Source organism: Sphingobium sp. FG11 (assembly GCF_057809915.1).
In genome coordinates this window covers 57672-112496 of the sequence record NZ_JBMDKW010000006.1, presented here as the reverse complement: position 1 = coordinate 112496, position 54825 = coordinate 57672, and the positions used below count along the sequence as shown (strand labels likewise).

The following is a 54825-nucleotide window of genomic DNA, read 5'->3' as shown; positions in this document are numbered from 1 at the left end:
GTACGCGACAATGATTGCAAGTTCACCAGTTCGGTATCGTTGTGGGGCACCCGGAACACTCCTCGCTCGACAGAGTGAAAATAAGGAGCCTGTGTAAACAGTCGGTAAAGAAAATGGCGCGATATGTCCGATCAGGCCCTATCGCCTGATCGACGGGCGAGCATGAAGCGTGTTTGCGCGATCGCAGCAAAGGTCCAGCCCCGTTCTGAGGCGAGCGCCGCCAGTTCGCTGGCCGCGATCGGATCGTCCGCGGCGATCAGCACGGCGTCGGCGGTACGCATCGCCCGCGCGGCGCGCAGCACCGGCCAGGGGCATTTCATGCCGAGCGCGTTGATCTCCTGCGGAACCGCATGGTCGGCCGGGTCAGTAGCCTCATTTGGCATAAGGATTTTTGGCGCTGCGCAGCGTCAGCCGCACCGGCACCGCGCCAAAGCCCAGTTCCTTGCGAATGCCGTTCACCAGATAGCGGCGATAGCTTTCGGGCAGATCGTCCAGCCGGGTGCCGAACAGCACGAAGGTCGGGGGCCGCGTCTTGTTCTGGGTGATGTAGCGCAGCTTGATGCGCTTGCCGCCGGGCGCGGGCGGGGGATTAGCCTCCAGCGCGGTTTCGAACCAGCGGTTGAGGATGCCGGTGGACACACGCTGCGACCAGGCGGTGCGGGTTTCGAACGCCACATGGATCAGGTCGTCCAGCCCTTTGCCGGTGGCCGCCGACACGGTCATGATCGGCACGCCGCGTACCTGCGCCAGACCATCCGACAGGGCCTGTTTGACGCCCTGATACAGCGCCGAACCATGTTCGACCGTATCCCATTTGTTGAGCGCGATGACGAGCGCGCGTCCTTCCTCCAGCACCCGGTCGGCAATGCGCAGATCCTGCGCCTCCAGCCCGCGCGTCGCATCGAGCAGCAGTACGACGACTTCGGCGAAGTTCACAGCGTTCAGGCCGTCCGAAACCGCCAGCTTTTCGAGCTTGTCCTGCACCTTGGCGCGCTTGCGCATGCCCGCCGTGTCGATCAGGCGGACGGGCCGGTCCTCGCCCTCCCGGTTAGTCCAGAGCCAGTCGACCGCGATGCTGTCGCGGGTGATGCCGGCTTCCGGCCCGGTCAGCAGGCGGTTTTGGCCGAGCAGCTGGTTGATGAGCGTGGATTTGCCCGCATTGGGACGGCCGACGATCGCGAGCTTAAGCGGCGCGCTTTCATCATCCTCGTAAAATTCGCGGACGTGCGGCTCGTCATCCTCCCGTTCCAGATGGGGCAGCAGCGCCTGGAACAGATCGGCCATACCCTGACCATGTTCGGCGGAAAAGGGCACCGGCTCGCCCAGGCCCAGGCTGAAGGATTCCATGACGCCATCGTCCGCCGCCTTGCCTTCCGCCTTGTTGGCGACGAGGATGACGGGGGTGTCGTTGGCGCGCAGCCAGCGGGCGATTTCCTCGTCCAGCGGGGTGATCCCGGCGCGTGCGTCGATCATGAACAGGGCGACGTCGCAATCTTCGACCGCCGCCTGCGTCTGCATCCGCATGCGGCCGGGCAGGGAGTTCGCGTCCTCATCCTCATACCCTGCGGTATCGACGATCGTGAAATCGAGGCCCAGCAGATGCACCTCGCCCTCACGCCGGTCGCGCGTGACGCCGGGCTGGTCGTCGACCAGCGCCAGTTTCTTGCCGACGAGGCGATTGAACAGCGTGGACTTGCCCACATTGGGGCGCCCGACAATGGCAACGATGGGCAGCATGGCCCGCTTTCCTTCCCACAATATCGATCGATCTGACCGAAAATGTCATTCCCGCGAAGGCGGGAACCTATCTCCGAAACCGCGCCCCGGACGGAGCGGCTGGGAGATGGATCCCCGCTTTCGCGGGAACGACGGTAATCTTCAATGATCCGTTCTACCGCATCGCCGTCAGCTTGCCATCGTCGGCGAGCAGATACAGCATATTGCCCGCGACCACCGGCGAAAGCGACATCGACTTGCCGATATCGGTTTCGGACTGCACCGATCCGGTTGCCGGATCGACATTGACCATCTGGCCGCGCGTCGACACCAGGATCAGGCGGCCGCCCGCCAGCACCGGGCCGGTCCAGCGGATAGCCTTGTCCTTCTTCTTTTCCTTCTGCCAGCGCCGCAGCTGGCTGACCCAGCGGATCTTGCCGGTAGCGCGGGCGACGCACAGCAATCGCGCGTCGCTGGTGACGGCGAACACCCATTCGCCCACCACCCATGGCGTCGAGATGCCGGCGATGTTGATTTCCCACAGCCGCTGGCCGCTGGTCAGTTCATAGCTCGCCATACGGCCGCCCTGACCGATGGCGAACACGCGGCCGCGATCGATCACCGGATCCGCGTCGATATCGGTGAGCGAGGCGACGGCGGTGGAGATGCTGGTGCGCGACAAGGCGTCGCCCCAAAGCTGGCGGCCATTTTCGTAGCGATAGGCGTTGATTTCGCCCGAGCTGTATCCGGCGATCACCGTGCCCTGCGCGGCGGCGGGGGCGGCGACGCCGAAAATGCCGGTCGCCTGCAACGTGCCGCTGTCGCTCCACTGGACCGCGCCGTCGGTCTGGTTGAGCGCGAAAATCTGATTATCCTGGCCCATCACATAGACATGACCATTGGCAAGGGTCGGCGCGCCGCGCAGCGGACCACCGGGGGTTTTCTTCCACAGGATCGAACCATCGGCTGCGTTGATGGCGGCGACATCGCCGACGCCCGTGCTCGCGTAAATCTTGTCATCGACCACGCTCACGCCGCCGCCGAACAGGGCGCGACCATTGCCCTCGGTCGGGAGCGCCGTCTGCCACAGCTTCGCGCCGCTGGTCGCGTTAAAGGCGATGACACGCGCATCGGCGTCGATCACGAACAGCTTGCCGCCGGACACGACGGGGGAGGAGGCCAGCCGCGCCTTGGGCGTGCTGCCGGAAATCGATGCGGACCATGCCTGAGAAGGCGAGGCGCCAAGCGCCAGATGGCCCATCGTCTTGGATGGATCGCCGCCCGGCTGCGACCATTGGTCGTTCACATAGGGTTCGGGCAGGCTGACCGGAGTATCGGCGATCGACGGTTCGACCTCCACGCCTTGTTCGTTCGACAGGATCGATACGCGGTTGCCGACGACCGGGGTTTTCGGCCCGCCCTTTTTCCCGCCGATGATGCCGCAGCTCGAAAGCAGCGCGACCATGGCGGCCATCGTCACGACGCGGCCGATCGGCGCGAACTTGTTCATCCTGTGCATCCCCATCCCGCTCACTTATCCCCGTACCGGCTCGGCCGGTGAATCCACGGCGTCAATTCCCAATAAACCCGCCATCTGTCGCGCCCGTGAACGGATGGATTGCGGCACTGTCTGATCCTTCGCCATGGCGGCGAACATAGGACCGGCCAGATCGGGCTTGCGCATCTTCATATAAGCGATGGCGACCAGTTCGCCCGCGCTGCCGAACCAGGGCGCGCCCTCGATCGCCAGCGGTTTCAGCCGATCGACCACCTGCTGAGGGGCGAGCGTTTCGAACTCCAGCGCGGTCTGGCGGATTAGCGCGAGATCGCGATAGGGTTGGTCGAGCGCCGTATCGGCGGCCATCGCGGCATAGAGCGCGACCGCAGCCTTTATATCGCCCTTGCGCGAAGCGACGCCCGCCTTGACCAGTTGCGCCGATGCGCGATAGCCCGGCTGGCTCGCCTGCGTCAGCGCATCGAGCTGCTTTGCGTCGGGGTTGCCGCCGCCGATCGCGGCATCGGCCACCTTGGCCATCTCTTCGGACACGGCTTCGGATTTCTGGGCGCTGTAATGCTGCCAGTAAAGCCAGCCGCCGAACGCCGCGAGAGCGATGACCACCGCCGCCAACAGGGCACGACCATAGCGTTCCCAGAAGGTCAGCAGCTGGTCCTGCCGGACGGCGTCGTCGACTTCACGCATGAAGGCTTCGCTATTTTGCGGCGTCAGGGCCACGATATTCTCCGAAATGGGCACGAGAACTGCCGGAAGGCGCGATCTTTAGCGGGGTGGCGGACTTCCGCAAATCACTTTTTGGGCTGATAGACCTGTTCTTCGCCCGGAAAGCTGCGGTCGCGCACCTCCTGCGCATAGTGCTGGACCGACTCGTCGATCATGTCGGCGGCATTGCCATAGCGTTTCACAAAGCGCGGCACGCGATCGAACATGCCGAGCATATCTTCCGTCACCAGCACCTGGCCGTCGCAATGCGCCGACGCGCCGATGCCGATCACCGGAATGGCGATGCTGTCGGTGATCGCGATGGCGAGCGGTTCCATCACGCCTTCCAGCACGGCGGCGAAGGCGCCCGCATCGGCGACGGCGCGCGCGTCTGCGAGGATTTTGGCCTGTTCCTCCTCGCTACGGCCGCGCGCGCCATAGCCGCCGAGCGCATTCACCGCCTGCGGGGTGAGGCCGACATGGGCCATTACCGGAATGCCCCGCTGGCTGAGGAAAGCGATGGTTTCGGCCATGGCCACGCCGCCTTCCAGCTTTACCGCGGCACAGCCGGTTTCCGCCATCAGCCGGCTCGCGCTGGCGAAGGCGGTTTGCGGCGAGGCTTCATAACTGCCGAATGGCATGTCGACCACGACGACGCTGTGATAGCTGCCGCGTACCACCGCCGCGCCGTGCGCCGCCATCATGTCGAGCGTCACCGCCAGCGTCGATGGCAGGCCGTAAATCACCTGGCCGAGCGAATCGCCGACCAGCAATATGTCGCAATGCGGATCGAGGATCTGCGCCTGCCGCGCGGTGTAGGCGGTCAGCATCACCAAAGGCTCCGCCGTCCGGCCATCGACCTTGCGCCGCTGGATCGCGGGCACGGTCAGCCGCTTCATCGGCGCGGGCGTGGGATTGGCGCGGCTGGTCGAGGTGTCGAGGGTGAAGGTCGTGGACATGGGCGCGCTTTACCCTAGCGATGCGGGGGGCGCAAATGCCACAGGAGCGGGCATGGCCTTCGCCGTACCCGCTCCCGTCGCTATAGGCTTGCGTCAGAAGGAGAATTTGATCGTGCCACCCCAGGTCCGCTGGTCGCCCGGCTGCCCGGCGATCAGGCCGACATTACCCGGTGCGACCTGAAGCAGTTCGATATAGTTGACGTTGAATGCGTTGCGCACCCAGCCGAACACATCGAACCCTTCGCCCCGGAAGCCGGCGCGGAAGTTGGTCAGCGCATAGCCCTTCACATTGGTGTAGATCGAAGGCGAGGCGTTCGAATTCCAGTGCGAGCGGTAATTGCCGTCGACGCCCAGATAGACCTGGCCTTCCTTGTCGAGCAGCGTGACCGGCAGATTGCCCTCCGCGCCGTAGGAGAAAGCCCATTTCGACACGCCGGGCAGGGCCTGACCGGAAATGTGGCAGGCGCGCGGGCTGGCGGTGTTGGGAACACCGGCGTTGGAATAATCCGCAGGCTGGTTGAGCGGCTGGAGCGTGCCGCCCGACAGTTCGGGCGGGCAAGGCGCATTGGTGAATTTCTTATATTTAGCGTCGGTATAGGCGCCGTTGGCATAGGCGCTGAAGCGGTCGCTCGGCGCGATCTTGAAGTCCGCTTCGATCCCCTGCGAGCGGACCTTGTCGGCATTGGCGAGATAGCCGCGCACCGTGCCGAACTGGCCGCCATTCACCGTCGCCTGGAAATTCTTGATGTCGGTGCGGAAGGCGGTGAGATTGAAGGTCGCCCGGCGGTTCCAGAACTGCGTCTTTAGGCCGATCTCGAAATGATTGACCGATTCCGGCTTTACCGTCTCCGCGTCGTAATTGACCGTATTGTCCGCGTTGAGCGGCAGACCATTCTGGTTGATGCCCAGCGTTTTGAAGCTCTTGGCATAGGTCGCATAGGCGAGGATATCGCGAGCGATCTTGTAGTTGATGTTGAAATCGTAGGTGAAATTCCATTTCGAAGCGGACGGCGCGCTGGTCTGGGGCTGGTAGACGCCGCACTGGGCCGCCAGCCTTGCCGGCAGAGAACCGCCCGGCGGAATGGTGCAGTCGATGACGTTGCCCTGACCGTTGGTCACGACGCGCTGGTAGAAGCCCGACTTCTTGTCATAGTTGACGCGTGCGCCGGGCTGGATCGTCAAAGCGTCCGTCACCTTCCAGCTAAGCTGGCCGAACAGCGCGGCGCTGGTGCTCTTGAGCCATTGCGTGTTGCTGGCGGTCAGGCCGTTGAGGACGCTCGGATCGTTTGCCAGGTTGCCCGTCAGGCTCCAGCGGCTGGCGTCGGCCCCCTGCGATTCGGTGCCTTGCGTGTCGATCCGCTGCTTGAAGCCGAACAGACCGGCGACGAAGTCGATCTTCTCGCCTTCCTGGCTGTAGCGAAATTCCTGGCTATACTGGTTCTGCTGCGACGGGTTCTGCGACTTGGCGACGATCGACAGGCCGGTAAAGTCGCGGTCATTCTCGGGCTTCCAGTCCCAGAAGCGCCAGGCGGTGATCGACGTGAACTTGCCCGCGCCCAGATCCCAGTTCACCTTGAGCGACGCGCCGCCGATCTTGTTACCGGCGTTGAGGTTGCTGTCGAGGTCGGTCAGCCGGTCATAGGGATTGCGGCTGGGCACCGCATAGTTGCGGCCCGGATTGGCGGCGTTGATGGCGGCGACCAGCGCGTCATACTGACGGGTCAGGACGCGCTGCGTCTTGCCGACGCGCACGAAGGTCGTGCCATAGCCTTCCGGGTTCTGCCGGCTGTAATCGCCCGACAGGGTGATGGAGAGGTCGTCATTGGGCTTGAACAGCAACTGGCCGCGCAGACCGAGATTATCCTGCTCGTTGATCCAGCGCTGGCTGGTGACATTGTAGAGCGTGCCGCGACGGCTGGTCGATGCGATGGCAATGCGGGCGGCGATCGTGTCCGACAGCGGGCCGGAAACGGCGGCCTTGGCCTGCTTGTAATCGAGATTGCCCACGGTCAGTTCGGCGCGCCCCTCGAAATTGAAGGTCGGCTGGTTGGTGGTGATGTTGATCGCGCCGGCGGTGGTATTCTTGCCATAGAGCGTGCCCTGCGGCCCGCGCAGCACCTCGACCTGATTGACGTCGAGGAAATCGAAGGTCGCGGCGGCGACGCGCGAGTTATAGACATCGTCAACATAGATGCCAACGCCCTGTTCGAACCCGTCGCTGGTCAGGCCGAACGGCACGCCAAGGCCACGGATATTGACCGAGGTATTGCGCGGATTGGACGTATAGACCTGAAGCGTGGGGGCAAGCTGTTGCAGCTTGACGACGTTGAAATTGCCGGTCGCCTCGATGCTGTCACCCCGGATCACCGATATCGCGAGCGGCACTTCCTGCGCCGTTTCCTGGCGACGGCGCGCCGTGACGATGATGACTTCGCCGCGCGCCTGCTGTTCAGCGGCGTCGACCGCCGGAGCGGGCGCGGCATCCTGCGCATGGGCGGCGGGCGAGGCAAAGCTGGCGGTCGCCGCGCTGGCGAGCAACAGAAAACGTGCGTTCATGATATTTCCCCCTTTGATCCGGATGTCCGGTCAGAATTTATGGAGCGCCGCCGACTGCCGGCTGACGCCCGGCTGGTCCGGTCAGTGGCCCGGACGGGTCTTTTCGGTGACGTCAATCTGCACGACGCGGGCGTCGTGAACCGTTAGCGTGATCGATCCGAAACGCAGATGTTCGAGCGCGCCACGCACTTTCTCGATGCTGGCGATGATATCCTTCCGACCATTCGGGTCCGACCGGATAAAATCATTTGGCCTGTGTTCACTCATATGCGCGTTCGCCCATTTGCACTTTACCAGCCGGACCATTATCTCAACTTATGAGATAGACAAAAAAGCAAAAATGTGGGGCGTGCAAGTTTCTCTTGGCACGCCCCGATGAGGAGCATCAAAATGGCGACTCAGGACAGCGCGCGCTGTGTGATCCACCGATGTTCGCCATGGGCGAAGGGGAGGGAGGGGCGTAACTGCCGCTGCATCTGCGCCTGCTCATGCGCGCCGTCGATCAACCGTTCGAGCATCGACTGGCCGAACCGCCATTCACCCAGGCCCGATTCCGCGTTGATATGCCCGCAATGACCGGCATCGACGAACTGGCTGCCCCAATATTTGCCGATGCTGTGAGCGCGCTCGTAGAAAATATAGGGGTCGTTGCGACTGGCGACGACGATCGAGGGAAAGGGCAGTTGCGCGCGCGGGGTCGGGCCGAACCCGCCGATCGTTTCGGGCGTTTCCATCCGGTCGCAATCGGGCGGCGCGACCAGCAGAGCGCCCGTTACGGGCCAGCCATAGGCCTGACTTTGCAGCGCCCCCCACCAGGCGACGGCGAGGCAGCCGAGACTGTGCGCGGCGAGAATGATCGGTCCGTTCGCCTCCCGGATGGCGGCGTCGAGGCGCGTGATCCAAGCGTTGCGATTGGGGCTGGCCCAGCTGCCCAGATCGACACGCTGACAGTCGCCGCGCTGTTCTTCCCAGAGGGTCTGCCAATGATCGGGGCCGCTATTATTGAGGCCGGGGATGGTCAGCACGACGGGTTGGCGTGCATCCCCTGCATGTCCGAATCGCTCCATGATCCTGTCCTCGTCCATTTTTACGAGCCTCGGACGATAATTCTATTTCATCGGTAGACAATAGGCTGGCGACGAAATGTGTCGGAATCTGGGCAGTCGGAAATGGCGCCTGCCACCGATGGTTTTATGCGCCGACTTCTGCGCTCAAAAGGGGTAGATCAGTCCATAATAGCCATGGATGTTCCGACCATAATCGTCGTCGAAAAGGGGCCGCTGATCGTTGGGGTGGCTCGGCGCGCTGTCCAGCATGCGCTTGTCCAGTTCCACCACATAACCGCCCATTTCCACGTCATAGTGCAGCATCGACCATGGCAGCGGATAATGATCATGCCCCATGCCCAAAAAGCCGCCGAATGACAGGACCGCATAGCGGACCTGGCCGCTGCGCTTGTCGACCATGAAATTGGAAATGCGGCCGAGCTTTTCGCCCGCCTTATTATAGACCAGTGTGCCTTCCACCCGGTCCGAAGCGATCAGGTCGCCCTCATTTTCCAGCGCTGCATCGGCCATCGTCGCTCTCCTGCAAAAATTAGCCTATATCGGATGCAACCATGGACGGGGGGCCGGGTTCCCTCTTCCCAACGGCAGGAGAACGGGCGTGAAAATAAATCGCAGCGGATCGGCAGTATGGAGCGGCGGTCTCAAGGACGGGAAGGGCGCGATTTCGACCCAGAGCGGCGCGCTCGACGCCCATCCCTATGGCTTTGCCACCCGCTTCGAAGGTGTGCCGGGCAGCAATCCGGAGGAACTGATCGCCGCGGCGCATGCGTCCTGCTTCACTATGGCCCTCTCGCTGATTCTCGGCGAAGCGGGCCTGACCGCCGACAAGATGGAGACCAGCGCCGTCGTGACGCTGGAACAGCAGGAGGATGGCTTCGCCATCACCGCGAGCAAGCTGACGCTCAAGGCGACGATCCCCGGCGTCGACGACGCGACGTTTCAGCAACTCGCGGCCAAGGCGAAGGCCGGGTGCCCAGTATCGAAACTGCTGAAGGCGGAGATCAGTCTGGACGCGGAACTACTGGGCTGAGGCGCAGCCGCCTGGCGTGAACATGCTCGCGCCAGGCGATAGCGAGGCCGCTGCCGATGATGATCGCCGCGCCCACCCAGGTGGAGGCCATCGGCCAGATTCCCCATAGCGCCCAGCCGAGCAGCGTGGTCCACAGGATGGCGCTATAGTCCATCGGCAGCACGACCGAGACCGGCGCCCAGCGCAAGGAGGCGGTGAGGCATATCTGCGTCACGCCACCCAGCAGCCCGATCGTCAGCAACAGGCCCCAGGTGACGGCATCATGCGCCTGCGCGACGAACGGCATGGCGGCCCCCAGCGGAATCAGCGAAAGCAGCGTGAACCAGAACACGATGACTCCCGCGTTTTCGGTTCGCCCGAGCTGACGCAGGACGAGGCTGACGCTGGCGGTCAAAATCGCGCCCGACAGGGCGACCGCAACGCCCATCATCGGAAAATGTCCCGAATCCGGCCGCACCATGATGAGCACGCCGATGAAGCCCAATGCGACCGCGGACCAGCGATGGATGCCGGTCGGTTCGCGCAGGATCAGCGCCGACAGGATGGTGCCGAAGATCGGCATGGTGAAGCCGATCGTCGTGGCCTCTGCCGGGGGCAGAAGGATATAGGCGAGGAAATTGAGCAACATGCCGACCACGCCCAGCGCCATACGGCTGGCATGGATGCCGATCCGGTGCGTGCCGAGCGATTGCAGTCCGCCGGTCATGGCGACCCAGAGGGTCACGAGCGGCAAAGACAGCAATTGGCGGTAGAACAGCGATTCGATCACATGGACGCCATGGCCATCGGCCAGACGCACGGTAACGAGCATCGCGGACATGCACAGTACCGCGCACAACCGGATGCCGATGGCAAAGAGCGGACGGTTGACGCGGGCTACCGGCGCATGGGCATCAGGTTCGGGCGAAGGCAGTTCGGTCGGGGGCGGGGCTGGCGCGGGCACACCGCCGCCTTAACCGGGTTACGCGAGCGCGCAACCCGGCCCGGTCGCTCTATTTGAGCGGCTTGCGGAATTTAAGCGTCATGCGGTCGCTTTCGCCGATCGCCAGATATTTTGCCTTGTCGACATCCCCATTGCGCAGGGTCGGGGGCAGGGTCCAGACGCCCTTTTCCCAGTCGGCGGTATCTTTGGGATTGGCGTTGACTTCGGACGCCCCGACAAATTCGAACCCCGCCGCCTGCGCGATCCGGCGCACGGTCGACACCTTCAGATAGCCGCTGGTCTTTTCAAGCGCGCTGTCGCGGCTCTCGGGCAGGCGATGATCGACGATCCCCAGCGTGCCGCCGGGCTTGAGCATGGCGAAAAAGGCCGCGAACGTTGCGTCCTGCGTACCGCCCATGACCATATTGTGGATGTTGCGGAAGGTCAGCACGGTATCGACGCTGCCGGCGGGGATGGTTGCCGTCTCTTCGGGGAAAGCGACCAGCTTTACCTTGTCGTAGATGGCGGGCTTGGCGGCGAGAAAGCCCTTATAGCCGTCCAGCCCCCGACCTGTAGGCTGCAAGGCGTAGAAACTGCCATGATCGTGCAACAGCGGCGCAAGGATTTCGGTGTACCAGCCACCACTGGGCGCATATTCGACCACGGTCTGGGCGGGGGTGACGCCGAAGAAACCGAGCGTCTGCACCGGATGACGATAAGGGTCGCGCACGCTGTTCGCGGGCGTCCTGCTTGGCGCGGCGACGGCGGCCGCAATGGCGGAGGCCGGATTGGTCACGGCATGATGCGCATGTTGCGCGGCGATCGGAAGGGCCGGGAGCGCAAGCCCGGTCAGGAGCAGCGCGGCGCGGGCGAGACGGTTCATCGGATATCCTCTCGTTGAAGGAATTCCGATGTGTTGTTCCTGCGTGGCAAGCGCAAGGGGCGCGGCCCCGATCCTTTACAGGCAGGCTTCCAGGAAAGGCTGGTCAAACCCGAACATCCGTGCCTTTTCCAGCGTATAGGGGCGCAGGCCCATCGATCGATATTCGCCGACGATCTTTCCGCTGTCGTCCTCGTCATGATATTCGAACTTGAACAATTCCTGCGTGACGATGACGTCGCCTTCCATGCCGATCACCTCGGTCACGTTGGTGACGCGGCGCGAACCGTCGCGCAGACGCTTGACCTGCACGATCAGATCGACCGAGTCGGCGATCTGTTTGGAGATCGCTTCCTTGGGGATCTTGATGTCGCCCATCAGGATCATATTCTCCATTCGGCCCAGGCACTCACGGGGCGAATTGCTGTGCAGCGTGCACATGGAGCCATCATGGCCGGTGTTCATCGCGGCAAGCAGATCGAAACATTCCGCGCCACGAATTTCGCCCAGGATGATGCGATCGGGGCGCATACGCAGGGCGTTCTTGACGAGATCGCCGATCGAGATCGCGCCTTGCCCTTCGAGGTTTGGCGGGCGGGTTTCGAGCGGCAGCCAGTGCGGCTGTTGCAGGCGCAGTTCAGCCGCGTCCTCGATCGTCAGCACGCGCTCGCCCGGATCGATCATCTTCGACAGGGCGTTGAGCATCGTCGTCTTGCCCGAGCCGGTGCCGCCCGAAATGACGATATTGAACCGGCATGCGCCCGCGATCTTGAGCGCCGTCGCCATCTTCGGCGACATCGCGCCCCATTGCGCGAGCATATCGATGGTGATCGGCTTGGCGGAGAATTTACGAATGGAGATGGCCGTGCCGCGCAGCGAGAGCGGCGGCACGATCACATTGACGCGAGAGCCGTCGGGCAGGCGGGCGTCGGCCAGCGGCGTCGTCTGATCGACGCGGCGGCCGACCTTGCTGACGATGCGCTGGGCGATCTGGAACAGATGCTCCTCGTCGCGGAACTTGATCGGCGCGATCTGGAGCTTGCCCTTTTTTTCGATATACGTCTGGTCCGGGCCGTTGACCATGATGTCGGTCACGTCGGGGTCGGACAGCAACTCTTCGAGCGGACCAAGGCCCAGCAATTCGTCCACCAGCACCTTTTCCAGCGCGAACTGTTCGCGGCGGTTGAGCGTCAGCTTCAGTTCGGCCAGCACTTCCATGATGATCGGCCGGAATTCTTCCGCCAGCTCATCCTTGGTCAGCGTCGCGGCGGCTTCGGGATCGACCCGTTCGAGCAGGCGGGGGAGCACCTGTTCCTTGATCTTGTGGACGGATGCCTCGAACCCCTGAGGGCCGGCATCGGGCACATGGTCGTTGTTGGCGCGGTCGGACAGGCGCTGCATTGCATCGGCATTGCGTTGCAACTGGGTCGGCGGCGCCGCGAGCGGATCGAAGATCATCTCGCCCGGCAGGGCGGCGATGTCGAGCGGCGGGAACTGATCGCCCCCACGCGCTTCTTCCTTCGGAGCGCTTCCGCCCTGCATCGGCCGGGCCACGCCAAAGCCCGGCTTGATGCCGGCGGGTCCATTTTTCCGTCCAAATGCGCTCATGTCTCTCCGCCGGAATGACGCGATCGGTCCAGCCAACGAGAAACGGTCCGATCAAATATGGCTAGGCAAGGTGAATAAGCCGGAAACTTTGACAAATGGCTAATGCGCCGTTTGGATTTCCGCTGCGGGGGTGACGAAGCGGGGATGGGTGGCCAACAGCCGTCGGCTTTGGAGATCAGGGCGAGGGGAAAGGCCGAAGGTCATCGGCAGGATCGGCTCATGAAAAAGGGCGCGACCACCGATGCGGTCGCGCCCTTTTCGGGGTTCGGAAATGCGAAAGTTCAGCCGGCTTTTTCGGCGAGGACCGTCAGGCCCTTTTCATTCACTTCCGCAAAGCCACCCTCGACCGGAATGATCTCCGGCGCGGAACCGGCGGTCGCGTAAATCTGGATGCTGCCGTCGCGCACGGTCGACATGAAGGGCGCATGGCCCTCCAGCACGCCGAAGTCGCCATCGGTGCCGGGCACCACGACCTGATACACCTCCTCCGACCGGAAAAGCTTCTCAGGGGTCACGAGTTCGAAATGCAGTGCCATAGTCTCGATCCTAAACCCCTCCCCATGTCGCGGGGAGGGGATGCCTTTATGTCTTATGCCGCTTCGGCGGCCAGCTTCTTGGCCTTTTCGATGGCTTCGTCGATGCCGCCGACCATGTAGAAGGCGTTTTCGGGCAGATGGTCATATTCGCCATCGACCACGGCCTTGAACGACTTCACCGTGTCTTCGATCTGAACGAACTTGCCCGATATGCCGGTGAACACTTCCGCGACGTGGAACGGCTGCGACAGGAACTTCTGAAGCTTGCGTGCGCGGGCGACGGTCAGCTTATCCTCTTCCGACAGTTCGTCCATGCCCAGAATGGCGATGATGTCCTGCAGCGACTTGTACTTCTGAAGGATCGACTGGACGGCGCGGGCGGTGTCATAATGTTCCTGACCCACGGTGCGCGGCTCCAGGACGCGGCTGGTGGAGTCGAGCGGATCGACCGCCGGGTAGATGCCCAGTTCCGAAATCGCGCGGTTGAGAACCGTGGTCGCGTCAAGATGCGCGAAGCTGGTCGCGGGCGCCGGATCGGTCAAATCGTCTGCGGGGACGTAGACGGCCTGAACCGAGGTGATCGACCCCTTGTTGGTCGAGGTGATGCGCTCCTGCAACGCGCCCATGTCGGTCGACAGGGTCGGCTGATAGCCCACGGCCGAAGGAATACGGCCGAGCAGGGCGGAGACTTCCGCGCCCGCCTGGGTGAAGCGGAAGATGTTGTCGACGAAGAACAGCACGTCCTGATTTTCGACGTCGCGGAAATATTCGGCGATGGTCAGGCCCGACAGGGCGACGCGAGCGCGGGCGCCCGGCGGCTCGTTCATCTGGCCATAGACCAGCGCCACCTTGGAGCCTTCGGTGATGGCGTTGCCATCGGCGTCCTTGGCGATGACGCCCGCGTCGAGGAATTCATGGTAGAGATCGTTACCCTCGCGGGTCCGCTCGCCGACGCCCGCGAACACGGAGGTGCCGCCATGGCCCTTGGCGATGTTGTTGATCAGTTCCTGGATGAGCACCGTCTTGCCGACGCCCGCGCCGCCGAACAGGCCGATCTTGCCGCCCTTGGCGTAGGGGGCGAGCAGGTCGATGACCTTGATGCCGGTGACGAGGATCGCGCTTTCGGTCGACTGGTCGACGAACTCGGGGGCCTTGGCATGGATCGGCGAGCGCAATTCGGTGGCGACCGGGCCGCGTTCGTCGATCGGCTCACCCACGACATTGAGGATGCGGCCGAGCGTTGCGGGACCGACAGGAACGCTGATCTGCGCGCCGGTATCGGTGACGTCCTGACCGCGCGTCAGGCCTTCGGTCGAGTCCATCGCGATGGTGCGAACGGTGTTCTCGCCCAGATGCTGGGCGACTTCCAGCACCAGCCGCTGGCCGTTATTGCTGGTTTCCAGCGCCGAAAGAATGGCGGGGAGTGCATCGGGGAACGTCACATCGACGACGGCGCCGATGATCTGGCTGATGCGGCCTACATTGTTGGTGGTTGCCATGACTGCTTCCTTGCGTGCGTGTCTTTTAGAGGGCTTCCGCGCCCGAGATGATTTCGACCAGTTCGGTGGTGATCGCGGCCTGGCGGCTGCGGTTATACTGGATGGTCAGCTTGTTGATGAGGTCGCCGGCGTTGCGGGTCGCATTGTCCATCGCGGTCATCGACGCGCCCTGTTCCGATGCGTTATTTTCGAGCAGCGCCTTGAATAGCTGGATCGTGACGTTGCGCGGCAGCAATTCGTCGAGGATCGCTTCCTCGCTCGGTTCATATTCGACCGTTGCGGCGATGGCGTTGCGGTCCGCGTCGTCAGGGATCTTGACCGGGATGATCTGCTGTTCGGTCGGGATCTGCGCCAGCGCCGATTTGAAGCGCGAATAGAAGAGGTGCGCGACGTCGAACTTGCCGTTCAGATACATGTCGGTCAGTTCGTTGGCGATCTCGTGCGCCTGATGGTAGCTCGGTTCCTTGGCGCCGGTCGTGTCATACTGGCTGACGATCATGCCGGGGAAGGTGCGGTTGATGACCGGGCGGCCCTTGCGACCGATAAGGTAGAATTTGACCGTCTTGCCGGCTTCGATCAGCTCGTCGGCCTTGAGCCGCGCGGCCTTGACGATGTTGGCGTTGAACGCGCCGGCGAGGCCACGGTCGGAGTTGGCGACGACCAGCAGATGCACCTCGTCCTTGCCGGTGCCCGCGAGCAGCGGCGATGCGCCTTCGCCGGTGCCGCCCGCGATCTTGGTGGCGAGGCTGGCGACGACCGCTTCGAGGCGGCTGGAATAGGGGCGCGCGGCTTCGGCGGCGGCCTGCGCCTTGCGCAGCTTCGCGGCGGCGACCATCTGCTTGGCTTTGGTGATCTTCTGGGTCGATTTGACCGACCCGATGCGGATCTTCAGTTCCTTGAGGCTAGCCATATCTCAAACGTTCCGAGCAAGGGCCAGTCGACCCGCGAGACCAAAAAAACCGACGCCCATGGCGCCTTCGAACCACCGCATCATGCGGCTGTTGCCGACCCTGCGGCCGGCATGGGTGGCGAGCACCGCGAGCAGCGCGCACCAGAAGAAACCCAGCGCGTAGACGATCGCGATCAGCAGCATCCCCTGCACCGGCGCCTGTGGGCCGGTGCCGACGAACTGCGGTAAGGCCGCAAGAAAGAACACCGCCACCTTGGGGTTCAGCACGGTGCTGATGAACCCCTGCGTAAAGGGCGATGCGCCAAGACGCACCCGCTCCGACGCTTCCGGCTGCGGCCGGATCGCCCCGCGCAGGAGGCCAAGGCCCATCCATGCGAGATAGAGCGCACCGGCGACCTTTACGGCCATGAACAGGCCGGGGACCGCATTCAGGACGCTCAGGAAACCAAAGCCGCAAAGCGCCATGAAGAACACACCGCCAAGCTGGATGCCGCCGATCGCCGCCATGCCCGCCTTCAGCCCGCGCCGCGCCGCATGACCGGCCACCAACATGGTGTCCGGCCCCGGAAGCAGCACCAGACCGATCGACATCACGGTCCAGGCAAGAAGGCTATGGGCGGTCAGCATTGCGCCTTAGGCGAAGGTCTTGCCGAACGAATCCAGCGCCGCCTTCAGCTTGCCCTTGGCGTCGTCGCCCAGATCCTTGCTGTCGCGGATCGCGCCGAGCACTTCGGGATGATCGTGGCGCAGATAGGCCAGCATCAGTTCCTCGTAGCGGGTCACATCCTTGACAGCGACGCTGTCGAGATAGCCGTTGGTGCCGGCGAAGATCGACGCGGTCTGCTCTTCGAATGGCAGGGGCGAGAACTGGCCCTGCTTGAGCAACTCGGTCAGGCGCGCGCCACGGTTCAGCAGCTTCTGCGTCGAGGCATCGAGATCCGAGCCGAACTGCGCGAAGGCCGCCATTTCGCGATACTGCGCCAGCTCCAGCTTGATCGAGCCGGATACCTTTTTCATCGCCTTGGTCTGCGCGGCGGAACCGACGCGCGACACCGACAGGCCGACGTTGATCGCCGGACGGATGCCCTGGTAGAAGAGGTTGGTTTCGAGGAAGATCTGGCCGTCGGTGATCGAAATCACGTTGGTCGGAATATAGGCCGAGACGTCGCCCGCCTGCGTTTCGATGATCGGCAGCGCGGTGAGCGAACCCGAACCATTGTCGCTGTTCATCTTTGCGGCGCGCTCGAGCAGGCGGCTGTGGAGATAGAACACGTCGCCGGGATAGGCTTCGCGGCCCGGAGGACGACGCAGCAGCAGCGACATCTGGCGATAGGCCACGGCCTGCTTGGACAGATCGTCATAGACGATGACGGCGTGCATGCCGTTGTCGCGGAAATATTCACCCATGGTCACGCCGGTATAGGGCGCGAGATACTGGAGCGGAGCCGGCTCCGAAGCGGTCGCGGCGACGACGATCGAATATTCCATCGCGCCATTTTCTTCGAGCTGCTTGACGATCTGCGCCACGGTCGAGCGCTTCTGGCCGATCGCGACGTAGATGCAATAGAGCTTCTTGCTCTCGTCATCGCCCGCGTTCGCGGCCTTCTGGTTGATGAAGGTGTCGATCGCGACGGCGGTCTTGCCGGTCTGGCGATCGCCGATGATGAGTTCGCGTTGGCCACGGCCGACCGGGACGAGCGTGTCGATCGCCTTCAGACCGGTCTGGACGGGTTCATGCACCGAGGTGCGCGGGATGATGCCGGGCGCCTTGCGCTCGACGCGCATGCGCTGGTCGGACACGATCGGACCCTTGCCGTCGATGGGATTGCCCAGGCCATCCACGACGCGGCCAAGCAGGCCCTTGCCGACCGGCACATCGACGATGGTGCCGGTGCGCTTGACGGTGTCGCCTTCCTTGATTTCGGCGTCCGAGCCGAAGATCACGACGCCGACATTGTCGGCTTCGAGGTTGAGCGCCATGCCCTGCACGCCGTTGGCGAACTCGACCATTTCGCCCGCCTGGACGTTATCGAGGCCATGGACGCGGGCGATGCCGTCACCCACGGTCAGCACGGAACCGACTTCGCTGACCTGCGCTTCGGTGCCGAAATTGGCGATCTGGTCCTTGATGACCTTCGAAATTTCTGCGGCGTTGATATCCATGTTCAGCCTTTCATCGGACCTTTGCAGGTCATCAATCTGGTGTGGGCTTTTCAGCCCTTCATCGCGTGGGCGAGACTATTCAAACGGGTGCGAATGCTGCTGTCGATCATCTGGCTGCCGATCTTGACGACCAGCCCGCCCAGAATCGCGGGATCGACCTTCGCGTCGAGCGACACGTCGCAGCCGACGCGGGCACGCAGATTCTGGCCGAGCGCTGTGATCTGCGCTTCATCCAGGGGATGTGCGCTTGTCACTTCCGCGCGCACTTCGCCCTTGTGATTCGACAGCAGGGTTTCATAGGCGCGGATCACGGCGGGTAGCTGCGACAGGCGACGATTTTCCGCCAGCACGCCCAGGAAGCGGGTGGTGAGCGGATCGATTCCCATGGCGGATGCGACCGCCGCGATCGTCTTGCCCGCTGCGTCGCGGCTCAGCACCGGGCTGTTGACGAGCGCCTTGAAATCCGCCGACTGCGCCAGGGCGGCCTTCAGCGCGCCAAGGCTGTCCGCCACGGAATCGAGCGTGTTGCTGTCGCGGGCCAGATCGAACAGGGCCACTGCGTAGCGGCCGCTGAGGCTAGCCTGAATGCCGCCGGAAGTCTCCACGCGCTTACCGTCCTCCATAGTCTATGCCGGTCATGCAAAGAGAGGGGAGCAGTCATGCCCGTCCCCCTGTTGATGGGCCGGTTAGCAGCGGGATTATGACTATGCAAGTCATGTGGCGTGATTCATCGCGACTGCGCGCCAAAGCCTATTTCAAAGTCAGTTCGACTGTGAAACCTTATACGGTTTATCGCTGTCTTTGGGCGCGAGGAGGCCTTTCTGGCAATGATAGACGAGGCGCTCATTGGGTTGTGCGGGCAGCAGCGACGACAGGCCCGATCCAAGGCTGGCGATCTTCGCCAGCGCCGCCGCATCTGTAGAGCAGTTCCTGACCGGGCCATCTTTCGTCAGAGCGCGCGCCTTTTCCATGACGTTGGCGTCGGGCAGCCAGCGCTGCACCCGCAGCAGCCCGGTTGCGGGATCGAAGCTGCTGGCGGTGACATAATTGCCTTCATCCGGCACATGGGCGCGGGTCCAGCCGGTGCCCGAAGCGATATATTGCGTAGCGCCATCGACACAGCCGCCCTCAGCCCAATGGAACGGGATGTCATTGCCCTGCGATACGGTGAGGCGGCTGCGGTTGAGGTCGATCCGGCAGATATTATCGCCCGCCCATGCGAACGCCCCGTTGGTGGTGATGCTCTTGTCCTCCGGCATCACGATGCGGTCGTCGATGCTGGAGAAGCTGGGACGTAAGAAAAACAGGCCGAGCGCGCCCAGCAACAGCAGACCGCCGCCCGCCAGAAACCAGGTGGCGCGGCGTTCGCGCCCCTGCGTATAGAACAGGCCGCCCGCGCCAAGCCCCAGCACCGCCAGCGCCAGCAGCACGGCCGCGCCCGCCATCGCATTTTCGCGTGCGGCGATGATATCGCGCTCCGCCGCGTCGCGCGCCTTGCCCACCGCCTGCTCGCGGGCATCGGCATGGGCACGGCTCGACTGTTCCAGCACCTGCGATTCGCGCTGGGTGATCGCGGCTTCGGCGGCGTCGGCCTCCGCCATCGAACGGCAGGGCGCGACCGTATGCAGCGAGGCCACGCCCGCCTGCCGCAGGAAGGACGATATTTCCCGCCAGGAAACGGCGAATCCGAATTCCGCGTCATTGCCGTCCGACACCGACCCGAAGCTGTTCACGCCCAGCACCCGGCCGCAATCATCGACCAGCGGTCCGCCGCTATTGCCCGCCGCCAGCGGAGCCGTGTGCAGCAGCGTGTCGAACGTCCGGCTGCTGCGGCCCGATGAGATGTTGCCGCTGGTCTTTACCGTATCCAGCGGCTCGACCATCTGGCGCAGGCCAAGCCCCTGCGCGCGATCCACGGTGCCGGGATAGCCGATCGCGGTGACATGCTGGCCATCGGTGGCCGCGCCCGCGAAGAAAGTGCTGACCGGCAGGCTACCCTCGTCAAGCTGGATTAGCGCGAGATCATTGCCCGGCGAATAGGCTATGACATGGCCGCCATAGGATTTGCGCCCTTCGGATGGCACGATGCCGATGACGAGATTTTTTTCCTGCCGCGTCAGTTCGACCACATGGGCGTTGGTGAGAACCTTGTCCGGGGCGACCGCGATGCCGCTGCCATGGCCGACGAAATAGGCTTCCGCGCCATCGGTCGCGACGATGGCGACGCGCACCACCCCCCGCGCGGCAGCGGCGATATCCTGGCTTTCCGCGCGGGCTGCCATCGGGCAGGCGAGGATGAGGACGGGCAGGATGAGGCGAAGCAGAGCGACCATATTGCGTGCCTTCATATGGCATGACGGCCGTTAGGCAATCGGGAAAAATGCGGCGGCGATCATGCGCGCTTTTTGAAGGCAAGACTCGGGAAGCATGGCATTGCCGGCGCGCCTATCCCATATCCATGAACCAGATGACTCGCCCCCCATCCGCCGCGAGCGTCCCGCTCGACCCCGACCGTTGCTGGGACGCGTTCCTGCGCCGCGATCGCAGGTTCGATAGCGCATTCGTCGGCGGGGTGCTGACCACCGGCATTTACTGCAAGCCAAGCTGCGCCGCGCGGCACCCGAAGCGGGAGAATATGATCTTCCTGCCCGATCCGGCGTCGGCGCGCGCGGCGGGCTTTCGCGCATGCCTGCGTTGCCGCCCGGACGAGGTCGGGCGGGACCGGATCGCGGTGGACGCCGCCATCGCGCTGATCGAAGCTGCGCCCGCGCCACCCCGGCTGGAAGCGATCGCGGCGCATGTGGGCTATGCGCCGCATCATTTCCATCGCCTGTTCAAGCGCGAGACGGGGCTGACGCCCGCAGCCTATGCACGCGCCTTGCGGGCGGATCGGCTCAAGGGGGCGCTGGCCGATGAAGAAAGCGTGACCCGCGCCATTTATGAGGCAGGCTATAATGCGCCGAGCCGCGCCTATGCCGATGCGGACCGCCATCTGGGCATGACCCCCAGCGCATGGAAAGATGGCGGTCGCGGCGCAGTGATCCGCTATGCGGTGATGGCGACCAGCCTTGGCCCCATGCTTGTGGCGGCGACGGACAAGGGCGTGTGCCGCGTCAGTTTCGACGAGGGTGAAGCCGATTTGCGCCGCCATTTTCCCAAGGCGCAGATTCTGCCGGGCGACGCCGATTTCGGCATGGTCGCGGCACGGGTCGCAGCGCTGGTCGACGATCCGGCTGCGGCGCCCGACCTGCCCCTCGATGTGCATGGCACGGCCTTTCAGCAAGCGGTGTGGACCGCCCTGCGCGCCATTCCTGTTGGAGAAACGCGTAGCTATGGCGAGGTCGCCGCCGCCATCGGTCGTCCCGGCGCGGTGCGGGCGACGGGCACGGCCTGCGGCGATAATCGGCTGGCGCTGCTTATCCCCTGTCACCGGGTGCGGCGGTCTGATGGCGCGTCTGGCGGCTATGCCTGGGGGGCGGAGCGCAAGAAGGCGCTGCTCAATCGGGAACGGGACGGTTGAGCCGAACCCACACGGTGCGCTTGTCGGCATCGGTCATCCGGGTCCAGCGCATGATCTCGTCCAGCGTCCGCATACAGCCGGTGCAATGGCCACGAGTCGCATCGAGCGCGCACTGGTTGCGGCACGGACTGGGGACGATGTCGCTCACATGAAGCTGTAGGGATCGACGTCCACGGCGACGCGGGTGCCCGATTTCCAGACGACATTGCCGAGCCATTCGCGGATCGCCGACTGGATATCGATCTGGCGCGTCGCATGGATCAGCAGGCGATGCCGGTGACGCCCGCGCAGCACCGACAAGGGCGCGGGCGCGGGACCATAGACGCGCATCCCCTCAATCAACGGCGCGGATTTGCCGATCAGCCGCGCCACCTGCGCCGCTTCCTCCGCATCCTCGCTGGATATGATGATCGCGGCGAACCGGCCAAAGGGCGGCGCGTTGGCGTGGCGGCGATTGGCGGTCTCGACCGCGTAGAAGCGCTCGACATCGCCCGCGATGAGCGCCTGAATGACCTCGCTTTCCGGCAGGCGGGTCTGGATGAACACGCGGCCCGGCTTCTGGCCGCGCCCGGCGCGTCCGGCGACCTGCACGATCTGCTGGAAAGTCCGCTCCGACGCGCGCAGATCGCCACCCTCCAGCCCCAGATCGGCGTCGATCACGCCGACCAGCGTCAGATTGGGGAAATGATAGCCCTTGGTGACGAGCTGGGTGCCGACGATGATGTCGACATCGCCCGCCTCCACCGACTTGACGAACTCGGCCACCTTGGCCGGCGACCAGAGCGTGTCGGACGTGACGATGGCGATCCGCGCCTGCGGCCACAGGGCTTTCACCTCGTCGGCGATCCGCTCCACGCCGGGACCGCAGGCGACGAGGCTATCCTCCTCCTTGCACTCGGGGCAAAAACGGGGCGACGGCACGACATGGCCGCAATGATGGCAGGCGAGGCGGCGGGTCAGCCGGTGCTCGACCATCCATGCCGTGCAATTGGGGCATTGGAAGCGATAGCCGCAATGGCGGCACAGTGTCAGCGGCGCATAGCCGCGCCGGTTGAGGAACAGCAGGCTTTGCTCGCCCTTCGCCATCGTCTCGTCGATCGCCTTCACCAGCGGCGGCGCGATCCAGCGGCCGCGTTCGGGCGGGTCGGTCAGCAGGTTGATGCCCTCGATCGCCGGCATTTCCGCGCCGCCATAGCGCGACGGCAGTTTGATCTCGCGATAGCGGCCGAGATCGACCTGATGCCGGGTCTCGATCGCCGGGGTGGCGGAGGCGAGGATCACCGGAAATGTTTCGATCAGGCCGCGCATCACCGCCACGTCGCGGGCGTGATAGTGGACGCCGTCCTCCTGTTTGAAGCTCGCCTCATGCGCTTCATCGACGACGATCAGGCCGAGATTGGGATAGGGCAGGAACAGCGCCGATCGCGCGCCGACCACGACCTTCGCCTGCCCGCTGGCGATCGCGCGCCAGGCGCGCCGCCGCTCGCTCTGGCGCAGGCCGCTATGCCAGTTGACCGGGACGATGCCAAAGCGCTTCTCGAACCGTTCCAGAAATGGCTCGGTGAGCGCGATTTCGGGCAGCAGGACGAGCACCTGCCGTCCTTCCCGGATCGCCGCCGCTATGGCTTCGAAATAGACTTCCGTCTTGCCCGATCCAGTGACGCCGTCGAGCAGGAAGGGCGCAAAAGTCGCCGCCTCCACCGCCTCTACCAGCGTCGCGGCCGCCTGTGCCTGCGCGTCGGACAGGGCAGGCGGCGCATGGGCCGGATCGGGTTCGGGAAAGGGTGTGTCGATGCTGACTTCCACCGGCTCGAACGCGCCCGCCTTCACCAGCCCCCGAATCACCGCGTCGCTGACCCCGCCAATCATCGCCAGTTCGCGGATCAGCCCCTGCCGTTCACCGATCCGCTCCATCGCCTGGCTGCGCTGTTCGGTCATTCGGTCGGGCAAATCGCCGCTGCGGCGATATTCGATGACGGTGCGCGCGCCCTCCAGTGCGGGCATCGACGCGAGCGTCATGCGCAGCACGGCGGCGGCGGGCGCCAGATAATAGTCGGCGGTCCATTCGATCAGGCGGCGCAGCGTGTCCGGAACTGGCGGCGCATCCACCACAGCGACGAGATTGCGCAGCCGGTTGTCGCCGACCGATTCGACATCGGGAAAGCTATTCTCCTCCCATACCACGCCGATGAGCTGGCGCGGGCCGAGCGGGGCGATGACGATGTTGCCGGGCTGCACGCGCATGTCGTGCGGCACGCGATAGTCGAGCGGCCCGAGGGCGGCGTTGAGCAGGAGGACGCGGGCGCGGGACATGATCGCCCCCATGTAGGACATGCTCCCCGGATCGCGCTATAGGCGGCGCGAGCGAATCACCACATCAGGGGCCGATATGAAATTCTTCGTCGATACCGCCGACACGGCGGACATTCGTGATCTGGCCGCGACCGGCCTGCTGGACGGCGTGACCACCAACCCCTCGCTGATCCACAAGTCCGGCCGCAAATTCCTGGAAGTGGTCGAGGAGATTTGTGGACTGGTCGACGGCCCGGTCTCGGCCGAAGTCGTTGCGCTCGACCATGAGACGATGATGAAGGAAGCGGCCGTCCTGCGGAAGATCGCCGATAATGTCTGCATCAAGGTGCCGCTGACCATCGACGGTCTCAAGACCTGCAAGGCGCTGACCGACGACGGCGCTCTGGTCAATGTAACGCTCTGCTTTTCCGCCAATCAGGCGCTGCTGGCGGCGAAGGCGGGGGCGAGCTTCATCTCGCCCTTCGTCGGGCGTCATGACGATAATGGCTTCGATGGCATGGCGCTGATCCAGGACATCCGCCTGATCTACGATAATTATGGTTTCGATACCGAAATATTGGTCGCAAGCGTTCGTCACCCCATCCATGTACTGGAAAGCGCGCGGATTGGCGCCGATGTCATGACCGCGCCGCCTGCGGTCATCCGCTCGCTGTTCAACCATGTGCTGACCGACAAGGGGTTGGAGGGCTTCGCGGCGGACTGGGCCAAGACGGGCCAGTCGATCCTGTAATCGCTTTCGGAACATCGCCTGCCTTCGCCCGCTTTTCGGTGGAAGGAGACGGGCGATGTTCGTGGCGGTCTATTGGTGGCGGGTGCATCCGGGCAAGGAAGATCAGTTCCGGCGGGCGTGGCGGCGCGGCACCGACCTGATCCGCGCCCGCTATGGCAGCTATGGCTCGCGCCTGCATCGTGACGCCGACGGGCGGTTCGTGGGCTATGCCGAATGGCCGGACGAGGCGACATGGCGCGCGGCGTTCGATCAGAAGATGGCCTATGACGACCCCAAAACCCGTGCCGCCTTTGTCGATGCGATTGCGGAGGTGCCCGCTGACGCCGACCCGATCTTCACCATGACCGTGACCGACGATCTGCTGGACCGGACGTTGAAAATCTAGCGCATGGTGACCCCGGCGTGACTCGAACACGCAACATCCCGCTTAGAAGGCGGGTGCTCTATCCAGTTGAGCTACGGGGCCTCAGGGCTTGCGCGATAGCGGCGCTTTGGCGGCGGCGCAATCATTGCGGCATTGCATCTGTTGTGCATCGCGATAAGCATGGGGCATGAGCGAGGCGGGGGTTCAAAAGGTCGGGGCGGGCGCGCGGGGTGCGCGGCCGCTGCGCTATTTCGATTTCGTGATGGCGGCGTTCGTCACCATCCTGCTGCTGTCCAATGTGATCGGCGCGGGCAAGCGGGCGGTGATCGACCTGCCATGGATCGGACCATGGCCGTTCGGGGCGGGACTGCTGTTTTTCCCGGTGTCCTATGTGCTCGGTGACGTCCTGACCGAAGTCTATGGCTATGCCCGCGCGCGTCGCTGCATCTGGGCGGGTTTCGGCGCGATGCTGTTCATGGTGTTCATGTCGTGGGTAGTGGTGAAGATGCCGCCCGATGCGGGCTGGACGGGGCAGGCGGCCTATGAGCAGGTGTTCGGGCAGGTGCCGCGCATCGTATTCGCCTCTATCTGCGCCTTCTGGGCGGGCGAGTTCGCCAATAGCCTGGTCCTGGCGAAGATGAAGATATGGACCAGCGGCCGGCATCTATGGACCCGCACGATCGGCAGCACGATCGTCGGGCAGGGGGTGGACAGCCTGCTTTTCTATCCGCTCGCCTTTTACGGCGTGGCGGGCTGGTCCACGACCTCGCTCTTGATGGTGATGCTCAGCCAGTTCGTTCTCAAGGTATTGTGGGAAGTCCTGCTGACGCCCTTCACCTATGCGGTGGTCGGCTTTCTCAAGCGCCGCGAAGGGCTGGATATTTTCGATGAAGGCACCGATTTTTCGCCTTTCCGCGCCCGCCTTTGACCTGTGCCCGGCAGGCTATGAGATGATCCCGGTGGTTCGCTAAGACGCTGTTTACCCAATTCTGCCAGATCGTTTTGCGTTCCGAAGTTGAGGGTATCTGACTCACCGTGTCATATCATGACGCCAATCTGCCTGCCGGGTCTCGCCCGGACACCGTCGCGACGAGCCTTCGTTCGGGTGCCGAAGCCGTTCAGGCCGCACTTTCGCTGGCGGAGCGCCGTTTTCAGGCGACCTTCCTCCACGCGCCGGTCGGCATTGCCCATGTCGGCATGGACGGCAGCTTCCTGATGGTGAATCCGCGATTCGCCGAAATCACCGGCTATTCAGCCGAAGCGTTGATGCGCACCGGCTTTCAGGCGATCACCCATCCGGAAGATCTGAATGCCGATATCGGCCTGCTCGCGCGGCTTACCGGCGGCGAATTGCCGCGCTACACGATGGAAAAGCGCTACCTGCGCGCGGACGGTTCCTTCATCTGGGTCAACCTGACCGTTGCCATGGCGCGTGACGAAGCGGGGACGCCGGATTTCTATGTCGCGGTCGTGGAGGATATGTCGGAGATGCGTCAGGCGCATTTCGACGCGATCCACGATCCCCTGACCGGACTGCTCAACCGCCGGGGTTTCACGGCGCATGCGCAACGCATGGTCCAGCATGCCGCGCATGAAGGACAGTGGCTCAGCATCGCCTATCTCGATCTCGATGGCTTTAAGGCGCTGAACGACCTGTTTGGGCACAGTGTCGGCGACAACTGTCTGGTGGATATCGCCCGGCTGATGGAGGCAATGGCCCGTCCGCACGATGCGATCGCCCGGATGGGCGGCGACGAGTTCGTGTTGATGATGCCGACACTTGCCGCGAACGAAGCGACCAGTCTGGTCGAGCGGATGCGCAAGGGGCTGGCGGATCTGGGCGATGATTATCCGGGGATCAGTGGCAGTTTCGGGCTGCTGACGCTCATGCCCGATGCGCAGGCGGATCTGTTCGCTCTGGTCGCGCGGGCCGACGCGGCGATGCTGCTGGCCAAGCGGACGGGCAAGAATCAGGTCGTAGTTGCACTCTCCGAATAGTCCGCGCGCAGGAAATAGAGGCCGTCGGGCGGCGCGTTCAGGCCGAGCCGCGCCCGGTCCCGCGCGTCGAGCGCATCGCGCAGGTCCCGCGCCGACCACCGGCCCATGCCGACCAGCGCCAGACAGCCGACCATCGATCGTACCTGATGATGCAGGAACGAGCGGGCTTGCGCATGAATGGCGATGCGGTCGCCGTTGCGCTCGACATCCAGCTGGCTCAATGTTTTCACCGGGCTGAGCGCCTGGCAATGGGCGGAGCGGAAGGTCGTGAAATCATGGCGTCCGACCAGCACCTGTGCGGCCTCCTGCATCGCCCCAGCATCGAGCGGCTGGATCACGCGCCAGGCAAGGCCGCGCTCCCAGGTGAGCGGCGCACGCCGGTTGGCGATGCGGTAGACATAGGCGCGGCCAAGGCAGGAAAAGCGCGCATGCCAGTCGTCCGGCACGATGGCGCAGTCGAGTATGGCGACCGGGTCGGGGCGCAGCCGCGCGTTCAGCGCCTCCATCAGCCGGAACGGGGTGATCGCGCGCCCGATCTGCGCATGGGCGCGCATGGCGATGCCATGGACCCCGGCATCGGTACGACCCGCCGCATGGACCGCCACCTGCTCGCCGGTGACGCTGTGGATCGCGCGCTCGATCGCCTGTTGCACGCTGGGGCCATGCGCCTGCCGCTGCCAGCCCATGAAGGGGCGGCCGTCAAATTCGACCGTGAAGGCGAAGCGGGTGCCGACCGCTTCAGGCCGGTCGTCAGCCATCGACCCGGCTTCCGGTGGGCATGGGGAAGCCGTTCAGCAATTCGCCCGCCGACATCGCGCCCTTGCCCGCCCGCTGGACCAGCGTCGGGCGAATCGCGCCATGGCCGCAGCCGATCAGCAGGCTGCCGTCGAGCAGCTCACCCGCAGGCCCGGCGTGATCCTCGACATGGGCGGCCAGCACCCGCAGCCGCTCGCCGCCATAGGTGAAGAACGCGCCGGGAAAGGGATTGAAGGCGCGAACCTGCCGCTCGACCCGATGCGCGTCGCGGGAGAAATCGAGCAGCGCTTCGGCTTTGTCGACCTTGGCCGCATAGGTCACGCCGTCGGCGGGCTGCGGCACGGACGGATGCAGAGAAAGGTCGTCCAGCACTTCCACCATCAGTTCCGCGCCAGCCTGCGCCAGTTCTTCGGTGAGTGCGCCGGCCGTCTTGCCCTCGATCGGAGTCACATGCTTGGCGCGCATCGGCCCGGTGTCTAGGCCCGCCTCCATGTCCATGATCGTGACGCCGGTCACATTGTCGCCTGCCAGTATCGCCCGCTGGATCGGCGCGGCGCCCCGCCAGCGCGGCAGCAGCGAGGCGTGGATGTTGAGGCAGCCGTGGCGCGGCGCAGCCAGAATGGCGGGCGGCAGGATCAGGCCATAGGCAGCGACCACGGCGATATCTGCCTTCAACGCTGCGAAATCCGCCTGTGCGCCCTCATCTTTCAGCGAAACGGGGGTGCGGACTTCCACGCCCATGGCCTCCCCGCGCTGGTGGACCGGGGACGACCGCAACCCTTTGCCTCGCCCGGCAGCGCGCGGCGGCTGGCTGTAGACGGCGGCGATCTCGTGCCCTGCCAGCGCCAGCGCGTCGAGCGCCGGGACGGCGAAATCGGGGGTTCCCATATAGATGATGCGCATGATGTCCTCAAACCTCTTGTCTCTGCCAGTTGCAAGCCCTTATCTGCTCGCCATGGCTTCCCCAGAAATCGAAGCGCTTACCCAGGCGCTGTCCCGGCTGCCCGGCCTTGGCCCCCGATCGGCCCGCCGCGCGGTGTTGCATCTGCTCAAACGGCGGGAAAGCGCGATGGAGCCGCTACTGCGGGCGCTGGAGGCGGTGAACGAGCGGCTGGTGACATGCGGCACCTGCGGCAATGTCGATACGATCAACCCGTGCGGCATCTGCGCGGACCCGCGCCGCGACGCCCGTGCGCTGTGCGTGGTCGAGGATGTTCCCGATCTGTGGGCGCTCGACAAATCGCGGCTGTTCCCCGGTCGCTTCCATGTGCTGGGCGGCAGGCTGTCGGCGCTGGAAGGCGTGCGGCCCGAGGATCTGAGCATCGACGCGCTGGTCGGGCGGGTGGAGCAGGGCGGCATCGACGAAGTGGTGCTGGCGATGAACGCGACGCTCGAAGGGCAGACTACCGCCCATTATCTGGCCGAACGGCTCGAACGCTTTCCGATTCGCCTGACCCAGCTTGCCCATGGCGTGCCGGTGGGCGGGGAACTGGACTATCTGGACGAAGGAACGCTGGCGCAGGCCTTGCGGGCGCGTCGCCCGGTGGGGTGAGGGCCGGTCGCTTGAAATCCGGCTGCATCCCGTCTATTTTAACGGCATGGCCATTCTTCCCATTCTTGAGGCGCCCGACCCGCGCCTGCGCAGCATTTCGACGCCGGTCGATACAATCGACGATAACCTCCGGCGTCTGATCGATGATATGTTGGACACCATGTATGATGCACCCGGCATCGGCCTTGCCGCCATTCAGGTCGGCGTGCCCAAGCGGGTGCTGGTGATCGATCTTCAGGAGCCGGAATCCGACGAGGAAGGCGCGCCCCCGGTCAAAAAGCCACTCGTGTTTATCAACCCGGAAATCCTGGGCGGGTCAGAAGATCTGTCGGTCTATAATGAGGGCTGCCTGTCGGTGCCCGACCAATATGCCGAGATTGAGCGACCTGCGTCGATCCGCGCAAGCTGGATGGACCTTGACGGACGCATTCACGAAGAGCAGATCGACGGCATGCTGGCGACCTGCCTCCAGCATGAGATGGATCATCTGGAAGGCGTCCTCTTCATCGACCATCTTTCCCGCCTGAAGCGGGACATGTTGCTCAAGAAACTCAGCAAGGCGCGCAAGGCGGCTTGAGTCTTATCGGCGAAGGCATAGTCTCTCCGTCGCAGAGGGGTGGCCATGGCGAGTCGTTTTTCAGATGAGGCGTCCAATCGGCCCTTGCGGCCAGCGCGATCGGTCAGCGAGATCATGCGCGCCGATGGCGAAATCTTCGTGCGCTGGGCTTATATTACTATGCTGGGCCGGCCAGCCGATGCAGGTGGCCTTGCCTTCTACCTACGCCGCATGAGCGAGGGAAAAACCAAGGTCAGCATTCTCAAGCAGATGAAGAAGTCGGCCGAAGGGCGAGCCTATCACGCCAGACTGCCGGGCCTTGGCAACGCAATCCGGCGTGCGATGCTGAAGCGAGCGCCAGTCGTCGGCCCCGTCTATCTTTGGCTGCTGAACGGATCGGGCACTAAAAGGCTGATGGCGCCTGCCGAATAAGCACCGGCAAGCAATTCACACCGCCTGCCGGCGAAAGAATCAGGCCATCCCGTCCGTATCGAGCGCATAGCCCGCCGAGCGCACGGTGCGGATGACGTCGATGCGGCCATCGGCGTTGATCGCTTTACGCAGCCGGCGGATATGGACATCGACGGTGCGCAGCTCGATGTCGCTATCCTGCCCCCAAACGCTGTCGAGCAGCCGCTCGCGCGAAAAGACCCAGCCGGGATGCTCCAGAAAATGACGGAGCAGGCGGAACTCGGTGGGACCCAATGGAATGACCTGACCGCTCCGGCGGACCTTGTGGCCGACCGTGTCCATCTCGACATCGGCGAAGCTTAGCGTTTCCCCCGCCAGCGCGGGTCGCACGCGGCGCAGCACCGCACCGACGCGAGCGACCAGTTCGCGCGGGGAGAAGGGTTTGGTGACATAATCGTCGGCCCCGGTTTCCAGCCCGCGCACGCGATCCTCCTCTTCGCCCCGCGCGGTCAGCATGATGATGGGCACGTTGGCGGCGCCGTTCATGCGGCGCAGGCGGCGGCATACCTCGATGCCGGACAGGCTTTCGACCATCCAGTCGAGCAGCACGATGTCGGGCACATTCTCTTGCGCCAGCAACAACGCTTCCTCGCCGTCGACGGTGTGGGTGACGTCGAAATCCTCGCGCTTGAAATGCCAGATGAGGAGTTCGGCGAGCGCCGCGTCATCCTCGACCAGCAGCATCTTGGCCCGGCCCACGGTCATTCCTCCAGCCCGGCGCTACCACGCTCGCGTTCGGGCAATGTCTGGCCGGTCGCGGCATAATAGACCATCTCTGCGACGTTGGTCGCATGGTCGCCGATCCGCTCGATATTCTTCGCGACGAACAGCAGATGCGCGCATTCGCTGATCGTTTTGGGATTTTCGACCATGAAGGTGACGAGCGTGCGGAACACGCTGTTGTAGAAATCGTCGACCACCGTGTCGCGCTCGACCACCGCCAGCGCCAGATCGGCGTCACGCGCGGCGAAGGCGTTCAGCACATCATGCACCATTTCACCCGCAACCTGACCCATGGAGGGCAGCAACGAGATCGGCTCCAGCGTGCGCTGGTTGGCGGTGATGAGGGGCACGCGCTTGGCGATATTCTTGGCATAATCGCCAATCCGTTCGACCACGCTCACGATCTTTAGCGCGGCGATCACGTCGCGCAGATCGTTGGCCATCGGCGCGCGCAGGGCGATGATCTGCACGACGAGTTTCTCGACCTCCGCCTCGATCGCGTCGATCCGCTTGTCGTCGGCGATCACCTGGGCCGCCAGCGCTAGATCCTGCCGTTGCAGCGCGGTCATCGCCTGCTCGATCGCCGCTTCGGCGCGACCGCCCATTTCCGCGATCAGCCCGCGCAGCTGGTCGATTTCCTCGTCGAACGCCTTGATCGTATGTTCAGCCATATTCTGCTCCGTTCAACCGGGTGCGCTATCCTCTTTCGGGGAAGAGTTTATCCATAGCGTCCGGTGATATAATCCTTGGTCCGCTCCTGCCGCGGATTGGTGAAAATGTCCGACGTCACGCCATATTCGACCAGTTCGCCCAAATGGAAAAAGGCGGTGCGCTGCGAGACGCGGGCGGCCTGTTGCATATTATGGGTAACGATGACGATGGCGTAGCGGCCGCGCAGTTCGTGGATCAGTTCCTCGATCTTGGCGGTCGCGATCGGGTCGAGCGCCGAGCAAGGCTCGTCCATCAATATGACCTCGGGTTCGACCGCGATGGCGCGGCCGATGCACAGGCGTTGCTGCTGCCCGCCGGAAAGCGCGGTGCCGCTGTCGTGCAGCCGATCCTTGACCTCTTCCCACAGGCCAGCGCGGCGTAGCGACTTTTCGACGATGACGTCGAGATCCGCCTTGCCATGGGCGAGGCCATGGATGCGCGGCCCGTAGGCGATATTCTCGTAGATCGACTTGGGGAAGGGATTGGGCTTCTGGAACACCATGCCGACCCGCGCGCGCAACTGCACCACGTCCATCGACGAGGCGTAGATATCCTCGCCGTCGAGCGTGATCTGTCCTTCGACCCGCGCGCTCGCGACGGTGTCGTTCATGCGATTGAGCGTCCGCAGGAAGGTGGACTTGCCGCAGCCCGACGGGCCGATGAAGGCGGTGACATTGTCCATGTCGACATCGATCGACACGCCGTTGATCGCCTGTTTGGGCCCGTAAAAGACCTTGACGTCCCGCGCCGTCATCTTGGGATTGGCGGGCATCAGCGCCCTTTGTTCTTCGGTCATCAACGTCGTTACCACCGTTTTTCGAACTTGTTGCGCAGGTAGATGGCGAGGCCGTTCATCGCGAGCAGGAAGGCGAGCAGCACGATGATCGCGGCGGAGGTTTTTTCGACAAAGCCCTTCGAGACTTCATCCGACCACAGGAAAATCTGCACCGGCAGCACGGTGGCGGGATCGGTGACACCACCGGGCGGGGTGGCGATGAAGGCGCGCATGCCGATCATCAGCAGCGGTGCGGTCTCGCCGAGCGCGCGCGCCATGCCGATGATCGTGCCGGTCAGGATGCCGGGCAAGGCGAGCGGCAGGACATGGTGGAACACGACCTGCACGGGGCTGGCGCCGATGCCGAGCGCCGCGTCGCGAATGCTGGGCGGCACCGACTTGATCGCGTTGCGCCCGGCGATGACGATCACCGGCATGGTCATCAGCGCCAGCGTCACTCCGCCGACCAGCGCCGCCGATCGCGGCAGGTGCAGGACGTTGAGGAAGATGGCGAGGCCGAGCAGGCCGAAGATGATCGAGGGCACGGCGGCGAGATTGTTGATCGACACTTCGATAATGTCGGTCAGCCAGTTTTTGCGCGCATACTCCTCCAGATACAGGGCGGTCGCAACGCCGATCGGGAAGCTCAGCAACAGCGTCACGAGCATCGTCAGCAGCGAACCCTTGAACGCGCCCCAGATGCCGACCTGCGTCGGATCGGTGCCGTCGCTGGCGGTCAGGAAATTGACGTTGAACCCGGTCGAGAGCAGGCGCTGCGCCCTTAGCCGCGTCACGGCCGCCTCGGCCTCCGGCGATCCATCGCTTTTGGCAGCGAGGTCGACTGCCGTAGAAGCGGGGACGCTGATCGTTTCGGTGCGGCTCAATATTTTCGGATCTGCGCGGATCGCATCGCGGATCGTGGTCCAGGCGGTGGGCGACAACAGATCGTCCGCACCATTGCCCAGCTCCTTGTGCGCGATCGCGCTCGTCACCACCGGCAGATTCGCCTGATTGAGCGATTCTTCGGTGATCGCATTGGGGTCCAGCAGCAGCGGCGAGGCGGGGAAGTCGACCTTCAGCGCGATTTCGGTTCGGGTGAAGCCGCGCAGGCCATTGCCCATCATGGTGATGAGCAGGAAGGCGAGGAAGGCGGCGCTCAACGCCACCGCGCCGAGGCCCAGCAGCCTGAAGCGCCGTTCTGCGGCATAGCGGCCCGCGATCCGCTTGCGCATCGCGTCCGACTTCCAGTCGGTGGGCGTGCGCGGTGCCGGGCTGGGGGCGCTCATTCGTAAGCCTCGCGATATTTCTTCACGACCCGCAGGGCCACGATGTTGAGCAGCAGCGTAACCACGAACAGCACGAGGCCAAGCGCGAAGGCGGCGAGCGTCTTGGCGCTGTCGAACTCCTGATCGCCGGTCAGCAGCTGGACGATCTGCGTCGTCACCGTGGTCACGCTGGCAAATGGGTTGAGCGTCAGGTTGGCGGACAGGCCAGCCGCCATTACCACGATCATCGTTTCGCCAATGGCGCGGCTGACGGCCAGAAGCACGCCACCGACGACGCCCGGCAGGGCGGCGGGGATCAGCACGCGGCGGATCGTCTCGCTGGTGGTCGCGCCCATGGCGAGGCTGCCGTCGCGCATCGATTGCGGCACGGCGGCGATACTGTCGTCGGCCATGGAGGAGACGAAGGGGATAATCATCACGCCCATGACGAGACCGGCCGCCAGCGCGCTTTCGGACGAAGCGCTGTGGATGCCGACCGACACGGCGAAATCGCGCAGCGCCGGGGCGATCGTCAGCGCCGCGAAATAGCCATAGACCACGGTCGGGACGCCCGCGAGGATCTCCAGCAGCGGCTTCATCCATTTGCGCACGGCGGGCCGGGCATATTGGGTCAGGTAGATGGCGCTCATCAGGCCGAGCGGAATGGCGACGATCATCGCGATGATCGCGCCGATGAAGATCGTGCCCCAGAACAAAGGCACCGCGCCGAACGCATCGTCATTGCCATAGCCGAGCGCGGCTGACTGCGGGCTCCATTTGGTGCCGAACAGGAAGTCGATCGGGCTGACCATCGAAAAGAAGCGGAAACTTTCCCACAGCAGCGACGCGACGATGCCGACCGTGGTGATGATCGCGATCAGCGACGCGAGCATCAGCAGGATCATGACCAGCCGCTCGACGCGGGTGCGCGCCCTGAAATCGGGACGGACGCGGGTGAAGGCGTAAGCGCCGCCGGCAAAGGCGAGCAGCAGCGCCAGTGCTGCGCCCGCCAGCCCATAATGATCCATGGCGACGCGATAGGGTTCGACCAGCGCCTGCGATAGCGGGTTGAACGCCCCGCTTTGCGCGCCGGTCGCGATGGCGCGCGCCTCGCTCAGGATCGCGCCGCGCGAGAAGGCGTCGGCGGGCAGGCTTTGCGCCGCCGGTTCGCTCAGCACAGCCTCTGTGACGAGTGCTGGCGAAACATTGGCCCAGATGGCGAGGAAGAGCGCGGCGGGGACCAGCGTCCACAGCGCGACATACCAGCCATGATAACCCGGCAGGCTATGCACGGCGTCGCGTCGGCCGGACGCGCGCGCCTGAACCTGCATCCGCAGCGCGCGCGCGCGGGCGCTGACCCAGGCGATAGCGCCCAGGCCAGCGAGCAGCAGGAAGATGGCTGGTCCCGTCATCCCTCTGGCTTATTTCAACGCCGCGCCGTCAAGCACGGTCAGCGACTTGACCGCCGCCGCGCTGGCCTTGCGCACATCTTCCGAAGCCGCGACCATGCCGCGTTTCGTCAGCGGGCCATTGGGGTCCCAATTGGCGGCGAAGGTGTTGAGATAGGCCTGAAGGCCGGGGATCGCGGTCAGATGCGCCTTCTTCACATAGATGAAGAGCGGGCGCGCACCGGGATATTGGCCGGTGGACACGGTTTCATAGGTCGCCTGGACGCCGTTGATCGACACGTCCTTGAGCGTGTCCTTATTCTCTTCGAGGAAGCTGTAGCCGAACACGCCAACCGCCTGCGGGTTCGCGCCGAGCTTCTGGACGATCAGATTGTCGTTTTCGCCCGAAGCCACATATTTACCATCCTCGCGGACGCGGGTGCAGGTGGCCTTGAATTCGTCCTCGCTCTTTTCCTTGAGCGCCTTCATCGCCGGATCGGTCTCACACCCCTTGGTCAGGATCAGTTCGGCGAGCGAATCGCGCGTGCCGCTGGTCGAGGGCGGGCCAAAAACCGAAATCGGCGTTGCGGGCAGGCTGGGATCGACATCCTTCCAAGTCTGCGCCTTGTTCGGACCTTTGCCATAGGGGTTGGCGGCCAGCGCCTCATACACGATCTTGGGCGTCAGTTTGAGGCCGGGACCCTTGTTGGATTCCGCGAAGGCGAGGCCGTCGACACCGATCTGGATTTCGATGATGTCCTTGACGCCATTCTTCTGGCAGTCGGCAAATTCTGACTTCTTGATCCGGCGCGAGGCATTTTCGATGTCGGGATATTGCGCGCCGACGCCCGCGCAGAACAGCTTCATGCCGCCGCCGGTGCCCGTCGATTCGATGATCGGCGACTTCATGCCGGCATTGCCCGCGACGAACAGTTCCGCGACGGCGGTGGCGAAGGGATAGACGGTGGAGGAGCCGACCGCGCGGATCTGGTCGCGGGCGCCACCAGCGCCACTGCCGGCCTTGTCGCCACAAGCGGAAAGGGAAAGGACTGCCACCGACGCGGCCAGGACTGCGAACTGCTTCACGGGAAAACCTCCATCAGATGCCTGGCTGCGATTCGCTGTCCGCCGCCCCCCTTGGGCAGCGCGGTAGCCATGCTTCATCGCGCCTTTGTGACATTGATGTTGCAGTTTGATGACAACGGCTTTTGCAGGGTGCGGCGAGCGATGGCAATGGGTCTCACGCTTCCGCCGTATCCGGCAGGGGAACGGGCAACAGGACGGTGATCGTCGTGCCTTTGCCAAGCGTGCTGGCGATGTCGAGCCGTCCGCGATGCCGTTCGACGATGTGCTTGACGATGGCGAGGCCAAGGCCCGTACCACCGACCGCGCGGCTGCGTCCCGAATCGACGCGATAGAAACGCTCGGTCAGCCGCGGCAGGTGATCGGGGCCGATGCCGTCGCCCTCGTCGGTCACGGTCAGGCGTGTCATTCCGCCCGGACCATCGCTCAGGCGCACGGTGATCGGCGTGCCGGGTCGGCCATATTTCGCCGCATTGCCGATCAGATTATGCAGCAGTTGCGACAATTGCGCGCGGTCGCCCTGAACGGCGGGCAGGTCCGGGCGGATGTCCATCTCCACCTCACGGCCGCGATCGCCATGGCTCGCGCGGAACACACCCACCACTTCGGCCACCAGTTCGGACAGGTCGACATGAGCATCGGGCAGGCGATATTTTTCCGCCTCTATCCGCGAAAGCGACATGAGATCGTCGACCAGCCGCTGCATGCGCCGCGCCTCGCGATCCATGATGCCGAGAAATCGCACGCGGGTTTCGTCATCCTTGCCGAGTTCCGGGTCGGCGAGCGTTTCGATGAAGCCCAATATCCCCGCGAGCGGCGTGCGCAGTTCGTGGCTCGCATTGGCGACGAAATCGACGCGCATCTTTTCGGCGGCATAGGCGCCGCTGCGATCGACCAGATGGACCAGCCTTCGCGCGGCCGCGACCGCGCCAAATGGCGCGACATGCATGTGCCAGCGTTGTTCGCGCGCGCCCAGGCCAACCAGTTCGATCATGATCGGTTCGGGCATCGGTGCGCTGCTCGCCAGCCGTTCGGCGGCGGCGGGATGGCGGATGGCAATGCGCGCGTCCTCGCCATCGATATGCGCGCCCAGCAGCCGATGCGCCGCGCGATTGGCGCGCACGATCCGGCCGCGCTCCACCAGCATCAGCGGATCGGATATCGCTTCCAGAAGGTCGGCGAAATCATCATGGTCGATGATGTCGGGCGGCTCGATCGGTGCGATCGGCCTGTCCCCCGTTGCTGCGTCTCCCTGAGACAGGATCAGCCCGATGATCAGGCCTGCGACGACCGGAAACAGGATCATCAGCGCCGACGCGCCGGTCATCAACGCGGCCCCCGCGCCCAGCAGGAGGACCGCGAACGACGCAGTGATCTGGGAAATGCTCAATCGATTCATGGTTACCGCACTGGATTATTCGCGACTTTGCTGCGATGTTCATTCAGACTAGCGGATGTTCTTTACATTTTGGCAAGCGCAATAGCGGATCAGGACGAGATGAGCGAGCAGGGGCCGGAACAGGAAGCCGCCGCGCGGCAGGACGCGGAGAATCCGCGCGAGGGACCGGATATGGCCGTGCCGTCGCGTCGTCAGTTGCTGATGGGTGGCGCGGTCGCGGCGTCGGCGATCGTCTCCATTCGCCCCGCGCTCGCCAGCACGGCGGCGTCGGTGCTCAACTGCACGATCCCGGTGCCCGATCAGGGGCGGGCAGGCGGGGCCATCGCACCCAATGGTCAGGTCGTGCCGGCGGGAACGCCGGGGGCTTTCCCTGCCTCGGGCCGCACCTTTACCGGCGAACAGGTCAAGCAGGCGTTGCGCGGCCGGCCGCTGCCCGGCACTCGCTACGATCAGAATCAGGCCTATCTCAACTATATCCGCCGGCTTCAGTCGGGGACGAGCGGCTTTACCTGCTACGCATCCTTGCAGATGCCGCGCTGACCCGATCCTGCATTTCACGCTTTCCCGATGAGCGCGCCGATCCTCTACCGGCATGAGGGCGACGACGCGGTGCTGACCCGAGCGCTCGACGATATCGTCCTGCTGTTTCACCGCCCGTCGGGCCAAACGCATATCGTGGTCAGTCCGGTGCCCGAACTGCTTGCCGCCCTGCGCGACGGTGGCCCGGCGACCGCGCCGGATTTGCTCGACCGGCTGTCCGCCACCTATGATCTTGGCCCGGCTGCCGACGCGATCGGGCAGATCGAGGCGCATCTGGCCGAACTGGCGGCGCTGGGACTGGTGCGGCGAGCGTGACGCATTGCCTGACCCTGCGCATCGGTCCGGCGACCTTCCGCATCGGATCGGCCTGGCGCGGACCGCTCCGGCAATTGCAGCGCCTTTACGCCGCCTATCCCGATGTGACCGACAGCATCGCCGACTTCACCGTGCGGCTGGAACCGACCAGCATGATGCGCCGCTGGGTCCGGCCGTCCATCTTCATTACCGGCGATCACGGGCTGGCCGACGCGGCGCCGATGAGCCTCGCCCATGGGTTGCTGGCGGCGGAAATGGGCATGAACCTGCAAATGGCACTGGGCTGGCGGCGGCATCTGCTGCTGCACGCGTCGAGCGTCGAGAAGGACGGACGGGTGCTGGTGATGACCGGCGAGTCGGGGTCGGGCAAGTCGACGCTGGCGGCGCAACTGGGCGAGCGCGGCTGGCGGCTGATGGGGGATGAGTTCGCCCTGCTCGATCTGGTGACGGGCGCGATCCTGCCGTTCCCCCGGCTGGTGTCGCTCAAGAACCGCGCGATCGACGTCATGGCGGGCGAGGTTTCGGCGGATCGCATGGGTCCGCTGCTGGCGGCGACCGCCAAGGGCGATATCCGCCATCTCGTGCCGCGCACCGACGCGGTCGCGCGCATGGATGAGAGCGGGATGCCTGCGCTGCTGCTCTTTCCCCGCTTCGGCCATGCCGTCGATGTCCGCCCGGTCGGGCAGGGCGAGATATTCATGCGGTTGACGCAGGCATCGACCAATTATGTCGCGCTTGGCGAGGCGGGGTTTGCGGCGCTCAGCCGGTTCGTCACTACCGTGCCCGCCACCGCGATCGACTTTCCCTCCAGCGATGCGGCGATCGCGCTGGTCGAGCAATTATGGGCGGAGCGCACATGAAGGACGCGCGCCTGCTCGTCGTCGCGTTGCGCGACCCCGCTAGCGTCGATGGGCTTTCGCCTGCCGACTGGAACGCGCTGATCGCGATGGCGCGCGCGGAGCGATTGATCGGCACATTGGCGGCGCGGCTGGCGGACCGTGACGTTCCCATGGCGGTAAGGTCGATCCTTGCCGACGCACGGCTCGATGCGGCGCGCGAAGCACAGCAGGCCCTGTGGGAAGCGGATCGGGCGATGGCTGCGCTGGCCGATTTGGACGTTTCGGCCATCCTGCTCAAGGGCACGGCCTATGCCGCCGCCGGCCTGAAAGCGGGCGAGGGGCGTTTTATCGGCGATCTCGACATATTGGTGCCACGCGAAGCGCTGGATGCGGTCGAGGCGGCATTGTTCGCGGCGGGATGGGAATGGGCCAAGCCCGATCCCTATGACGACGCCTATTATCGGCAATGGATGCATGAACTGCCGCCGATGATCCATCAGACGCGCGACCGGATGATCGACGTGCACCACACCATATTGCCGCTGACCGCGCGCCCGACCCCCGATGCCCCAGCGATGATCGCCGATGCGATTCCTATAAGCGATGGGTTATGCGTTCTGTCGCCCGAACATATGATCTGCCATGCAGCGGCGCATATGCTGGCCGATGGCGATTTGCAGGGCGGCTTAAGAAATCTATGGGATATCCATTGCTTATGCCATCAGTTTGGCGCGGCGCAGGAGGATTTCTACCTCAGCCTGTTCGAAGAGGCTGCATTTCAGCAACTGACCCGCCCTGTCTGGCGTGCCCTGCGGCTGGCTCATCATCTTTATGGAACGCCCGTTAAAGCATACAGTTCGCCTATCCGCGTGAATTATCGGCTGACATTCAGCGACCAATTATTCATCCGACGCTTGCTTGCGCGCGACGCGTGGGGCCGCGAAAGTCGCAAGCTGCTCGTCTTCGCCTTCTTCGTGCGGTCGCACTGGCTGCGGATGCCGCCGCTGATGCTGGCGCGACACCTCTTTATCAAATGGCGCAAGGGGCACCGCCCGGCTTAGGGACGTGGCTCAATCCCGCTTCAATATGTCCAGCGCCAGCACGGTCAGCGCCTCGCTGGCGGTGGCGATGACGGCATCGGCCTGTGGCGCCCAGAATGGACTATGCAGCGAGGGCAGGCTGATTTCGCCCTTCTGCGCTTTGGCATATTGGTCGGCGGGCACGCCGCCGACCCAGAAGATGAAGCTGTTGATCGCCTTGTCCGCGCGATAATAGCGACCGAAATCCTCGCCGCCCATCGACGCCTTCACCTGCTGGACGCGTCCTGTGGGGAAATGCGCGGCGAGTAGCCCCGCCATCGTCTGCGCGAATTCGGGCGGGTTGTAGGTGGAGGGCGTGAATTCATCCTTCACCGTCACCACCGGCATCTTGTCGTCCGGGAAGCCGCCGGCGATCGCCTCGCCCTTCGCGATCCGCTCGATGCCCTTGATAAGCTTCGCCCGCGTCTCGTCCGAATAGCTGCGCACGGTTAACAGCAATTTCGCCTCGTCGGGGATGACATTATGCTTGGCCCCGCCGATGAAGCTGCCGACCGTCACGACAGCCGGGTCGAGCGGGTCCTGTTCCCGGCTGACGAGGGTCTGGAGCGTGGTGACGATGCGCGCGCCCAGCAGGATCGGGTCCTTCGTCGCCTGCGGATAGGCGCCATGGCCGCCCACGCCCTTCACCACGATATCGACGCTGTCGACATTGGCGAGCGCATAGCCCGGCGTATAGCCAATCGTGCCGGCCGGCAGATTGGCGGCGTCGTGGAAGGCGATGGCGTGGGTGGGCCTGGGAAAGCGGGTATACAGCCCGTCCTCCAGCATGGCCCGCGCGCCCTTGCCGACTTCTTCGGCGGGCTGGAGGATCATGACCAGCGTACCCTTCCAGTTCTCCTTCCGCGCAGCCAGCAATCTCGCGGTTTCGATAAAGGCGGTCATATGCGTGTCGTGACCGCACGCGTGCATCACCCCGGTTTCGACGCCATCGGGCGTTTTCGTGCGCACCTTCGACGCGAAGTCGAGGCCGGTCTGTTCGACCACCGGCAGCCCGTCCATATCGGCGCGGATCAGCAGAACCGGGCCGGACCCGTTCTTCATCACCGCGACGACGCCGGTGCCGCCGACTTTTTCGGTCACGTCGAATTTGAGCGCTTTCAGCCGTTTCGCGAGCTTGGCAGCCGTATTCACTTCCTGTCCCGACAGTTCGGGGCTGGCGTGAAGGTCGCGATAGAGCGTCATCAGCCCGTCCATATCGGTCGCGATGGCCGTTCCGATCTCGCTCGGCGCGGCGGGCGCTTGTGCCCCGGCGGCGGTGGACAGGCTGGCGGCGGTCAGGGCGAGCGCGATGCGCATGGCGACAATCTCCTTGTGGGCGAGCCGGAGCATAAGAGGGATCGACGCCGCATCAAGCGCGGATCGCTCTTCGCGCGCCGCCCGATGCTGCTATACGAGCGGGCATGGAGTTTCCGCGAAACAGGCGCGCCTTCGCCGCCATCGTCACGACCCTGCTGCTGTCAGCCTGCGGTGGCGGGCAGTTTCGGCCTGTCAGCGACCTGCCGGTGCGGATCGGGCCGCCCTACAAGGTCGGGGCCATGACTTATGTGCCAGCACCGGACCCCGGCTACGATATGCTCGGCTATGCCAGCTGGTACGGCAATGAATCGGGCAATCGCACCGCCAATGGCGAGCGCTTTCGCGCAGACTGGGTGACGGCGGCGCACACCACTTTGCCGCTGCCTACCTATGTCGAGGTGACGGCGCTGGATACCGGGCGGCGGATCATCGTGCGGGTCAATGATCGCGGCCCCTTTGGCCGGACGAAGCGGATCATCGACCTCTCGCGCGGCGCGGCGGAGGCGCTTGGCATCCGCGCGCAAGGACAGGCCCCGGTGCGCGTGCGGCGGGTGGAGCCGCCGGAGCAAGATCGCGCCTGGCTGCGCAAGGGCAAGCCGGCACGCTACCTGCCGCCGGTCGGACAAAGGACGCTCGACAATCTCCGCGCCCAGCTGGCGGCCAGTCCCCCGCCCTGACCGCTCCGCGTTATTGCGCGGTCCAGCCGCCATCCACGGTGATGTTCGATCCGGTGATGTTCGCCGCCGCATCGCCGCACAGGAACAGCGCAACCGCCGCGACCTGATCGACGGTCACGAATTCCTTGGTCGGTTGTCCGGCGAGCAGCACATCGTTCATCACCTGCTCGCGCGTCATGCCGCGCGCCTTCATCGTGTCGGGAATCTGCGCCTCGACCAGCGGGGTCCACACATAGCCGGGCGAAATGCAGTTGGCGGTCACGCCGAACGTCGCCAGTTCCAGTGCCAGGGTCTTGGTAAGACCGGCGAGGCCGTGCTTGGCGGTGACATAGGCGCTTTTGAACGGCGATGCGGTCAGCGAATGAGCGCTCGCCGTCTGGATGATCCGGCCCCATTTCTTCGACTTCATATAGGGGATGGCGAGCCGCGAGGTGTGGAAGGCGCTGTTGAGGTTGAGCGCGATGATGAGGTTCCACTTGTCGACCGGGAAGTCCTCGACCGGGGCGACATGCTGCATACCGGCATTGTTGATGAGGATGTCGACGCCGCCGAACGCATCGGCCGCATCCTTCATCATCGCCTCGATCTCTTCCTGTTTGGTGAGGTCATGGCCCGAATAGCGCGCACCCGCGCCGCTCGCCGCTTCCAGCGCGAGCCGTTCCTGCTCGATCGCCTGCGCATCGCCAAAACCGTTGATGACGATGTTCGCGCCTTCGGCCGCGAGCAGCTGGGCGTAGGCGAGGCCGATGCCGGAGGTCGAGCCGGTGATGAGCGCGGTCTTGCCTGCTAAGGATTTGCTCATGCTGATTTCTCCTTGAGATGGTCGGGCCGGTCGAGGTCGAAGGTGGCGCTCTTGCCGTCGAGGATGTTGCTGGCGATAAGGTCGCCCTTGTGCATGACTTCCTTCACCGCCTCGCGCCCCTGCGACCAGTGATCGAGCATGGTCGAGCGGGAAAATTCGAAGTCCTTCGCCCCGCTTTCCCACGCGCGGCTGCGATAGATGAGATGGACGATGTTGAGCGATCCGGTGTCGAGCAACTGGCGCAGGCGATCGGCTTCAGGGCCGTGCTGCATGTCGGGGGGCAACTTGTCGAGGATCGCGCGGATCGCCTTATGTTCGCGGCGCAGGCGCAGATATTGGTCCGTAACCTGACGGGTGCGGCTGGAATATTGGATATCCTTGGCGCGCGAATAAACATCGGTCATCTGGCGCGGCATCGGTCCCTCAGCAGGGAACAGATCGACCTGGAACACCAGCATATCGCCGGATTGATGTTCGAGCACATGGGCCAGCGGGGTATTCGAGACGAGACCGCCGTCCCAATAATGGCGGCCGTCAATCTCCACCGGCGGCAGGCCCGGCGGCAGTGCGCCCGACGCCATGATGTGGCGCGCGTCGATCCGCGTATTACCGCCGGGGCCGCGTGTGTCCCAATAGGCGAAATTGCCGCTTTCGACATCGACCGCGCCGACCGAAATCCTGACCGGACCCTCGTTCAGCAGATCCCAGTCGATGAGATTGTTGAGCGTGTCCTGCAACGGCGCGCTGTCATAAAAGCTGATCGCGCCGGTCGTCCCCGCGGGCATCAGCGGCGCTGGCCACAGGCGCGGGCGGAACATGCCCGGCACGCCGAAGGTCGCGACCGCGCCCGCGGCCGCCAGATGCATGACTTCGCGAATCTGGTTGATTTCGGGCAGCAGTACATTGGGCATGCCGCCGGATACGGTGCGCCAGAATTTCTTGAGGCGGCTAAGGCGCTTATGGGGCGGATTTCCGGCGATGATCGCGGCGTTGACCGCGCCGATCGAAATGCCCGCGACCCAGGTCACGTCGATCGCCAGTTCGTCCAGCCGCTCATACACGCCAGCCTGGAACGATCCAAGCGCACCGCCGCCCTGAAGCAGCAGCGCCACCTGACGGGGCAAGGGAAGCGGGGTGGCGGCGCGTCGACGCGCCTGCGGTTCGGTATCGGCCATGTCGCAGCGCAATATAGGGTTTGCCAGCGGCTTTCCAACTTAATGTCGCGTAACAATTTATGCCGCGCGCGCAACCATATGAGCGGGCGGACGGTTCCCTGCGGGAATCGAATCGCGTAGGCAAGGGTCAGAAACAGGGAGGGCGCCATGCGGCTGGACGACGAACAGGAAAGCAGCAATTTCGAGGTGCAGGACGGGCGCGGCGGCGGCTTTGGCGGCGGTATGGGTGGTCTTGGCATGTTGCTGCCGTTGGTCGGCAGCCGTTTTGGCTGCGGCGGCATCGTCATCGTGCTGATCATCGCCGCCGTCATGGGTCTCAACCCGTTGAGCCTGATCGGAATCGGCGGGCCGTCGCCGACGCAGCAGTCGGCGCCCGCCGGTCGCGACCCCAAGCAACTCACCGAAATCCAGCACTGGTCGCTCAAGGTGCTGGGAACGACCGAGCGGGTATGGGGTCAGGTTTTCAAGGAGGAGGGACGCCAATATGAGCCGACCACCCTGTCCTTCTATAATCAGAGCGGCACGTCAGGCTGCGGCGCGGCGCAAAGCGCCATGGGGCCGTTCTACTGCCCCACTGACAAGAAGGTCTATCTCGACACGGATTTCTTCACCGAACTGCGCCAGCGTTTCGGTGCGCCGGGCGATTTCGCGCAAGCCTATGTCATCGCGCATGAGGTCGGCCATCATGTTCAGGATCTGGAGGGCACGCTGGGCGAGGTGAACAAGCGTCAGCGCGCCGTGAGCGAGGCGGAGGGCAATGCGCTTCAGGTCCGCGTCGAATTACAGGCGGATTGCTATGCCGGGGTGTGGGCGAAGCGCACCGGCCTGATGGAGCAGGGCGATCTGGAGGAAGGGATGACTGCGGCGCAGGCGATTGGCGACGATACGCTGCAACAATCGGCCGGGCGCAGGCCAGTGCCAGAAAGCTTCACCCATGGCAGCAGCGCGCAACGGATGGAGTGGCTGCGCAAGGGATTGTCGACCGGCGACCCGGCGCAGTGCGACACCTTTTCCGGCGGAGCATGATCGCTACGCCGGATCGTGGCCCTATCGCAGTTCGGGTAAAGGGCCGCCATAGGGCGTCGGTGGGGGCGACGTTGGTAAGGGCGGTGTCGGGGCCGGATCGGCAGCCGGGACCGGCGCGGCGGGCGGTGCCGGCGGCGGTGCGAAACCCGGCATGTCTGGCGGAGCGATACCGACAGGCGGTGCATAGACAGGAGGCGCCGAAGCGGGCTGGGCAGCAGGCGGCTGGGGAACGGCAGGAGCGGGGGATACCTCGGAACCCGGCGACTGCATCGATGGAGGTAAGACCGCCTGCACGACCAGAACGGCCAGGGGCGCCGCTATCAGGACGCCGATCGCAAAAGCCTTATACATGCCGTGAATTTACAGAGCAGATATGAACAAAAGACTGACGAGCGAAGGGAGTTGTCAGTCCCTGTCCAGCTTTGACAGCAGGTCGAGCATATCGGCCGGCACGGTCCCGCACCCGGCCCGGAAACTGTTCCGCAGCGCATTGCCGACGCCGTCATAGCGCAGCGGCGCGCCAACGGTCAGCAATCGCTGTCCGCTGCGTTCCCCCGCGATCCGGGGCTGGCCACCATATTTCCGCTTCATGTCCATATTCCCAGAACGACCGCGATATCCAAAAGTTTCGGGCCAAAAGGGTCTGGCCTTTGCGACGGCGGGGCGCGATAGCGTGGGAAGGAGGATGCGAACAATGCCGGGTTGGTCAGATGCGCAGGCACGAATCAGGGCGCATTCGCCTTTTCTGACGCGGATGCTGGATCGTTTTCCGATCGTCGCGGATACATTGGCGACCGGCGATTTCGACGCTGCCCTTACTGCCGCGCGATCGGTCGTTACGCCCGACGATAGTGTCACGCGTTCGCTGCGCCGCCGTCGGGGCGCGCTGGCGCTGGTGACGGCCGCCGCCGATCTGGCGGGCGCATGGGACCTCGACCGGGTGACGCGCACGCTTTCCGACTTTGCCGACCAGGCGGTCGAGGAAGCGCTCGCCGCCGCGATGGCAGAGCGCTATCCCGATGCCCCGCCGGGCGGTTTCGTCGTTCTGGCGCTCGGCAAGCATGGCAGCCGGGAGCTGAACTATTCGTCGGATATCGACCCGATATTGCTCTACGATCCGGCGACCATCCCGCATCGCGCGAAAGAGGAGCCGGCGGAGGCGGCGGTTCGCATCGGCCGGCGGATGACCGAAATATTGAGCGCTCCCGATGGCGATGGCTATGTCTTTCGCGTCGATCTGCGCTTGCGTCCCTCGCCCGAAGCGACGCCGATCGCACTGCCGGTGGAGGCGGCAATCGGCTATTATGAATCGACCGCGCTCGGATGGGAGCAGGCTGCCTTCATCCGCGCCCGGCCTGCGGCTGGCGATCTGGCGCTGGGCGATTATTTCATGCGGTCGATCCGCCCGTTCGTGTGGCGGCGCAATCTCGATTTCGGGGCGATCGACGCGATCGTCGATATCTCGCACCGCATCCGCGACCATTATGCGCAGGGGCAGGCGTTCGGGCCGGGCTATGATCTCAAGCGGGGGCGAGGGGGTATCCGCGAGGTCGAATTTTTCGCGCAGGTGCATCAACTGATCCATGGCGGGCGCGATCCGGCGTTGCGATCGGGCAATACGCGTGAGGCGCTGGCGGCGCTGGCCCAGGCCGGGATTATCGAGGCCGAGGTCGCCGGGCAGCTCGATGCGGCCTATGTCGGCTTCCGCACGATCGAGCATCGCCTGCAGATGGTCGAGGATCTTCAGACCCACGAATTGCCTAAAAAGCCGGCGGCGCTGGACAATGTCGCGCGGCTGCACGGACTGGAGGATGGCGAGGCGTTGCTGACCTTGTTGCGACCGCAGGTGGAGTGGGTCGGGCGCAACTATGACCGGCTGTCCCCGGACAAGGATGATTCGTCGCTGTCGCATGACGACGATCTGCTGCGGGCGCAACTGACGGCGCTGGGTTTTGCCGATGCCGACACGCCGGTCGCCCGGATCGCGCGCTGGCGAGAGGGCAGTATGCGGGCGCTGCGCAGCGCCCCCGCGCGCGAGGCGCTGGAGGCGCTGTTGCCCGGATTGATGCGCACATTGGCGAAGGCCCCCGATCCCGGTCGCGCGCTCAACCGGCTGGACGACATGATCGCGCGTCTGCCGAGCGCGATCAACTTCTTCAAGCTGCTGGCTGCACGCCCGGCGCTGGTCGACCTGCTGGCAGAAATATTGAGCCATGCCCCGACACTGGCGGATGCGCTGTCGCGCCGCGCCGAACTGATCGAGGGATTGATCGACGCCAGCGCCTTCGATCCGCCACCCGCGGTTGAAACGCTTTCCGCGCAATTTGCCATGCTGGAAGCAGGCGAGGATTATCAGGCGCTGCTGGATCGGGTGCGGCAGCGGGTAGGGGACCGCCGTTTCGCGCTGGGGGCGCAGATCATCGTCGGCGGCGATCCGCTGGAGGCCGGACGCGGCTATGCGCGGGTGGCGGAAGGCGCGATCGAGGCGCTCACCGCCGCCACCATCGCCATGTTCGAGGATGTGCATGGCAAAGTGCCCGACGGCGAACTGGTCATTCTGGCGCTCGGGCGGCTGGGCGGCGGCGTGCTGACCCATGCGTCGGACCTCGATCTCGTGTTCCTGTTCACCGGCGACTTCCAGAGCGAATCCAATGGTATGCGGCCGCTCGGCGCGACCCAATATTTCAATCGGCTGGCACAGCGGATCACCAACGCCCTGTCGGTGCCCACCGCCGCCGGGCCGCTCTATGAGGTCGATACGCGGCTGCGTCCGTCGGGCGCTCAGGGCTTGCTGGCGGTGAGTGTGGACAGCTTCGCGCGCTATCAGCGGGAGGAGGCGTGGACCTGGGAGCATCTGGCCCTGACGCGCGCGCGGCCCGTGTTCGGTTCGGCGGCGGCGCGCGCGGCGCTGGCCGCGATCCTGGCGCGGACGCTGGGCCAGCGACGCGATTTCGAGGCGCTTGCACGCCATGCGGTCGCGATGCGGGGGGACATTGCGCGCCATAAGCCACCGGCGGGCGAACTGGACGTTAAGCTGGTGCCGGGCGGGCTGGTTGACCTCGAATTTCTGATCCACGTAACTCAGTTCCGGCATGACATGGCGTTCGTACCCGATCTGCGAGCCGCGCTGTGCGAACTGATCGAGGCCGGCCATCTGCCGACAACGCTGCTGCCGGCGCATGACCTTGTGACCCGATTCCTCATCGTGTCCCGGCTGGTGTCGCCCAAATCGACCGAACCTCCGCAAGCGACGCGGCCGCTGGTGGCCCGTGCCTGCGGCGTGGCGGATTGGGATGCGCTGCTTGAAAGCTACGCCCATGCGCGGCAAAGCATCGGCGACGCCTGGCGCGCGCTTGCCGCGCCCTTTGAGGAGACGACGCAATGCTGACGGTAGGGGACAGCGCGCCCGATGCGGCACTCAAGGATGCGGACGGGCAGGATTTCACGCTGGCGCGCTATCACGGGAAGCCGGTCGTGGTTTATTTCTATCCCAAGGCGGACACGCCCGGCTGCACCAGCGAGGCGAAGGATTTCACCGAACTTGCGCCCGATTTCGCGGCGCTGGGCGTGCCGGTGGTCGGCATATCGAAGGACAAGCCGGCGAAACTCAAGAAATTCGCCGACAAATATGGGCTAACGGTCACGCTCGCCTCCGACGAACCGGGCGCGATGTGCGAGGCGTTCGGGACCTGGGTGGAAAAGAGCCTCTATGGGCGGCACTATATGGGGATCGAGCGGGCGACCTTCCTGATCGACGGCGCGGGCGTGATCCAGCGCGTCTGGCCCAAGGTAAAGGTGAAGGGCCACGCCGCGCAGGTGCTGGAGGCGGCGCAGGCGCTTTGATCCAGTCCGACGCAAGGAAGTCGGTCGGCGAGGCCTGTCGGATGGTGCTGGCCACGGCCGATCCGCGCGCAAAATTGATGGCGGCGCGCTCGACCGCGCGTTCATGGCGACTGGGGCAACTGGCGTTCAGGTTCGATGTCCTCATGCCGGATCGGCCTGCGCGCCCGACGGCACCCGAACTGCTCGCGCCCCGGCACATGCCACGGCGCGGCCGGATCGGATCGGAACGCGGTCGGATCGCCATGCTCCATGCGCTGGCGCATATCGAATTTGTCGCGATCGATCTTGCCTTCGATCTGATCGGGCGCTTTGGCGGCGCATTTCCTGCCGCCTTCGTCGACGACTGGATGCGGGTGGGCAGTGAGGAGGCGATGCACTTCGCGCTGCTGGACCGCCGTTTGCGGCAAATGGGCAGCCATTATGGCGCGTTGCCGGCGCATGACGGGCTGTGGCAGGCGGCGGCCGACACGGCGCATGACGTGCTCGCGCGACTGGCGATCGTGCCGATGGTACTGGAAGCCCGCGCGCTCGATATCACGCCTGCGACCGCCGCGCGGTTCGAAGAAGCTGGCGATGCCGTCTCGACCGCGATCCTGCACCGCATCATGTCCGACGAAATCCGCCATGTCGCGGCGGGCACGAACTGGTTCCGACATGCGGCGAACCGATCCGGCGTTGAACCCATAAAATATTATCAAACAATGGTTAAGCGCCACTTTCGCGGTGGCTTGAAGGCGCCATTCAACGACTCAGCCCGCCGACAGGCCGGTTTAACCCGCGATTTCTATGACGCGCTTGCAACATGAGCGCATATGGGCAGTCTGTAATCGGTGGGGCGGTTTACATCGCTTTAGGTACAATCGGGGAAGCGTCACGAGGCGTTAAGCTTCGGGCGGACAGTCGGGGTCGGCATGCAAATTCTTCGTTGGGTGAATGTTCTTGATTCTAATTGGTTCCGACCGTCGATGAAGATGGCGAGGATTTTCGGGGCGGCAGGGTTGATCGCGGGGCTATGCGCCGCAGCCCCGGCGCAGGCCCTGGACCGTGACGATCCCTATGGCGATGCGTCGGAAATCAACACCAGCCCGCTCGGACCCGCCGATCTCGGCTTTTCCAGCCTTTTCACCAGCCTCCAGCGACTGGATGGCGAGCCACGCTCATCCGCTTACATCCCGTCCGGTCGTCCGGTCGAAAAGCTCGTGCTGACTTCCAATTTCGGTGTTCGGTCCGACCCGTTCAATGGCGGTGCGCGGATGCATAAGGGCATCGATATTCCAGGTCCCATCGGTACGCCGATCCATGCGACCGCCGATGGCATCGTCAACCGCGCCGGTTGGGCCAGCGGTTATGGTAATCTCGTTCAGATTTCGCACGGCAATGGCATGGAAACGCGCTACGGCCATATGTCGAAGCTCCTGGTCGCCCCCAACAGCTATGTGCATCGCGGGCAGGTGATCGGCCTCATGGGCTCCACCGGCCGTTCGACCGGCAGCCACCTCCATTATGAAGTTCGTGTCGAAGGCGCTGCGATCAATCCGATCCCGTTCGTGGCTGGTCCCGACTATCTGATCGCCGTCAATACCAAGCCGCCGATCGCCATGGGTGGCCCGACCAAAGCGCAGGAAAGAGCCGCCGACTGACGGCTGGCCTGGCCCGGATTGCATGAAGGCCCGCAAGCGTGGCTTGCCGGGCCTTTTGCTTGTCCCTATCTAAAGACTATGACCGACATCGATCTCACCCCATCCGCCGCCGCCCGCGTAGCGGCCATCGCTGCCAAGCAGGGCAAGCCGGCTATATTGCGGCTGGCGGTGGAAGGCGGTGGCTGTTCGGGCTTCCAATATCGCTTCGGTCTGGCTGACCTTGTCGAAGCCGATGATGTTGCGGTCGAGCGCGACGGCGTGACGCTGGTCGTCGATGATGTCAGTCTCGATCTCGTGCGCGGATCGGCGGTCGATTTCGTGTCGGATCTGGGCGGTGCGGCGTTCAAGGTGACTAACCCGAACGCCACCGCCGGTTGTGGTTGCGGGTCCAGCTTTTCGGTCTGAGCCGCCTGTCATCGCGCTTGTCCTGACAGGAGCCTCTTCTTAGGGAAGGTTGCGAGGAGACCGGACAATGCGCATCGCGACATTCAACATCAATGGCATCAAGGCGCGGCTGCCGCGCCTGCTGGAATGGCTGAGCGAAACCCAGCCCGATGTCGCCTGTCTTCAGGAAATCAAGACCTCCGACGAGACCTTTCCAGCCAAGGATATCGAGGATGCCGGCTATGGTGTGATCTGGCACGGACAGAAGGGCTTTAACGGCGTCGCCATATTGGCACGGGGCGAGACGCCGGTCGAGGTGCGCCGTGGACTGGAAGGCGAGCCGGAAGACGAGCATAGCCGCTATCTGGAAGCCGATGTGAAGGGCGTGCGCGTCGCCAGCATCTACCTGCCCAACGGTAATCCGCAGCCAGGGCCAAAGTTCGATTATAAGCTGCGCTGGATGGAGCGGTTGCGTGCGCGGGCGAGCGAAATCTGGGCGGAGGAAGTGCCGGCGGTTCTCGCAGGCGATTATAATGTCATCCCGCGTGACAAGGACGTCTATTCGGTCAAGGCGATGCAGGATGATGCGCTGATGCAGCCGGAAAGCCGCGCCGCCTATCGCCGCCTGCTCGCCGATGGCTGGACCGACGCCTTGCTCAGCCGACATCCGGCAGGCGGCGTGTGGACCTTTTGGGATTATCAGATGAACGCGTGGCCGCGCGACGCCGGTTTCCGCATCGACCATCTGCTGCTCAGCCCCGCCGCCGCCGACCGGCTGATCGATGCGCAGGTCGACAAGGCGTTCCGGGGCCGGGAAAAGGCGAGCGATCATGCCCCGACCTGGGTCGAACTGCGCGGTTGATGGATCGCGAACGGGCCAAATGAAAAGGGCGCCCGGATCGGGGCGCCCTTTTCATTCGTCACTGGGGTCGAAAGCCTTAGCTCTCAACCTTCGCATATTTGGGCGCGGCCTCGTTGAGGATGCGCAGGATTTTTTGCAGCGCGGTCGGCTCGTCGGTCTCTTCCATCGCGGCCAGTTCGCGGGCGAGGCGGCTGGAGGCGGCCTCGAAAATCTGACGCTCGGAATAGCTTTGCTCGGGCTGATCGTCGGCGCGGAACAGATCGCGGGTCACTTCGGCGATCGACACGAGGTCGCCCGAATTGATCTTCGCTTCATATTCCTGCGCGCGGCGCGACCACATGGTGCGCTTCACCTTGGGCTTGCCCTTGAGCGTTTCCATCGATTCTTCGAGCGTCTTGTTGGAGGACAGCTTGCGCATGCCCACGCCTTCGGCCTTGTTGGTGGGAACGCGGAGCGTCATGCGCTCCTTTTCGAAGCGGAGAACATAGAGTTCCAGCTCCATGCCGGCGATCTGCTCTTTTTGCAGTTCGACCACACGGCCGACACCATGTTTGGGATAAACGACATAATCACCAACGTCAAAGGACAGCGCCTTGGCAGCCATTTGAAACCTTTCCATTCAATCGGGGAACGGGCGTCGCGGTGCACATGCGGGATACCGCATGCCGGGGGACCCGCGGCGTCACCGTCAGGACATCAGGCAAATTCTCCAGGACGGGCGCGAAAATGCCCGTCTGCTTGAGGAGCCTATAGCAGATTCGTAATAAAATTGCCACCCCCGGTCATATTGACCGGAAAAGCGCCCGATATTGCTGATATGGAGAGGCAGAGATTGTCCGCCGCGCCGGGACTATCAGTCGCCAGCGCCGGGTGTGGGAGAGAAGAATTTCTCCAGCTTGTCCTCAACACCCTTCATCTCGTCCGCGTCGGCGGGTGCGTCGCCCTTGACCGTGATGTTGGGCCATTCGGCAGAGAATTTCGTGTTGAGTTCGAGCCATTTTTCCAGCCCGTTCTCGGTATCGGGCAAAATGGCTTCGGCCGGGCATTCCGGTTCGCACACGCCGCAATCGATGCATTCGCTGGGATTGATGACGAGCATATTCTCGCCCTCGTAGAAACAGTCCACGGGACAGACTTCGACGCAATCCATATATTTGCAGCGGATGCAATTGTCGGTCACGACATAGGTCATTGTCAGGGCACTCGAAAGGTTACGACAGCGGCGGCCCTGCTATGCCGCGACCGCGCGAACGTCAATGAGGATATTGTTGGCGAACCAAAGCCTCAGCTTGGCGCGCCAAGGGTCAATTCCTCATAGCAGGCCTCAGCCTCGGGTGCCGGCCCGCGCCGCAACGGCAGCGCGACCACCCGGACGACGCGAACCCCGGCAGGGTGAGGGAAGGTGATGAGGTCGCCCGGACGCACCGGCGCATGCGATCGCTCGATGCGTCGACCGTTGAGGCGGATATGCCCATCTTCCGCCAACTTCTGCGCGCCCGACCGGCTTTTGGCGAGCCGGGCAAACCACAGATATTTGTCGATCCGCAGCGAAGGCGCGGTGGCGCCGGGCCGCTCAGCCATTGCGTCCCAGCAGGTCGGCAAGCCCGGCAAAGGCATTGCTGGCTGGCGCTGGCCGCACAGAGGCGGCCCTTGGTGCGGGGTCGCTGCGTCGCGGTCCGGCCTGTTGCTGGGGCGCGCGCGCCTTTTGCCGACCCTTGAAAACCCAGTTGACGCCGCCATCGGCAACGGGTTCGATCGGCCGGAAACCGGCGGCGCGCATCAACTGGAGGAAAGCGGCTTCGCTCAGGCCCAGCGACACGATCTGCGGGCTGAGCGGGGTGAAGGCCTCGCCCTTGGCAATGATCTCATGTGCGGTGCGCGCCATGCGCTCGGCCATGTCGATACGCAGCATCTGCGGCCCGAACGCCCGAAAACCGGCGATCCGCGCGCCCATCTGCTCCTGACCATCACCGGCGGCGATCAGCGTCAGACCCGGCTGCGGCAGCGGCAGGCAGGGCTTGGCGATTCGCGCGGCCAGCAGGACGGAGCGCCAGCGCGCCGCACCGGGCTTCAGGAGGCCCGGATGATAGATATCGAGGACGCCGATATCGATGCCGGCCCGCCTCAGCAGGTGGCGCTGGTCCTTGTCGAGATGGCCGAGCGCCGAATCCAGTTCGGTGCGGGCGATCACGCCCCCCGCGTCGGCCAGTTGCGCGAACACGGCGCGCACGACAGCGGGCGTCTGCACATCTGCGGCGCTCGCGACCATCTTCAGGAGCGGCAAAAGATGCTTTTCCTTCTGCGCCTCGACCCAGGCGGCGAGGCGGGCGGCGATCTGCTTCTGCACATCCTGCCCCAGCGTTAGCAGGGCGCGATCCAGCCGGATTTCAGGCGTCAGCAGCGTCGATCCTGTCAACAGCCCGGCCACGACCTGCCCCTGCCAGCCGATGCCCGGCGCCGATCCCGCCATATCCATGAGCGCGAAATCTTTGTCCTCCGCGCTCAACAATTCGTCAGCCTTCACTCGCAATATCCTTCCCAGGCGCCTTTCCGCCGCAGCCAGCAACATCTTCCGATCGGCCAGCCGGGTAGCGGGATCGACCGAGAATCGAAATCCGTCAAGCCGTCCGATCGTTTCGCCATCCACACAGACCGCGC

General features: G+C 64.3%; 60 protein-coding genes and 1 tRNA gene (2 of these 61 running past the window's edge). 21 read left to right on the top strand and 40 right to left on the bottom strand.

Going from position 1 to position 54825, the window contains the following annotated elements:
• From ACODSN_RS07350 to ACODSN_RS07305, 10 genes are all read right to left on the bottom strand, one after another.
• A protein-coding gene (locus ACODSN_RS07350; protein ID WP_489054277.1) for an Hpt domain-containing protein crosses the window boundary here: on the bottom strand, positions 1-50 show its 5' portion. 391 nt of this gene lie to the left of the window's left edge; the window shows 50 of its 441 coding nt (coding positions 1-50); its start codon is at positions 48-50; its stop codon lies off the left edge, out of view.
• Between the two features lie 81 nt (positions 51-131).
• The gene (locus ACODSN_RS07345; protein WP_489054276.1) at positions 132-383 is read right to left on the bottom strand and encodes a sulfurtransferase TusA family protein; all 252 of its coding nucleotides are present in this window, start codon (positions 381-383) and stop codon (positions 132-134) included.
• Entirely contained in the window at positions 373-1737 is a 1365-nt protein-coding gene (der, locus tag ACODSN_RS07340; RefSeq protein WP_489054274.1) for a ribosome biogenesis GTPase Der, read from the bottom strand. The genes ACODSN_RS07345 and der overlap by 11 nt, the downstream gene beginning before the upstream one ends.
• 154 nt (positions 1738-1891) lie before the next feature.
• Positions 1892-3235 carry a PQQ-like beta-propeller repeat protein gene (locus tag ACODSN_RS07335; RefSeq protein WP_489054273.1) on the bottom strand — a complete coding sequence of 448 codons (1344 nt, stop codon included), beginning with the start codon at positions 3233-3235 and terminating at the stop codon, positions 1892-1894.
• A gap of 15 nt (positions 3236-3250) precedes the next feature.
• Positions 3251-3949 (bottom strand): tetratricopeptide repeat protein, encoded by a 699-nt coding sequence (locus tag ACODSN_RS07330; RefSeq protein WP_489054385.1) that lies wholly within the window; start codon positions 3947-3949, stop codon positions 3251-3253.
• Positions 3950-4020: 71 nt separating this feature from the next.
• Positions 4021-4893 (bottom strand): 3-methyl-2-oxobutanoate hydroxymethyltransferase, encoded by an 873-nt coding sequence (gene panB / locus ACODSN_RS07325; protein ID WP_489054272.1) that lies wholly within the window; start codon positions 4891-4893, stop codon positions 4021-4023.
• A 93-nt stretch (positions 4894-4986) separates the two neighbouring features.
• Positions 4987-7449 carry a TonB-dependent receptor gene (locus ACODSN_RS07320; protein WP_489054271.1) on the bottom strand — a complete coding sequence of 821 codons (2463 nt, stop codon included), beginning with the start codon at positions 7447-7449 and terminating at the stop codon, positions 4987-4989.
• 81 nt (positions 7450-7530) lie between these two features.
• Positions 7531-7716 (bottom strand): YezD family protein, encoded by a 186-nt coding sequence (locus ACODSN_RS07315; protein ID WP_489054269.1) that lies wholly within the window; start codon positions 7714-7716, stop codon positions 7531-7533.
• Between the two features lie 131 nt (positions 7717-7847).
• Positions 7848-8516: an RBBP9/YdeN family alpha/beta hydrolase gene (locus ACODSN_RS07310; RefSeq protein ID WP_489054384.1), complete on the bottom strand. Its 669-nt coding sequence runs from the start codon at positions 8514-8516 to the stop codon at positions 7848-7850.
• A gap of 144 nt (positions 8517-8660) precedes the next feature.
• Entirely contained in the window at positions 8661-9026 is a 366-nt protein-coding gene (locus ACODSN_RS07305) for a PRC-barrel domain-containing protein (RefSeq protein ID WP_489054268.1), read from the bottom strand.
• An 88-nt stretch (positions 9027-9114) separates the two neighbouring features.
• Between ACODSN_RS07305 and ACODSN_RS07300 the strand changes: the two genes are divergently transcribed.
• Positions 9115-9546, top strand: coding sequence for an OsmC family protein (locus ACODSN_RS07300; RefSeq protein ID WP_489054266.1), 432 nt, complete (start codon positions 9115-9117; stop codon positions 9544-9546).
• On the opposite strand, the gene ACODSN_RS07295 is transcribed toward ACODSN_RS07300, so the two are convergent.
• The 10 genes from ACODSN_RS07295 to ACODSN_RS07250 form a co-directional block, all read right to left on the bottom strand.
• Positions 9518-10396: a DMT family transporter gene (locus tag ACODSN_RS07295; RefSeq protein ID WP_489054382.1), complete on the bottom strand. Its 879-nt coding sequence runs from the start codon at positions 10394-10396 to the stop codon at positions 9518-9520. The genes ACODSN_RS07300 and ACODSN_RS07295 overlap by 29 nt on opposite strands.
• A 142-nt stretch (positions 10397-10538) precedes the next feature.
• On the bottom strand, positions 10539-11351 hold the full coding sequence (locus ACODSN_RS07290) for a class I SAM-dependent methyltransferase (RefSeq protein WP_489054265.1): 813 nt from the start codon (positions 11349-11351) through the stop codon (positions 10539-10541).
• Positions 11352-11426: 75 nt separating this feature from the next.
• Complete coding sequence (locus ACODSN_RS07285) at positions 11427-12956, bottom strand: TadA family conjugal transfer-associated ATPase (RefSeq protein ID WP_489054264.1); 1530 nt, start codon at positions 12954-12956, stop codon at positions 11427-11429.
• A gap of 281 nt (positions 12957-13237) precedes the next feature.
• Positions 13238-13492, bottom strand: coding sequence for an ATP synthase F1 subunit epsilon (locus ACODSN_RS07280; protein ID WP_340232227.1), 255 nt, complete (start codon positions 13490-13492; stop codon positions 13238-13240).
• A gap of 53 nt (positions 13493-13545) precedes the next feature.
• Complete coding sequence (gene atpD / locus ACODSN_RS07275) at positions 13546-14991, bottom strand: F0F1 ATP synthase subunit beta (protein WP_489054261.1); 1446 nt, start codon at positions 14989-14991, stop codon at positions 13546-13548.
• Between the two features lie 25 nt (positions 14992-15016).
• Entirely contained in the window at positions 15017-15901 is an 885-nt protein-coding gene (locus ACODSN_RS07270; RefSeq protein ID WP_489054260.1) for a F0F1 ATP synthase subunit gamma, read from the bottom strand.
• Positions 15902-15904: 3 nt separating this feature from the next.
• A complete protein-coding gene (locus ACODSN_RS07265) occupies positions 15905-16528 on the bottom strand; it encodes a LysE family translocator (RefSeq protein WP_489054259.1) in 624 nt (207 codons plus the stop codon).
• Positions 16529-16534: 6 nt separating this feature from the next.
• Entirely contained in the window at positions 16535-18064 is a 1530-nt protein-coding gene (gene atpA / locus ACODSN_RS07260) for a F0F1 ATP synthase subunit alpha (protein WP_489054258.1), read from the bottom strand.
• A gap of 50 nt (positions 18065-18114) precedes the next feature.
• Positions 18115-18669, bottom strand: a complete 555-nt coding sequence (locus ACODSN_RS07255; protein ID WP_489054257.1) for a F0F1 ATP synthase subunit delta — start codon at positions 18667-18669, stop codon at positions 18115-18117.
• Between the two features lie 156 nt (positions 18670-18825).
• Positions 18826-20397: a S1C family serine protease gene (locus ACODSN_RS07250; RefSeq protein ID WP_489054256.1), complete on the bottom strand. Its 1572-nt coding sequence runs from the start codon at positions 20395-20397 to the stop codon at positions 18826-18828.
• 125 nt (positions 20398-20522) lie between these two features.
• Between ACODSN_RS07250 and ada the strand changes: the two genes are divergently transcribed.
• A complete protein-coding gene (gene ada / locus ACODSN_RS07245) occupies positions 20523-21584 on the top strand; it encodes a bifunctional DNA-binding transcriptional regulator/O6-methylguanine-DNA methyltransferase Ada (RefSeq protein ID WP_489054254.1) in 1062 nt (353 codons plus the stop codon).
• Here ada and ACODSN_RS07240 read toward each other — a convergent pair.
• Both ACODSN_RS07240 and ACODSN_RS07235 read right to left on the bottom strand, forming a co-directional pair.
• Positions 21562-21732, bottom strand: a complete 171-nt coding sequence (locus ACODSN_RS07240; protein WP_489054253.1) for a DUF1289 domain-containing protein — start codon at positions 21730-21732, stop codon at positions 21562-21564. The two genes, ada and ACODSN_RS07240, sit on opposite strands and share 23 nt — an antisense overlap.
• Positions 21729-23897 (bottom strand): primosomal protein N', encoded by a 2169-nt coding sequence (locus tag ACODSN_RS07235; RefSeq protein WP_489054252.1) that lies wholly within the window; start codon positions 23895-23897, stop codon positions 21729-21731. Before ACODSN_RS07235 ends, ACODSN_RS07240 begins: the two co-directional genes overlap by 4 nt.
• Before the next feature lie 76 nt (positions 23898-23973).
• Between ACODSN_RS07235 and fsa the strand changes: the two genes are divergently transcribed.
• The gene (gene fsa, locus ACODSN_RS07230; RefSeq protein ID WP_489054250.1) at positions 23974-24627 is read left to right on the top strand and encodes a fructose-6-phosphate aldolase; all 654 of its coding nucleotides are present in this window, start codon (positions 23974-23976) and stop codon (positions 24625-24627) included.
• A 55-nt stretch (positions 24628-24682) separates the two neighbouring features.
• Positions 24683-25012, top strand: coding sequence for an antibiotic biosynthesis monooxygenase family protein (locus ACODSN_RS07225; RefSeq protein WP_489054249.1), 330 nt, complete (start codon positions 24683-24685; stop codon positions 25010-25012).
• Positions 25013-25016: 4 nt separating this feature from the next.
• Here the strand turns inward: ACODSN_RS07225 and ACODSN_RS07220 are convergent.
• A tRNA-Arg gene (locus ACODSN_RS07220) sits at positions 25017-25093 on the bottom strand.
• An 85-nt stretch (positions 25094-25178) separates the two neighbouring features.
• Between ACODSN_RS07220 and ACODSN_RS07215 the strand changes: the two genes are divergently transcribed.
• Together ACODSN_RS07215 and ACODSN_RS07210 are read left to right on the top strand one after the other, a co-directional pair.
• The gene (locus tag ACODSN_RS07215) at positions 25179-25919 is read left to right on the top strand and encodes a queuosine precursor transporter (RefSeq protein WP_489054247.1); all 741 of its coding nucleotides are present in this window, start codon (positions 25179-25181) and stop codon (positions 25917-25919) included.
• Between the two features lie 107 nt (positions 25920-26026).
• Complete coding sequence (locus tag ACODSN_RS07210) at positions 26027-26989, top strand: sensor domain-containing diguanylate cyclase (protein ID WP_489054246.1); 963 nt, start codon at positions 26027-26029, stop codon at positions 26987-26989.
• On the opposite strand, the gene truA is transcribed toward ACODSN_RS07210, so the two are convergent.
• Positions 26962-27747, bottom strand: a complete 786-nt coding sequence (truA, locus tag ACODSN_RS07205; RefSeq protein WP_489054244.1) for a tRNA pseudouridine(38-40) synthase TruA — start codon at positions 27745-27747, stop codon at positions 26962-26964. The two genes, ACODSN_RS07210 and truA, sit on opposite strands and share 28 nt — an antisense overlap.
• Positions 27740-28648 carry a methionyl-tRNA formyltransferase gene (gene fmt, locus ACODSN_RS07200; protein WP_489054242.1) on the bottom strand — a complete coding sequence of 303 codons (909 nt, stop codon included), beginning with the start codon at positions 28646-28648 and terminating at the stop codon, positions 27740-27742. The genes truA and fmt overlap by 8 nt, the downstream gene beginning before the upstream one ends.
• Before the next feature lie 52 nt (positions 28649-28700).
• Here fmt and recR point away from each other — a divergent pair, with 52 nt between their 5' ends.
• From recR to ACODSN_RS07185, 3 genes are read left to right on the top strand one after another with little or no spacing between them, the layout of a single operon-like run.
• Positions 28701-29297 carry a recombination mediator RecR gene (gene recR, locus ACODSN_RS07195; RefSeq protein ID WP_489054241.1) on the top strand — a complete coding sequence of 199 codons (597 nt, stop codon included), beginning with the start codon at positions 28701-28703 and terminating at the stop codon, positions 29295-29297.
• A 46-nt stretch (positions 29298-29343) separates the two neighbouring features.
• Positions 29344-29874, top strand: a complete 531-nt coding sequence (gene def / locus ACODSN_RS07190) for a peptide deformylase (protein WP_489054239.1) — start codon at positions 29344-29346, stop codon at positions 29872-29874.
• A 45-nt stretch (positions 29875-29919) separates the two neighbouring features.
• Positions 29920-30285 carry a DUF4214 domain-containing protein gene (locus ACODSN_RS07185; RefSeq protein ID WP_489054238.1) on the top strand — a complete coding sequence of 122 codons (366 nt, stop codon included), beginning with the start codon at positions 29920-29922 and terminating at the stop codon, positions 30283-30285.
• 39 nt (positions 30286-30324) lie between these two features.
• Here ACODSN_RS07185 and phoB read toward each other — a convergent pair whose 3' ends face one another.
• From phoB to ACODSN_RS07150, 7 genes are all read right to left on the bottom strand, one after another.
• On the bottom strand, positions 30325-31023 hold the full coding sequence (gene phoB / locus ACODSN_RS07180; protein ID WP_489054381.1) for a phosphate regulon transcriptional regulator PhoB: 699 nt from the start codon (positions 31021-31023) through the stop codon (positions 30325-30327).
• A 2-nt stretch (positions 31024-31025) separates the two neighbouring features.
• A complete protein-coding gene (gene phoU / locus ACODSN_RS07175; RefSeq protein ID WP_489054237.1) occupies positions 31026-31718 on the bottom strand; it encodes a phosphate signaling complex protein PhoU in 693 nt (230 codons plus the stop codon).
• 47 nt (positions 31719-31765) lie between these two features.
• Positions 31766-32554 (bottom strand): phosphate ABC transporter ATP-binding protein PstB, encoded by a 789-nt coding sequence (pstB, locus tag ACODSN_RS07170; protein WP_489054235.1) that lies wholly within the window; start codon positions 32552-32554, stop codon positions 31766-31768.
• Between the two features lie 8 nt (positions 32555-32562).
• Positions 32563-33819, bottom strand: coding sequence for a phosphate ABC transporter permease PstA (gene pstA / locus ACODSN_RS07165; RefSeq protein ID WP_489054233.1), 1257 nt, complete (start codon positions 33817-33819; stop codon positions 32563-32565).
• Positions 33816-35210: a phosphate ABC transporter permease subunit PstC gene (gene pstC, locus ACODSN_RS07160; protein ID WP_489054232.1), complete on the bottom strand. Its 1395-nt coding sequence runs from the start codon at positions 35208-35210 to the stop codon at positions 33816-33818. The genes pstA and pstC overlap by 4 nt, the downstream gene beginning before the upstream one ends.
• A gap of 9 nt (positions 35211-35219) precedes the next feature.
• Positions 35220-36272 carry a substrate-binding domain-containing protein gene (locus ACODSN_RS07155; protein WP_489054230.1) on the bottom strand — a complete coding sequence of 351 codons (1053 nt, stop codon included), beginning with the start codon at positions 36270-36272 and terminating at the stop codon, positions 35220-35222.
• Between the two features lie 154 nt (positions 36273-36426).
• Positions 36427-37668, bottom strand: coding sequence for an ATP-binding protein (locus ACODSN_RS07150; RefSeq protein ID WP_489054229.1), 1242 nt, complete (start codon positions 37666-37668; stop codon positions 36427-36429).
• 99 nt (positions 37669-37767) lie between these two features.
• Here ACODSN_RS07150 and ACODSN_RS07145 point away from each other — a divergent pair, with 99 nt between their 5' ends.
• From ACODSN_RS07145 to ACODSN_RS07130, 4 genes are read left to right on the top strand one after another with little or no spacing between them, the layout of a single operon-like run.
• Complete coding sequence (locus ACODSN_RS07145) at positions 37768-38208, top strand: hypothetical protein (protein ID WP_489054228.1); 441 nt, start codon at positions 37768-37770, stop codon at positions 38206-38208.
• A 27-nt stretch (positions 38209-38235) separates the two neighbouring features.
• Positions 38236-38523 (top strand): HPr-rel-A system PqqD family peptide chaperone, encoded by a 288-nt coding sequence (locus tag ACODSN_RS07140; RefSeq protein ID WP_489054227.1) that lies wholly within the window; start codon positions 38236-38238, stop codon positions 38521-38523.
• The gene (locus ACODSN_RS07135; protein WP_489054226.1) at positions 38520-39383 is read left to right on the top strand and encodes an HprK-related kinase A; all 864 of its coding nucleotides are present in this window, start codon (positions 38520-38522) and stop codon (positions 39381-39383) included. Before ACODSN_RS07140 ends, ACODSN_RS07135 begins: the two co-directional genes overlap by 4 nt.
• Positions 39380-40423 (top strand): nucleotidyltransferase domain-containing protein, encoded by a 1044-nt coding sequence (locus ACODSN_RS07130; RefSeq protein WP_489054224.1) that lies wholly within the window; start codon positions 39380-39382, stop codon positions 40421-40423. Before ACODSN_RS07135 ends, ACODSN_RS07130 begins: the two co-directional genes overlap by 4 nt.
• 9 nt (positions 40424-40432) lie before the next feature.
• Here the strand turns inward: ACODSN_RS07130 and ACODSN_RS07125 are convergent, their stop codons facing one another.
• The gene (locus ACODSN_RS07125) at positions 40433-41758 is read right to left on the bottom strand and encodes an amidohydrolase (protein WP_489054223.1); all 1326 of its coding nucleotides are present in this window, start codon (positions 41756-41758) and stop codon (positions 40433-40435) included.
• 104 nt (positions 41759-41862) lie between these two features.
• Here ACODSN_RS07125 and ACODSN_RS07120 point away from each other — a divergent pair, with 104 nt between their 5' ends.
• Entirely contained in the window at positions 41863-42435 is a 573-nt protein-coding gene (locus ACODSN_RS07120; RefSeq protein WP_489054222.1) for a septal ring lytic transglycosylase RlpA family protein, read from the top strand.
• 10 nt (positions 42436-42445) lie between these two features.
• Here ACODSN_RS07120 and ACODSN_RS07115 read toward each other — a convergent pair whose 3' ends face one another.
• Together ACODSN_RS07115 and ACODSN_RS07110 are read right to left on the bottom strand one after the other, a co-directional pair.
• The gene (locus ACODSN_RS07115) at positions 42446-43237 is read right to left on the bottom strand and encodes a 3-hydroxybutyrate dehydrogenase (RefSeq protein ID WP_489054221.1); all 792 of its coding nucleotides are present in this window, start codon (positions 43235-43237) and stop codon (positions 42446-42448) included.
• Entirely contained in the window at positions 43234-44412 is a 1179-nt protein-coding gene (locus ACODSN_RS07110; protein ID WP_489054219.1) for a patatin-like phospholipase family protein, read from the bottom strand. The genes ACODSN_RS07115 and ACODSN_RS07110 overlap by 4 nt, the downstream gene beginning before the upstream one ends.
• Before the next feature lie 147 nt (positions 44413-44559).
• On the opposite strand from ACODSN_RS07110, the gene ypfJ reads away from it, so the two are divergent.
• Positions 44560-45438, top strand: a complete 879-nt coding sequence (gene ypfJ / locus ACODSN_RS07105) for a KPN_02809 family neutral zinc metallopeptidase (protein ID WP_489054218.1) — start codon at positions 44560-44562, stop codon at positions 45436-45438.
• Between the two features lie 405 nt (positions 45439-45843).
• Here ypfJ and ACODSN_RS07100 read toward each other — a convergent pair whose 3' ends face one another.
• Positions 45844-46029, bottom strand: a complete 186-nt coding sequence (locus ACODSN_RS07100; protein ID WP_489054217.1) for a hypothetical protein — start codon at positions 46027-46029, stop codon at positions 45844-45846.
• A gap of 103 nt (positions 46030-46132) precedes the next feature.
• Here ACODSN_RS07100 and ACODSN_RS07095 point away from each other — a divergent pair, with 103 nt between their 5' ends.
• The 6 genes from ACODSN_RS07095 to xth all read left to right on the top strand — a co-directional run bounded on the left by ACODSN_RS07095 (position 46133) and on the right by xth (position 52167).
• On the top strand, positions 46133-48826 hold the full coding sequence (locus ACODSN_RS07095) for a bifunctional [glutamine synthetase] adenylyltransferase/[glutamine synthetase]-adenylyl-L-tyrosine phosphorylase (RefSeq protein ID WP_489054215.1): 2694 nt from the start codon (positions 46133-46135) through the stop codon (positions 48824-48826).
• On the top strand, positions 48820-49281 hold the full coding sequence (gene bcp, locus ACODSN_RS07090) for a thioredoxin-dependent thiol peroxidase (RefSeq protein ID WP_489054214.1): 462 nt from the start codon (positions 48820-48822) through the stop codon (positions 49279-49281). The genes ACODSN_RS07095 and bcp overlap by 7 nt, the downstream gene beginning before the upstream one ends.
• Before the next feature lie 41 nt (positions 49282-49322).
• The gene (locus ACODSN_RS07085; RefSeq protein ID WP_489054213.1) at positions 49323-50087 is read left to right on the top strand and encodes a ferritin-like domain-containing protein; all 765 of its coding nucleotides are present in this window, start codon (positions 49323-49325) and stop codon (positions 50085-50087) included.
• 159 nt (positions 50088-50246) lie between these two features.
• Positions 50247-50921 (top strand): M23 family metallopeptidase, encoded by a 675-nt coding sequence (locus ACODSN_RS07080; RefSeq protein ID WP_489054212.1) that lies wholly within the window; start codon positions 50247-50249, stop codon positions 50919-50921.
• A gap of 78 nt (positions 50922-50999) precedes the next feature.
• On the top strand, positions 51000-51326 hold the full coding sequence (gene erpA / locus ACODSN_RS07075) for an iron-sulfur cluster insertion protein ErpA (protein WP_489054211.1): 327 nt from the start codon (positions 51000-51002) through the stop codon (positions 51324-51326).
• 67 nt (positions 51327-51393) lie between these two features.
• Positions 51394-52167 carry an exodeoxyribonuclease III gene (gene xth / locus ACODSN_RS07070; protein WP_489054210.1) on the top strand — a complete coding sequence of 258 codons (774 nt, stop codon included), beginning with the start codon at positions 51394-51396 and terminating at the stop codon, positions 52165-52167.
• A gap of 76 nt (positions 52168-52243) precedes the next feature.
• Here the strand turns inward: xth and ACODSN_RS07065 are convergent, their stop codons facing one another.
• The 4 genes from ACODSN_RS07065 to ACODSN_RS07050 all read right to left on the bottom strand — a co-directional run.
• Positions 52244-52771: a CarD family transcriptional regulator gene (locus ACODSN_RS07065; protein ID WP_489054209.1), complete on the bottom strand. Its 528-nt coding sequence runs from the start codon at positions 52769-52771 to the stop codon at positions 52244-52246.
• A gap of 249 nt (positions 52772-53020) precedes the next feature.
• A complete protein-coding gene (gene fdxA, locus ACODSN_RS07060) occupies positions 53021-53359 on the bottom strand; it encodes a ferredoxin FdxA (protein ID WP_489054208.1) in 339 nt (112 codons plus the stop codon).
• Positions 53360-53451: 92 nt separating this feature from the next.
• Entirely contained in the window at positions 53452-53748 is a 297-nt protein-coding gene (locus tag ACODSN_RS07055; protein WP_489054207.1) for an RNA-binding S4 domain-containing protein, read from the bottom strand.
• Positions 53741-54825 carry the 3' portion of a helicase-related protein gene (locus ACODSN_RS07050; protein ID WP_489054205.1) on the bottom strand. 1495 nt of this gene lie beyond the right edge of the window, so only the last 1085 of its 2580 coding nucleotides appear in the window; its start codon lies off the right edge, out of view — the gene reads right to left on this strand; its stop codon occupies positions 53741-53743. The genes ACODSN_RS07055 and ACODSN_RS07050 overlap by 8 nt, the downstream gene beginning before the upstream one ends.

What these genes read in the sequence shown, in the direction of transcription:
- ACODSN_RS07120 (WP_489054222.1), top strand. Translation starts at nt 41,863, where the DNA reads ATGGAGTTTCCGCGAAACAGGCGCGCCTTCGCCGCCATCGTCACGACC.
- ACODSN_RS07055 (WP_489054207.1), bottom strand. Translation starts at nt 53,748, where the DNA reads ATGGCTGAGCGGCCCGGCGCCACCGCGCCTTCGCTGCGGATCGACAAA.
- ACODSN_RS07085 (WP_489054213.1), top strand. Translation starts at nt 49,323, where the DNA reads ATGGTGCTGGCCACGGCCGATCCGCGCGCAAAATTGATGGCGGCGCGC.
- def (WP_489054239.1), top strand. Translation starts at nt 29,344, where the DNA reads ATGGCCATTCTTCCCATTCTTGAGGCGCCCGACCCGCGCCTGCGCAGC.
- ACODSN_RS07215 (WP_489054247.1), top strand. Translation starts at nt 25,179, where the DNA reads ATGAGCGAGGCGGGGGTTCAAAAGGTCGGGGCGGGCGCGCGGGGTGCG.
- erpA (WP_489054211.1), top strand. Translation starts at nt 51,000, where the DNA reads ATGACCGACATCGATCTCACCCCATCCGCCGCCGCCCGCGTAGCGGCC.
- ACODSN_RS07290 (WP_489054265.1), bottom strand. Translation starts at nt 11,351, where the DNA reads ATGAACCGTCTCGCCCGCGCCGCGCTGCTCCTGACCGGGCTTGCGCTC.
- ACODSN_RS07130 (WP_489054224.1), top strand. Translation starts at nt 39,380, where the DNA reads ATGAAGGACGCGCGCCTGCTCGTCGTCGCGTTGCGCGACCCCGCTAGC.
- fmt (WP_489054242.1), bottom strand. Translation starts at nt 28,648, where the DNA reads ATGCGCATCATCTATATGGGAACCCCCGATTTCGCCGTCCCGGCGCTC.
- atpA (WP_489054258.1), bottom strand. Translation starts at nt 18,064, where the DNA reads ATGGATATCAACGCCGCAGAAATTTCGAAGGTCATCAAGGACCAGATC.
- ACODSN_RS07080 (WP_489054212.1), top strand. Translation starts at nt 50,247, where the DNA reads ATGAAGATGGCGAGGATTTTCGGGGCGGCAGGGTTGATCGCGGGGCTA.
- truA (WP_489054244.1), bottom strand. Translation starts at nt 27,747, where the DNA reads ATGGCTGACGACCGGCCTGAAGCGGTCGGCACCCGCTTCGCCTTCACG.
- ACODSN_RS07280 (WP_340232227.1), bottom strand. Translation starts at nt 13,492, where the DNA reads ATGGCACTGCATTTCGAACTCGTGACCCCTGAGAAGCTTTTCCGGTCG.
- ACODSN_RS07265 (WP_489054259.1), bottom strand. Translation starts at nt 16,528, where the DNA reads ATGCTGACCGCCCATAGCCTTCTTGCCTGGACCGTGATGTCGATCGGT.
- ACODSN_RS07100 (WP_489054217.1), bottom strand. Translation starts at nt 46,029, where the DNA reads ATGAAGCGGAAATATGGTGGCCAGCCCCGGATCGCGGGGGAACGCAGC.
- ypfJ (WP_489054218.1), top strand. Translation starts at nt 44,560, where the DNA reads ATGCGGCTGGACGACGAACAGGAAAGCAGCAATTTCGAGGTGCAGGAC.
- ada (WP_489054254.1), top strand. Translation starts at nt 20,523, where the DNA reads ATGAACCAGATGACTCGCCCCCCATCCGCCGCGAGCGTCCCGCTCGAC.
- ACODSN_RS07110 (WP_489054219.1), bottom strand. Translation starts at nt 44,412, where the DNA reads ATGGCCGATACCGAACCGCAGGCGCGTCGACGCGCCGCCACCCCGCTT.
- xth (WP_489054210.1), top strand. Translation starts at nt 51,394, where the DNA reads ATGCGCATCGCGACATTCAACATCAATGGCATCAAGGCGCGGCTGCCG.
- bcp (WP_489054214.1), top strand. Translation starts at nt 48,820, where the DNA reads ATGCTGACGGTAGGGGACAGCGCGCCCGATGCGGCACTCAAGGATGCG.
- ACODSN_RS07270 (WP_489054260.1), bottom strand. Translation starts at nt 15,901, where the DNA reads ATGGCTAGCCTCAAGGAACTGAAGATCCGCATCGGGTCGGTCAAATCG.
- recR (WP_489054241.1), top strand. Translation starts at nt 28,701, where the DNA reads ATGGCTTCCCCAGAAATCGAAGCGCTTACCCAGGCGCTGTCCCGGCTG.
- pstC (WP_489054232.1), bottom strand. Translation starts at nt 35,210, where the DNA reads ATGACGGGACCAGCCATCTTCCTGCTGCTCGCTGGCCTGGGCGCTATC.
- ACODSN_RS07185 (WP_489054238.1), top strand. Translation starts at nt 29,920, where the DNA reads ATGGCGAGTCGTTTTTCAGATGAGGCGTCCAATCGGCCCTTGCGGCCA.
- ACODSN_RS07335 (WP_489054273.1), bottom strand. Translation starts at nt 3,235, where the DNA reads ATGCACAGGATGAACAAGTTCGCGCCGATCGGCCGCGTCGTGACGATG.
- ACODSN_RS07150 (WP_489054229.1), bottom strand. Translation starts at nt 37,668, where the DNA reads ATGAATCGATTGAGCATTTCCCAGATCACTGCGTCGTTCGCGGTCCTC.
- ACODSN_RS07225 (WP_489054249.1), top strand. Translation starts at nt 24,683, where the DNA reads ATGTTCGTGGCGGTCTATTGGTGGCGGGTGCATCCGGGCAAGGAAGAT.
- atpD (WP_489054261.1), bottom strand. Translation starts at nt 14,991, where the DNA reads ATGGCAACCACCAACAATGTAGGCCGCATCAGCCAGATCATCGGCGCC.
- pstB (WP_489054235.1), bottom strand. Translation starts at nt 32,554, where the DNA reads ATGACCGAAGAACAAAGGGCGCTGATGCCCGCCAATCCCAAGATGACG.
- fdxA (WP_489054208.1), bottom strand. Translation starts at nt 53,359, where the DNA reads ATGACCTATGTCGTGACCGACAATTGCATCCGCTGCAAATATATGGAT.
- fsa (WP_489054250.1), top strand. Translation starts at nt 23,974, where the DNA reads ATGAAATTCTTCGTCGATACCGCCGACACGGCGGACATTCGTGATCTG.
- ACODSN_RS07315 (WP_489054269.1), bottom strand. Translation starts at nt 7,716, where the DNA reads ATGAGTGAACACAGGCCAAATGATTTTATCCGGTCGGACCCGAATGGT.
- ACODSN_RS07320 (WP_489054271.1), bottom strand. Translation starts at nt 7,449, where the DNA reads ATGAACGCACGTTTTCTGTTGCTCGCCAGCGCGGCGACCGCCAGCTTT.
- ACODSN_RS07235 (WP_489054252.1), bottom strand. Translation starts at nt 23,897, where the DNA reads ATGTCCCGCGCCCGCGTCCTCCTGCTCAACGCCGCCCTCGGGCCGCTC.
- der (WP_489054274.1), bottom strand. Translation starts at nt 1,737, where the DNA reads ATGCTGCCCATCGTTGCCATTGTCGGGCGCCCCAATGTGGGCAAGTCC.
- ACODSN_RS07115 (WP_489054221.1), bottom strand. Translation starts at nt 43,237, where the DNA reads ATGAGCAAATCCTTAGCAGGCAAGACCGCGCTCATCACCGGCTCGACC.
- ACODSN_RS07140 (WP_489054227.1), top strand. Translation starts at nt 38,236, where the DNA reads ATGAGCGCGCCGATCCTCTACCGGCATGAGGGCGACGACGCGGTGCTG.
- ACODSN_RS07310 (WP_489054384.1), bottom strand. Translation starts at nt 8,516, where the DNA reads ATGGAGCGATTCGGACATGCAGGGGATGCACGCCAACCCGTCGTGCTG.
- panB (WP_489054272.1), bottom strand. Translation starts at nt 4,893, where the DNA reads ATGTCCACGACCTTCACCCTCGACACCTCGACCAGCCGCGCCAATCCC.
- ACODSN_RS07345 (WP_489054276.1), bottom strand. Translation starts at nt 383, where the DNA reads ATGCCAAATGAGGCTACTGACCCGGCCGACCATGCGGTTCCGCAGGAG.
- pstA (WP_489054233.1), bottom strand. Translation starts at nt 33,819, where the DNA reads ATGAGCGCCCCCAGCCCGGCACCGCGCACGCCCACCGACTGGAAGTCG.
- ACODSN_RS07065 (WP_489054209.1), bottom strand. Translation starts at nt 52,771, where the DNA reads ATGGCTGCCAAGGCGCTGTCCTTTGACGTTGGTGATTATGTCGTTTAT.
- ACODSN_RS07145 (WP_489054228.1), top strand. Translation starts at nt 37,768, where the DNA reads ATGAGCGAGCAGGGGCCGGAACAGGAAGCCGCCGCGCGGCAGGACGCG.
- ACODSN_RS07285 (WP_489054264.1), bottom strand. Translation starts at nt 12,956, where the DNA reads ATGAGCGCATTTGGACGGAAAAATGGACCCGCCGGCATCAAGCCGGGC.
- ACODSN_RS07250 (WP_489054256.1), bottom strand. Translation starts at nt 20,397, where the DNA reads ATGGTCGCTCTGCTTCGCCTCATCCTGCCCGTCCTCATCCTCGCCTGC.
- phoU (WP_489054237.1), bottom strand. Translation starts at nt 31,718, where the DNA reads ATGGCTGAACATACGATCAAGGCGTTCGACGAGGAAATCGACCAGCTG.
- ACODSN_RS07095 (WP_489054215.1), top strand. Translation starts at nt 46,133, where the DNA reads ATGCCGGGTTGGTCAGATGCGCAGGCACGAATCAGGGCGCATTCGCCT.
- ACODSN_RS07305 (WP_489054268.1), bottom strand. Translation starts at nt 9,026, where the DNA reads ATGGCCGATGCAGCGCTGGAAAATGAGGGCGACCTGATCGCTTCGGAC.
- ACODSN_RS07125 (WP_489054223.1), bottom strand. Translation starts at nt 41,758, where the DNA reads ATGCGCATCGCGCTCGCCCTGACCGCCGCCAGCCTGTCCACCGCCGCC.